Here is a 48,083-nt window from a genome sequence, read left to right on the forward strand (position 1 = left end):
CTGAAAACGAACAACATCGGCTTCTAGTACTTGAGGTCTTTTTGTAGGAAAAGCTGTTAACAATTCTTGAGCCTCTTCTTCGGTTTTCTCTTCGTTTGAAATTAATACACCAGAACGAGATCCGTCTCTATAAACAGTTACTCCTTTACAGCCAGCTTCCCAAGCTTCCAAATACAATTGTCCAACCAATTCCTCTGTAGCATCGTTTGGTAAATTAATGGTCACGCTAATAGAATGATCTACCCATTTTTGGACAGCTCCTTGCATGCTAACTTTACTCATCCAATCAACGTCGTTAGAAGTTGCTTTATAATAAGGCGATTTTTTAATTAATACATCCAATTCTTTTTGGGTAAAGTTCTTATTGGAATCTATATTATTAACTTCCATCCATTGTTTAAATCTATGATGAAAAACCACATATTCTTCCCAGGAATCCCCAACCTCATCTACAAAATCTACACGAACATTTTTATCGTTTGGATTTACTTTTCTTCTTCGTTTATAAACTGGCATAAATACAGGTTCTATTCCAGAGGATGTTTGAGTCATTAAACTGGTTGTTCCAGTTGGAGCAATAGTTAACAAAGCAATATTTCTTCTTCCGTGTTCCAGCATCTCGTAATAAAGCTTTTCGTCTGCTTCTTTTAAACGTAAAATAAACGGATTATTTTTTTCTCTTTCTGCATCAAAAATAGCAAACGGACCTCTGTCTTTTGCCATATAAACCGAAGCTCTATAAGCTTCTATTCCTAAGGTTTTATGTACTTCTACAGAAAACTCATTACCTTCTTTACTTCCGTATTGAATTCCTAAGGCAGCTAACATATCACCTTCAGCAGTAATACCAATTCCAGTTCTACGTCCTTCGTTTGCTTTAGTTTTAATATTTACCCAAAGGTTTCTTTCGGTTGCTTTCACCTCATCTAATTCTGGATCTGCATCAATTTTTGCAATAATAGCATCGATCTTTTCAAGTTCTAAATCGATAATATCGTCCATAATACGTTGAGCCACATGTACGTGTTTTTTAAATAACTCGAAATTAAATTCAGCTTTATCTGTAAACGGATTTTCCACATAAGAAAATAAGTTGATAGCCAACAATCTACAAGAATCGTAAGGACAAAGAGGAATTTCTCCACATGGATTTGTAGAAACAGTTTTATAACCTAAATCGGCATAACAGTCTGGAACAGATTCGTTGATAATTGTGTCCCAAAACAAAATTCCAGGTTCGGCAGATTTCCATGCATTATGAACAATTTTCTTCCAAACTTTATTCGCTTCTATAGTTTTGGAAAACTTTGGGTTTTCACTAAATATCGGATATTTCTGAGTGTAAGTTCCATTGGCTTTAACAGCTTCCATAAACTCGTCGTCTATTCTAACAGATACATTTGCACCTGTTACCTTACCTTGTTCTAATTTAGCATCGATAAATTCTTCTGAATCTGGATGATTAATAGATACTGACAACATTAATGCTCCACGGCGTCCATCTTGTGCCACTTCTCGAGTAGAATTAGAGTAACGTTCCATAAAAGGAACTATTCCAGTAGAAGTTAAAGCCGAGTTTTTTACCGGAGAACCTTTAGGACGAATATGAGATAAATCGTGACCAACACCTCCACGACGTTTCATAAGCTGCACCTGTTCTTGGTCGATTTTCATGATTCCTCCATAGGAATCAGAATCTCCATCGTTTCCAATAACAAAGCAGTTTGAAAGTGATGCAATTTGGTACGGATTACCAATTCCTGCCATGGGACTACCTTGCGGGACAATATATTTAAAATCCTTTATTAGATCGAAAATTTCTTTTTCGGAAAGCGGATTAGGATACCTCACTTCTACTCTTGCTATTTCTTTGGCAATACGCTTATGCATATCGTTTGGAGTTAACTCGTATAAATTGCCTTCAGAATCTTTTAAGGCATACTTATTAATCCATACGCGAGCAGCCAAATCATCTCCTTTAAAGTACTTTAAAGAGGCTTCAAAAGCGTCATCTTGTGAATACGTTGCAGGTAGAACTTCTTGTTGGGTTTGAACACTCATTTTTTGATTATGTTTTAAAATATTTTGATTAATTTACTATGGTGTAAAGTAAGCAAAAATTTCTCACTAAAAAAATAAGATAATCTGAAAAGTTTACAGAAAAATGGTTTAATTAATTGATTTACAATGTTTTAACTATTTATCAATAACAAAAAGTTAACAAATATATTATTTTGTATTAAAAATCAACAACCACTCCAACCCCTAGCAATTGCTTCCATTGCATCTTGGCTCCTTGGGTAAAATACTCCCCTTCTACATCAGATTCAATTTGGGTTTTTATATCATTATCGTACTTAAGATGGGATCCAAAATTGGCCTTTATAAAATTATTCACTCTAAAGTCGAAGTTAATCTGCCAATCGACGTCAATATTTCCAAAATCGTTTAAATAATCCGTATAGAAACTCACATAGTTTCCTATAAAAACATTTTCAAATAATTGGGTTTCGTATGCACTAGTAAGCAAGATTCCTACTTCGTTTCGTATGCGCTCTCCAGCGAGAACCATATTCCCATCGTCGTCATAAACCGCGCCTACAACTCCAAACGCTCCGGCATTTGCCAATTTTTCATCTAGAACAAAGGTCGTTTTCATTGTTAGTGGCGAAAAATACAGGGAAAACTCATCAATATTTCTTCCATATTCAATACCTCCTCCAATAAACAGATAACCTGGAGCCATAAATTTAGACAACACATTGGTCTCATCGGGGTAATTATAACCTTCCGAAAATTGCGATTTAAAATTAAATTTGGCCGAATAAAACCAATTAGTATATTCGTCCCGTTTAAAGCCTAAGGTGGAGCTAATATCAATAATATCGTCAGTTTTTCTTAAACCTTGATCCTCTTGTTTATTAACACCATATCGAGTTATTAATAAACTATTCCATATCAAGTGTTTGTAACGGTATTTTAAGGAACTCTCAAAATTGATTAAAACTGAGATAGAGTTACTTCCTCCTGAATTCCAATTTACAAAAGCCACTTCACTCATAAGCATGCTGGCTTTGTTTTTAAGTGTCCATTTTGGAACATTGATGTTTTCTATTTTAAAAAACAACGAGTCCGGTTGCGCAAATGCAAATTGAAAACTAATTAGAAATAAAACAAAAACAAACTTCTTCACTAACTCGAAATTTTAAACTTAATAAACAAATTCACCAAATTCGCTAGAAATGCTAAGTTGTTTTTTTTCTGAAGCTTCTACGCGTCCAATAATTTTAGCATCCACATTAAAGGATTTTGAAATAGCTATAATATCTTCTGCAACCTCTGGAGACACATACAGTTCCATGCGATGTCCGCAATTAAACACTTGATACATTTCTTTCCAATCTGTTTTAGATTGTTCTTGGATAAGCTTAAACAACGGAGGAACAGAAAACATATTATCTTTTATAATATGAAGTCGATCTACAAAGTGAAGTATTTTAGTTTGAGCGCCTCCACTACAATGAATCATTCCATGAATAGTGTCGCTCTTATATTGAGATAATATTTTTTTAATAATTGGCGCATAGGTTCTGGTTGGCGACAAAACTAACTTTCCAGCATCTATAGGTGAATCTGCTACAGAATCTGTTAGTTTTACTTTTCCAGAATAAACTAATTCCTTTGGAACCGAAGGATCAAAACTCTCCGGATATTTTTCTGCCAAATATTTATGAAAAACATCGTGTCTAGCCGAAGTTAGACCATTACTTCCCATGCCACCATTATATTCTTTTTCATAAGTGGCTTGCCCAAAAGATTCCATGCCAACAATTACATCTCCTGCTTTAATATTTGCATTATCAATAACATCGCTGCGCTTTAATCTTGCGGTAACCGTGGAGTCGACAATTATAGTACGAACCAAATCTCCAACATCGGCAGTTTCTCCTCCCGTTGAATGGATTGTTACTCCAAACGATTTTAATTCTTCAATTAGCTCTTCGGTACCATTTATAATAGCCGAAAGAACTTCGCCTGGAATTAGGTTTTTATTTCTTCCAATAGTAGAAGATAACATAATATTATCTGTAGCTCCCACACAAAGAAGATCGTCCACATTCATAATTAATGCATCCTGAGCAATTCCTTTCCAAACAGAAAGATCGCCAGTTTCCTTCCAATACATATAAGCTAAAGAACTTTTGGTTCCTGCTCCGTCTGCATGCATAACAAGACAATGCTCTTCGCTATTGGTAAGATAATCAGGTACAATTTTACAAAAGGCTTTAGGAAAAAGACCTTTATCGATCTTTTTGATAGCATTATGCACATCTTCCTTTGAGGCCGAAACACCCCTTTGCGAATATCTTTTGCTTACTTCTCCACTCATAAAATTGATTTTAAAATGCAAAAATAGCAATTGTTATCTACTTATTTGGTAATAAACTGAATGGAATTAACAATAACGAACTCATTAATCTTAGATTTAACTTTTCTTTTAGAACCTCAAAAATAAAAATCAAAAGCTAGAAATAAATAACAGAAAATGTCATCTAAATTTATACACATATTTATATAAGGTTTAGAGCAAAACTGGCAACAATAAAAAGACTATTTTTCCACACAAAAAAAACACTAATTACGCTTGAAAATTTCTTTTCATGCATAACTAGTGTTTTCAAAATCTTAACTAAAAGATTCTATTAAAATAGACTAACGTCTACTAAATTTTTTGAAACAATTTAATAATTTAAAATTTCGCTGCTTGTTGGTGAACAACTAAGTCTTTCTGCGTTTCTTTTTTATTATCGCTGTTTCTTTGCGAGAATATAAAGGTCGCAGCCATAAGCATAAGAACACTTATAATGAGCCTTTTCATGTTAATTTGAATAATTGATTAATAGCTCTGCTAAGATACTAATTAACAGGCTAACAAAGGACTCATACACTACTTTTTCGTTGACCTACGAATTATTTCAGACAAACTACACGATATATTGCACACAACAAATAAAACCTGACAGTTAATGGCTATTTTACAAGGTTTTGAGCTTAGTTATAACTTACCTAGTAAACAATAATTCTCTGTATTTTGTTAACGGCCAAAGCTCGTCGTCTACCAATAATTCTAATTTATCGCAGTGGTATCTAATCTCATCGAAAAGAGGTTTTACCTGAAAGCAATAGGCTTCTGCTTTTTCTTCTAAATTATCAATATGATTAGCTACTTTTCTAGCATTAATCATTTTAGTAACATTAGAGTTGATAAATTCTATATGTTCAGAGATTTCTTCGATCAAAGTCATTTGCTCTCCAGCAAATTTCTTAAACTCGACGCCATATATTTCTTTTAAACCTCTTACATTTTCAATTAAAACATTTTGGTATTTAACTGCAATTGGAACCACGTGATTTCTAGCTATATCTCCCAGAACACGACCTTCAATTTGAATATGCATTACGTAGTCTTCAAGTTCAACTTCATAACGAGAAATACTCTCTACACGATTTAAGACATTTAATCCTTCAAACATCTTAATAGTCTTTTCAGAAATTTTAGCCTTTAAAGCTTCAGGTGTGGTTTTATAATTGCTTAAACCTCTGCGTTTAGCTTCTATTTCCCATTCTTCGCCATATCCATTTCCTTCAAATAAGATATTTTTGGACTTTTTAATATATTCTCTTAATACATTAAAGATAGCTTCGTCCTTCTTTAATCCTTTTCCTTTTTTATCAATTAAAGCATCGACCTCCGCTTTAAATTCAATTAACTGGTTAGCAACAATTGTACTTAAAACCGTCATAGGCTTCCCACAGTTAGCTGTTGAACCTACCGCTCTAAATTCGAATTTATTCCCAGTAAACGCAAAAGAGGATGTTCTATTTCTATCTGTATTGTCTAATAATATTTCAGGGATTTTACCAACTACATTCAACTTTAAGTCTGTTTTCTCTTCAGGCGAAAGCTTGCCGTTAGTTACATTTTCCAATTCATCCAACACATTAGTAAGTTGTTCTCCAATAAACACGGATATAATGGCAGGAGGTGCTTCGTTGGCTCCTAAACGATGATCGTTACTAGCTGAGGCAATAGAAGCTCTTACCAGCTCTTCGTTATCGTTAACAGCTTTAATAGTGTTTATAAAGAAAGTAAGAAACTGTAAATTGCTCATTGGCGTCTTTCCAGGCCCCAGTAAATTGACCCCTGTATTGGTACTTAAGCTCCAGTTGTTATGTTTTCCCGAACCATTAACTCCTTTAAAAGGTTTTTCATGGAACAACACCTTAAAATCATGGCGTTCTGCCACTCTATCCATAAGGTCCATAAGCAAAGAGTTATGATCTACTGCTAAATTTGCTTCGTCGAACACTGGCGCAAGCTCAAATTGATTTGGAGCCACTTCGTTGTGTCTTGTCTTAACGGGAATACCCAATAACATGCATTCGGTTTCTAAATCGCGCATAAACTGCATAGCTCGCTTAGGAATAGTTCCAAAATAATGATCGTCTAACTGTTGTCCTTTTGCAGAAGAATGCCCAAGAAGGGTTCTACCTGTTAATAGAATATCGGGTCTCGAAGCAGCCAAGCCACGGTCTATTAAAAAGTATTCTTGTTCCCACCCCAAAGAGGTATTGACTTTTTTTACATTTTTATCGAAGTATTTACATACGTCCACAGCAGCAGCATCAATAGCTTGCAGTGAGCGTAGTAACGGAGTTTTATAATCTAAAGCTTCTCCGGTATACGAAACAAATACTGTTGGAATACATAAAGTAGTTCCATATATAAAAGCAGGAGAAGTTGGATCCCAAGCTGTATAACCACGAGCTTCAAAGGTGTTTCTAATACCGCCATTTGGAAAACTAGAGGCATCTGGTTCTTGTTGTACCAATTGTCCACCACCAAACTTTTCTATAGCTCGACCATTGCCAACAGGCTCGAAAAAAGCATCGTGTTTTTCTGCTGTTGCGCCTGTTAAAGGTTGGAACCAGTGGGTATAATGAGTAACCCCTTTAGAAATTGCCCATTCTTTCATTCCCGTAGAAATATGATCTGCGACCACCCGTTCTATTTTTGAACCATTTAAAACAGCATCCATTACACTTACAAAAGCCTCTTTAGTAAGATATTGCCGCATTTTATCTTCGTTAAATACGTTTCTACCAAAAAGAGCAGATCTACGTTCGTTCTCGTCTATTTTAATGGGTTTTTTATTAAGCGCTTGCTTAATGGCGTAAAATCTTAATGTGGACATAATGTATTTGTTAGTTGTGAAATTTTATAAGGCAAATTTATAAAAAAAATCTTTTTCAACAACACTCACCCCCTAAAAATATAGGGTGTAACCCTAAAAAAACTACAAATAACGCAAACCACCCCTATCTAATCTGCAGAAAACGCTGAATAAACAAAGAAAATATAAGCACCCAGAATAATGAATCCTTTTAATCTTCCTATTTCAAACTTTTTAGGTAAAAGCATAAAAGGAATTAAGATAGCAGAGAAACCAATCATCCAAAAAATGTCATTTGTAAGCAGCTTCGGATTGACTAAGTTTATAGGCTGTATCATGGCTGTTAGACCAAGAACAGAAGAAATATTAAAAATATTAGAGCCAATTAAATTTCCAAGAGAAATAGCTTTTTCTTGCTTGACAGCTGCAATAACTGAGGCTGCAAGTTCTGGAACACTAGTTCCAATGGCAACCATTGTAACAGAAATAACTCGTTCGCTTACCCCATAAGATTGAGCCATTTCTTTAGCTCCAAAAACCAACCAAGAACTACCAAAGTAGAGTGCAGAACCTCCGATTAACAACCATACTATAATTTTAAAGTTTGAAGTTTTCTGTAAAGTATCGTCAACTTCCTCAATAGCATCAGAATTTGTACCTCTTGATTTTTTTATTAATACAATTAAGAAGATAATTAGGGAAACAAAAAGAATTAAACCTTCTATAAAACTCAAAACTTCTCCACTTTTCAAAAAGAAGTACAAAAGAATGGACAAAAACATCATCATTGGCCAATTGAGCTTATAAAAATCGCTACTAATAGTCAACGGGGCAATGATAGCGGTAATACCCAATACCAAACCAATATTAGCTATATTAGAACCAATAACATTTCCTAAGGCTATATCTGGCGAACCATCTAAAGCTGCTTGCAAACTAACTAAAAGCTCTGGAGCTGAGGTTGCAAAAGAAACAACCGTCATACCAATTACTAGTTTAGATATATTGAATTTAAAGGATAGAGCAACTGAAGACCTTACTAAAAACTCTCCTCCTACAACCAATAAAATAAGACCTAGAACAATCCAAAGTACACTCATAAACTATTTTTTTTTGCGAAGATAACATTTCCCTTGAAAAATTAATTAGAACAAAAGTATTCGTTATACATCAAACTCAATACTTTTTTATTTAAAAAAAAAGCTACTTCCAAGAGTAGCTTATTTTCTATGAAGTCTTAAATAATTATTTCACAATTAGTTTTGTAACCTTGATTTTATTCTCCGATTTAAAACTCAGTAAATACATACCACTTGCTAGGTTTATATCTAAATATCCACTTTTATGAACAACATTAGATTGCAAATGTCTTCCATCTACAGAAAATACATCGACCGTTGTTTTAGATACAATACCGTTAACAAACACCCGTCCATTTGTAGGATTAGGATATAAAGACACTTTAAGTTCTTGATTTTCATCAATACCTAAGTTTTGCTCCCATATCTCTCCCACCATATCTCCCCAGATATATTCTATTAAATCTGGTTGATCGATAAAGGGATTTCTATTAATCTGCCACTCGTAAATAATATTGTTTCTATTCATTTCAAAATCGTCTGGCGGGTCATTCCTATGCCATTCCAACAAAGTTTGTAAATCTCCAAACTGGCCAGTTAAGCCATCGGGATAACCATTTACTATTTCTAAGCCATTATAACGAATGGCCAAATAAAACACACCACGAGCTACATCTCCTTTAAATCCTCCTAAGGTTCCTGCGGGCCCATTATACTGCCCATAAAACTGATTTCCACGACTACTATTTTCTGGACCATCGGCTGCTCTTAACGCATGTGCATCTGAGTTTCCATGACGTAAGGAATCGGCTGTTGTATCCCAAAAAACATCTTTCCCATCAGCAACCTCGTCTTCCTCAATACTATAATATCCTGCGCGAGACCTAGGAAAGGTATGCTCTCTATTCCATTTACCTGTACTTACAGAAGTTGTTTGATAATCCAACTTTGGTCTTCCTTGCTCTAAATACACCAACCACACTTCATTACTGTTTTCCGGATTTTGATCTGCTTCTTTTAAAATATCAATAACATCTGCATAAGTTTGAGCTCTTACTACATTTGGATCTGCTATAATATCTTGTAATGCCTGACGCAAACCTTCGTCTGCTAAACCATCTAAGCTATTGTAATAATTATTTGGCTGTGCACTTAAAACATTGCCATAAGTAGAGTTTATTGGCGTTCCGAAAGGAGCTACGGTAAAATCGTTGTCCACAACACGGACTAATAAAAAGTTATTATAAGGAATATATGGCCATTGTAAATCTGAGAATTTAATAATAAGTTCTTCGTCTCCTTCATCAAAATCATCATCTACTAATGTTATTGTAGTTGTTACAATGTTTTGACCAGTTGGAATTGTAAGGGTTGTGTTTCCAGTAAAATCATCCTCATCAAATCCATAGTTATTTAAAGAAATAGTAAAGGTAACATCCTCGGTTACATTTTCCTGTGAAGTAAACACAATATCAAAAACATCTCCTTCATTATATTGTGTATACTCAGTTGATATTGAAAGAGCATTAAAAACCTCTCCACCACCATTGTTTAATAGTCTTGGTGTTGGCACACCTACACTATAGGTCCCATCATCATTTCTTTGTATGGAGTTCGTATTATTTCCTGGTCCTTCGTTTATTTGTTCTGTCAGCCCTAAAAGTTGTAATAAGCCAGTAGCCTCAGAGTCGTTAGTTCCATAAACCAACGCATCAATTAAATTAGTTTGGGTGGCAAGCGTACCTTCAGGAAAATCTTCTTCATTGCCTAAATAAATCCCCACGGCATCTGCCCCATTCTGAATAACATTTGGTGAAATTAACAACTGAGGAAAAGGAGTTACAAAACTACTCCCTATTAATAGTAAGCCATTGATGTCTGTAGTATATCCATTTAGATCAATAGTCATATAGCTAGAGTTTCCTCCAGAGATCGAACCATTAAAAAACACGAGAACATAGCCATCTAAAGAAGCGTAAGGTGTATCTGATTTGAGTTCAACAAACTCCTTATCGTCAATTCCAGGAGTATCACAATCCAGTTCGTTTATTACTAACTGCGAATAAGATAATTGTCCAATAAATAAGAAGCTAAGAAAAGTAATTAATTGTTTCATATAGTAAGTTTATAACAAATGTAAGCTACACTTTAGCTTATAAATTGCTGTCAATATTATTAAAAAGCTAAATTTAACAACTTTTAGAGAATAAAACACAATTGAAATGAATGTATTACTTTTGTGTTGAAAAACAGAAATAGAAAAATTATCTATCGTCAAATTAAAATATTTCTATAACTAGTAAGACACCTTTTCCTCGAAAACATGAAAAAAAAATTCTTTAAATTTTTAGCCAAAGTAAATAAAGCCTTACTTCCTAGTTACACGAAACAAGGTTTGGACTTAAGTAAAGCCAGCAAATTCCAGATGGCTATTTTTGGATGGAGATTGTACGTTACAAAAAATGCTTTAGATTAATTAGATTTCTTTTTGAGGTTTCAATAATTAAGAATATATTTGCACCTCCAAAAAGGCCTCGTGGCGCAACTGAATAGCGCACTTGATTACGGCTCAAGAGGTTACAGGTTTGAATCCTGTCGAGGTCACAACAAACAATAAACCACATTCTTTTAAGATTGTGGTTTTTTTTATAAACATGCTGAAGTTAATTTATTTAACTTTCCATAATTAATTATTTGCCTAATTAACTATACCTATGTTTATAATTATCTATAATGAATTCTCAATTTCATAAACAACCTACCAGCAACCACCTCCTCTCCAGTAAATTAAATACTACATTTTTGAACTTTAACAATACTTTACATATTCTCAGTTCGGTTCGCACCGAACTAATCGTATATTTGTAAGTGGAACGTTAAATTATAAAAATGAAAATTAAATTAGCAACTGTATTCTTATTGGCAATTACAATAATTGGATGTAAATCGACTGAAAAATCAAATACAGAAATGACAGCAGACCAAGCTTCAGAAAGCATTTTTGATGTGGTATGGAACATGACCGTCTTAGAAGGTAATGAATTAGAGACCTCCTTGTATAATGACAAAACTATTCATTTTGTATTGCATTCAGAAGGTAATCGTGTTAGTGGATTCTCAGGATGTAACTCATTTATGGGAACTTACACCATTTTAAAAGGTAATCAAATATCTTTTTCTCAAATAGCGAGCACAAGAATGGCCTGTCCTGATTCAAAAATCAACGAGCAAGATGTTTTAAATGTCTTCAATTTAGCAGATAATTTCAGTATTTCTGGGAATACCTTAACTTTAAATAAGGCAAAAAGAGCCCCTTTAGCTATTTTTCAAAAATCGGAAATAGAAAAGCCAACTATCACAGAAAAATATTGGAAACTTAAAACACTAGAAGGTCAAGAAGTTAAAATGGCAGAAAATCAGGAACGTGAAATTTATTTTATTTTAAAAACAGATGAAAACCGTCTTACCGGATTTTCAGGATGCAATACTTTTTCTGGTACTTATACTTTGGAGGAAGGACAAAGAATACATTTTACACAAATAGCGTCAACCATGAAAGCCTGTCCTGATGTAGATGTCAATGAAAGCGCATTCCTAAAAGTTTTTGAATTGACAGACAACTATACTATTAAAGATGATGTTTTATCTCTTAACATAGGTAGACGTGCACCTTTAGCTGTTTTTGAAGCTGTATATTTTCAATAACATGTAATTGTTGTTTCGCTTTTATATAGAAGAGTAAACATAAAACATCATGAAGAAACAAAAGACTATATGGACTATTGGACACTCTACCCGAACAGAAGAAGAGTTTCTAAATCTTCTTGAGTCTTTTGAGATTAAGCAACTATTAGATGTTAGAAGGTTTCCAGGTTCAAGAAAATTCCCCCAATTTAATAAGGAGAATTTAGAAGTTGTAGTGCCTAAAAAAGGAATGGCTTATATCCATCTAGAAAATTTAGGTGGACGAAGAAAAGCAAGTCCAGAGTCGAAAAATACGATTTGGAATCATCCCTCATTTAGAGGTTATGCCGATTATATGGAAACAGACAGTTTTGAAAGGGCTTTCAGCAACCTGCAAAATTTAGCGCTTAAAAAACCTTCGGCTATTATGTGTTCTGAAGCTGTTTGGTGGCGTTGTCACCGTTCCATGATAGCAGACAAATTAAAAGCAGCTCAATGGGACGTATTGCATATTTTAGGCGAACACAAATTACAAAAACACCCGTATACCAAACCCGCCAAAGTAATAGACGGACATTTAAGTTATCAATAAAAATTATTAATCGAAATCAATAAAGTCTCTTTTATGAAAAAAACACATATTTTACTTACGGGAGCTTCAGGAACTGTTGGTTTTGAAGTTTTAAAGCAGCTAATTAAAAAAGGAGATTATAACATAAGCGTTTTCGACAAAGAATCTAAATTGTCTAGAAAAAAACTATCGCCTTATAATGATCAAATAAACCTTATTTATGGTGACATCTCTAATCCTTCAGATTTAGAAGAAATCATCAATATAGATGTCGTAATCCATTTAGCTGCGATTATACCTCCATTGGCAGATGAGGTACCCGAATTGGCAAAAAAAGTAAACATCCAAGGTACCCAAAACTTAATTAAGCAATTAGAGACTCACTCTCCGGAGGCTTTCTTTTTATATAGTTCGAGTATTTCAGTTTATGGAGACCGGATTGAAAACCCTTATATACAAATTAACGATCCGCTTATTCCTAGCGAAGGCGATGCTTATGCAGAAACAAAAATTGAGGCAGAAAAACACCTTCAGAATAGTAAATTAGATTGGACCATTTTTAGGTTAGCAGCTATAATGGGAGGACATAAAATGTCTAAATTAATGTTTCATCAACCGTTGAATACAGCTTTAGAAATTGCAACGCCAAGAGATACAGCTCGCGCCTTTGTTAATGCTATTGAAAAACAAGAAGAGCTATCTAAACAGATTTTTAATTTAGGTGGTGGTGAAAATTGCCGAATTAGTTACGAGCATTTTTTAGAACGCTCATTCGCTATTTTCGGTTTGGGAAAACTCGATTTCCCCGAACATGCCTTTGCAGATAAAAATTTTCACTGTGGTTATTATGCCGATGGTGATAAACTTGAAAAAATTGTCAACTTTAGAAAAGATTCTCTTGAAGACTATTTTAAAATGGAAACAAGTAAAATATCAACCGTAAAAAAAACAGCTGCTTCCATATTTAGGAAACCTATAAAATGGTATCTACTTAAACAATCTGAGCCCTTAGAAGCCTGGCAAAATAATGATAAAAAACTAAAAGAACATTTTTTTAACAAGTAGTAATAACAGTATTATATGACAAAGTTTATACCCTTATTCCTCATAACTCTCATCCACTTTCATGCACATGCTCAAGATTGGAAAACACCAATAATTGATGGCTATGGCAGAATTGTCGATTATGAAAAAGCAGTTATTAAACCCAATCCAGCAAATGAATACAAGTTACTTTTTCATATTACAACAAACAAAGAACGAGAAGGTGTTAACGTAGCCTTATGGAAAATTGCGCGTACTATTAACTTATTAGAAAACGGAGGGGTGCCAAAAAAAAACATCCATGTTGCAGCCGTAGTTAGCGGTCCAGCAACCCCTCTAGTACTCAATAAAGAAGTGCATTTAAGTAGAATGAAGAAACCAAATCCAAATTTAGACTTAATAGACAAATTAGTAGAATACGGAGTTGCACTTCATTTATGTGGGCAAGCAGCTGCCGAAAGAGATGTAGATCCTACGACAGATTTAAACCCTAAAATAGAACTAACATTATCGGCATTAATAGACATTCCCACCTATCAAATGCAAGGTTATAGTATTATTTTTTAATTTCTTTAAAAAACAATGTCTAGAGACTATTACAGATGTTTCTTAACATAAAGATTCATTATAAAAATTAATAAAACATTTCATTTTAATAAAATCAATCCTTTATGAACACTCTTTTTATCTATTTTTTATTAGCACTTAATTTAGTTAATAGCACCCCTCCACAATTAACCATTAATATAGAAAACATTGAATCTGTTAAAGGAGAAATAGTTATAGGTATTTATAATTCAGAAATAGGTTTTTTAGGAGAAGAGACTGTATTGAAAGAGTATAAGATAACTGTAGACAATACAACAGAGCGTTTTATAATAACCGATTTACCTATTGGTAATTACGCTGTTTCTCTTTTTCATGACGAAAATTCTGATGGCATCTGTAATCTCAATTTTATAGGTATCCCCAAAGAACCTTATGGTTTTTCTAACAATTTTAAACCTAAATTTTCAGCACCAAAATTTAAGGATTGCAAGTTCTCACTAAATAAAGATCTTGTTTTAAACATAAAACTAATCAACTAGCTATTAATCAATATAGACCGTAGAAAGAGTCTATAGATAAATTTATAGTAATTGTAAGTTTCAAACAAAAACAATAAATAATCAACTAAAACTATCATTATGGAAACACCATTCTTAAAGTCAATCAAAGAAGCTATTAAACATTGGTATATCCCCTTACTCGTAGGACTATTCTTTGTTATAGTAAGTATTGTGGCTTTTGCCTCGCCAAAAGGCTCTTTATTGACCTTATCTTTTCTTTTTGCATTTTCTTTTTTATTTGGAGGATTAGCAGAAACTGTATTTTCGATTATAAATAGACATCAGTTAGAAAATTGGGGCTGGTCTTTAACTTTCGGAATTATCACTTTTATTGTAGGAACCTCTCTATTAATCCATCCAGGGTTATCTTTAACAGTACTAGCATTTTATGTTGGGTTTATTATTCTTTTTCGTTCAGTATCTTCCATCAGCTTTGCTTTAGATTTAAAAAGATATGGTAGTAAAAACTGGGGCGTTCTATTAGTGCTCGGAATATTAGGCACCATTTTTTCTTTTGTTTTAATTTGGAATCCAGTTTTTGCTGGAGCATATATTGTTATTCTAGTAGCTTTAAGCTTTTTATTTGCTGGTCTTTTTAGTATCTATTTATCCTTACAATTACGGAAACTACATAAATCTTCTAAATCTATTTCTGCTGAATTACAAGAACGCTACGATGATTTAATGGAAGACATCCGAGATGAGTGGGAAGATTAATTTTTTTAAAATCAATTGAACACGGATATACCTAAATCTTTGAACACTTTTTTACACAATAATATACAAAACAAATATTATGGATACATCAAAATTTTTCGATTTAAAAAATAAAACAGCTATCATTACAGGTGGTGCAGCTGGAATAGGTAAAGCAAGTTGCGAAATTTTAGCAGCTTATGGAGCAAACGTCGTTGTTTCGGATTACAATTTAGAAGCTGCCGAAAAAACAGCCAAAGAAATTAATGCTAATGGTGGAAAAGCCAAAGCAATAGATTGTAACGTACTGGATGACGATGCTCTGGTAAATCTAGTGGATAAAACGGTTAAAGAGTTTGGAAGCATAGAAATCTTGGTTAATAATGTTGGTGGCGGTGGAGCTGGCAAAGAAAGTCCTTACGATATTAGCGTAGAGCAGTTTAAAAAAGTGTACGATATGAACGTGTTTAGTATGTGGAGATTGTGCCAATTGGTAGCACCACATATGAAAAAAGCAGGATATGGAAGTATTATTAACATGTCGTCTATGGCATCTATAAACAAAAGTCCTGCTATTAGCGCTTATGCGTCTTCTAAAGCTGCCATAAACCACATGACACGTAATTTAGCATTCGATTATGGTCCTGATAATATTAGATTAAACGCCATTGGACCAGGAGCAACCAGAACACATGCTTTAAGTACCGTTTTAACTCCGGAAATAGAAAAAGCCATGTTAAAACATACGCCAATTAACAGATTAGGTGAAGCAGAAGATATTGCCGGAGCAGTACTTTATTTTGCAGCTCCAATTTCTAGCTGGACTAGCGGACAAGTAATCTTTATTAATGGTGGTGGAGAACAAACTTTAGATATGTAAGAACATTTAAAGTCACTATTATACATTTTATTTAAAAAAGACTAATAGCATCTTATATATGATAAAATAATAGAATGAAAAGCGATTATTCATCAAAATTGATGGATAATTGCTTTTTTTATTCAAAAGACAAGCAAAACAGATATTCAGTATAAAAGCAAGTTATTTAATGCTTTTTCACTGTTCATTATTAGGTTACCTTTAGTAAAAGTCGTACCTTATCGGCTTCGGTATAAGAAATTCAACTAGCCTAAAGATATTTATAAAATACTATATTTTCTTTTAGCCACTTTTAATGTTGAGAACTTCCTAACTGCCACACGCAGTCATTTACCTAAAATTATTATTAACAATAGTCTGTATGGATATTTCATGCGGACTTATAAATTTATATGTATATATGAAAAAAACACGTATTGGAATTATTGGTGCTGGACCCAGTGGTTTAGCTCAACTTAGAGCATTTGAAGCTGCAAAAAAAGAAGGGCATGATGTGCCTGAGATTGTCTGTTTCGAAAAACAAAGTAATTGGGGTGGTATGTGGAATTACTCATGGAGAACTGGAGTAGGTAAATATGGAGAACCAATTCACGGAAGTATGTATAAATACCTTTGGTCGAATGGTCCTAAAGAGTGTTTAGAGTTTTCTGATTACTCTTTTGATGAGCACTTTAAAAAACCTATCTCCTCCTATCCTCCAAGACCTGTTTTATTCGATTATATTCAAGGTAGAATTAAAAAAAATAAAGTTCGCGATTATATCCGTTTTGACACCACAGCACGCTGGGTTAGTTTTGATGAAGAATCGAAGAAATTTACAGTTATTTTAGACGATTTAAAAATAGATAAAACCTATTCAGAAGAATTTGATTATCTAATTGTTGCTTCTGGTCATTTTTCTACGCCAAATATGCCGTATTTTAAAGGAATAGAAAACTTTCCTGGGCAGGTAATGCATGCACACGACTTCCGTGGTGCTGACCCTTTTAAAGATCAAAACCTATTAATTATAGGAAGCAGCTATTCTGCCGAAGACATTGGTGTTCAATGTCATAAACACGGTGCTAAATCTGTAACATTAAGTTATAGAAGTAATCCTATTGGGGTTAATTGGCCAGAAGGCATTAAAGAGGTTCCGTTATTAACCCATTTTGAAAATGATATAGCCCATTTTAAAGATGGAACATCAGAAAAATATGATGCGGTTATAATGTGTACAGGATATCAGCATAAGTTCCCATTTCTTCCAGATGAAATGCGTCTAAAAACTAAAAACAACTTATATCCAGATAATCTGTATAAAGGTGTCTTTTTTAATCCTTTACCACAATTAATCTATTTAGGCATGCAAGATCAATATTACACCTTTAATATGTTCGATACTCAAGCTTGGGTTGCCAGAGATTATATGATGGGAAAATTCAAACTACCTTCTAAAGCTGAACGAAGATTGGATATTGACAAATGGTTAAAAGATAATGATGCCTTAGAAACGAGTTTTGATCATGTCGATTTCCAAACAGCTTATATAAAAGACTTACTGGCCTTATCTAACTATCCAGATTTTAATGTGGATAAAGTTGGTGTCATGTTTAAAGAATGGCTAAAAGATAAAGATGAAAATATTTTAACATACAGAGATAAAACCTATCGAAGTGTGGTAACAGGAACCATGGCAGAAACACACCATACAGAATGGATGGACGAGCTAGACGATAGTAAAGAGCGCTATTTATACCTAAATGAAAGTGAAGAGGAACTATCAGAAAAACTAGAAACAAGTTCCATTTAAAATTGTAAAAACAACACTCTAATCAAGATTGTTGTTAGTTCTATTTTATATAATATCCATTAAAAAGCAATTGTATTCAGCAATTGCTTTTTAACTTTGCACCCATGGGAAAACTATTTGAAAATCGTTGGTTTTTATTAATTATCATTGCACTTACCTGGGGAAGCTCTTTTATCTTAATAAAAAAATCCTTAGTTGCATTTACACCTTATGAAATTGGTGCCTTTCGAGTTGGAATTTCTGGGCTACTATTAGCATATATAGGCTTCCCAGCCTTATTAAAAATGTCGAAAACTAATTTGTTTTGGGTTATCATTGCAGGTTTTTTTGGAAATTTCTTTCCTATGTTTCTCTTTCCTATAGCACAAACTCAAGTTAGTAGTTCTATGGCGGGAATTTTAGATTCTCTTGTTCCTGTTTTTGTATTAGTTTTAGGATTTACTCTCTTCGGAATAAAAAGTAAAACCACACAAGTTATTGGTGCTCTAATTGGGTTTCTAGGCGCCGCAATCTTAATGTTCTTTTCAAAAAGTAATGGGGAAGAGTCCAATTTAGGATATGCTTTGCTGATTGTTCTTGCTACTGCTTGCTATGCCTTAGCTGCCTTAATTATTAAAGTAAAATTAAATCATGTGCCCTCTAAACAACTTTCTGGAAGTGTTTTTACTGTTTGGATGATTCCGTCGTTTTTTATTTTATTTAATTCGGAATTTTTCAATACTTTTAATTCAAATCCTAAAACTTGGGAAGCTTTGGGATATTTGGGAATTCTTACTATTTTAGGAACAGCAATTGCCATAATTTTATATTATAAACTAATTCAAAATACATCGCCTGTATTTGCTAGTAGCGTTACCTATTTATTACCTGTAATTGCAGTGATTTGGGGACTATTGGATGGCGAAGAGTTTTCAATATGGTATCTTTTAGGTGGCATTTTAATATTTATTGGTATTTACTTAATTAGAGAAAAGAAAAAGAAACCTCAATTGGTTCCTAGATAAAACATTTACTAACATGACAGATTTTTTTGAAGCCTATAAATCGCAATTAACAAATTCCACACTAGTTGTTCTAGCTGTTATAGTTCTTTATTTCTTAACTAACATTTTACATAAATGGTTGTTAAACAAAGAAAAAAAACTATTTCCAACTGCCCCTTTGAGACCTATTAATATGATTAAGCAAATCTTAAATTCCCTATGGTTAGTTTTAGGGATTATTGCCATCATATTTATTTTTGTAGATAGTACAAAAAGTGAAACACTTATTTCTACTTTTAAACTAGTCGCTTATCTAGGTGTGGTAGCTGTTGTAACCATTAGCACTGCTTCCATTGTCAATATGTGGTTTAATTACAAAATTCAAGAAAAAATAGATCATAATTACGATCCTACAAGTTTTAAATTCTTTCGCTATGTAGCTGTATTTATAATTTGTTTTGTTGGATTTTTATTTGGTTTACTGGCCTTTCCTTCTCTAAAAGGTGTAGCGCAAACAGCTCTAAGCGGAGCTGGAATACTAGCATTAATAGCTGGTGTTTCTGCGCAAGAAGCCTTATCTAATTTAGTTGGAGGGCTGTTTATTATTTCGTTTAAACCTTTTAAACTTGGAGATACAGTTAAGATTACAGACTCTATGGTAGGTACTGTTACAGACATAACCTTACGACATACTGTTATTCGTAATTACGAAAATAAAATGATTGTAATTCCTAATGCTGTAATGAATAAAGAAAAACTAATAAATTACGATTTAGGAGAAGCTAAAAGTTGTGAACGTATAGAAATTGGAATTTCTTATGATAGCGATATTGACTTGGCAAAAAAAATCATGCAAGAAGAATGTGAAAAGCATCCACTCCTTATAGATAACAGGTCTTTTATGGATAAAAAACAAAATAAACCTATTGTGAAAACTGCTTTAATACAATTTAATGATTCTTCAATGACCATAAGAGCTTGGACTTGGGCAAGAAATTATTCTGAAGGTTTTAGTTTAAAATGTGATGTTCTTGAAAGTATAAAAAAACGTTTTGACAAAGAAGGTATTGAAATCCCTTTTCCTTATAGAACCATTATTATTAAGGACTTTAAAGACAAAACGAAGAACAATACAACTTTTGAAGAATAAACAGTGTTTTTTTTAAGATTGCCAATAATCGTGTTTAGGAAATCTCTTAGTTAAAATTTAAAATTTTACACTATATAATTTCTGCACTCAGCCCAGCTTCTAATAACATAGAACACCTTGGCTCCAACTCCTTATAAACTCCTGTTTTTACGGTACATTTTCCTTTGTAATGAACAATTATAGAGCATTGTTCAGCTTGTTCTGGAGTGTGATCGCAAACATAAACAAGTGTATTTATAACATGGTCAAAGGTATTTACTTCGTCGTTATACAAAACAATCTCATTGTTCATTTGCTCTAAAGTGTCAACACTTCCTTGTTCTTGTATTTTTTCTTTAGTACTCATTTTTAAAAGATTTATTCTACTAATTTAAGAATTTTAATGCAACCCATTGGTTTTTCTCAAGAGTTTCAACGTGTTTTAACTGGTATTTATTGCACTCCTCTTCAATAGCTGGAATATCTTCTTTATAGAATCCACTTAATAAAACCATGCCATTTGGATTTAGACACTTAATATAAGCTTCCATATCATTGAGTAAAATATTCCTGTTAATATTAGCTATAATCACATCGTAATTTCTCTCTCCTAAAACACTAGCATCGCCTTCTAAAACTGTAATATGTTTACAGTTATTACGCTCAACATTTTCAAGGCTATTTACAAAGCACCAATTATCATAATCGATGGCATCAATTGGTTGTGCGCCCTTCATTTCTGTAAGAATTGCCAAAACTCCCGTTCCACATCCCATATCTAAAACAGACTTTCCTTCAAAATCATTCTTTAGAATATGCTGAATCATCATATGGGTAGTTTCATGATGTCCTGTTCCAAAACTCATTTTTGGCTCTATAATAATATCGTATGTTGTATCTGGTTTTTCATGAAAAGGTGCTCTAACCGTTACGCAATTATCTACAACAATGGGATTAAAGTTCTTTTCCCATTCTTGGTTCCAATTGACTTGTTCAATTTCATTAAAGGAATAATTAATTTGAAACTCTTTAGAATTTAAAATCTGAATATCCTCTAAAATAGTATCATGCCATTCATTTTTTTGAATATAAGCTGTAACCCCTTCTTCTGTCTCTACAAAACTTTCAAAACCTGCATAACCTAGTTCTGCAATTAAAATTTCTACTGCCGGTTGCAATGGCGATACCTTAAAATCGTATCCTATATATATTGTGTTTGACATATTTAAATCTATTATTAAGAACTAATAATTTTACTTGTATTAAAAAGCGTTTACTATGGCATAAAAGTCTTCAGCCTTAAGCGCTGCTCCTCCAATTAAGCCTCCGTCTACATCTGGTTTAGAAAAAATTTCTTTTGCATTACCCGGCTTTACGCTACCTCCATACAAAATAGACACAGAGTTTGCGGTTTCCTGTCCATACTTTTTAGCCAAGGTTTCTCTAATAAACGCATGCATATCTTGAGCTTGTTCTGGACTAGCTGTTTCACCAGTTCCTATAGCCCAAACAGGCTCATAAGCCAGTACAATTTGTTCAAAAGCACTTGCTTTTAAATGAAATAAAGCTTTTTTAATTTGATTCTCGACAATTGATTCATGCTTGTCTGACTTTCTATCGGCTAATTCCTCACCGAAACAAAAAATAACACGCATCTTATTTGCTAATGCAGCATCTACTTTTTTTGCTAACAATTCATCGGTTTCATTAAAATAAGCACGACGTTCGCTATGACCCAAAATAACCGTTTGCACTCCAACACTTTTAAGCATTTCTGCACTAACTTCTCCCGTATAAGCTCCAGATTCAGCAAAGTGCATATTTTGAGCAATAACTTCAATCTCCAAACCTTTTAACGCTTCAAAAGCAGCTGAAAGATTAGTAAAAGTTGGGGCAATCATTACCTCAGCATCCGAAGTTTGAGATTGCTTTTTTAATTCGGTTATTAATGATTGTGTTTGTACCAAATCATTATTCATTTTCCAGTTTCCTGCAACGATATGTTTTCTCATCTCTAAGCCTGCGAAAGCAGGTGTCATTTAATTAATAATAATTTTTAAAGCGCTATAAATACTATTTAAGAGTCTTTATTTTTTTAGCCTATTACTCTAACTTTACCTTAGGATCTAGCCAAGCATAAATTATATCTACAAAAATATTAATTATTATAAAGAGTAGGGCAATAATTAACACAGAACCCATAATTACAGGTAAATCTAATGTGTTTAAAGCATTTACAATTTCTTTACCTAATCCATTCCACCCGAAGATATATTCTACAAAAACAGCTCCAGCTAACATAGAGGCAAACCAACCTGAAATAGCTGTAACCACGGGATTTAAAGAGTTTTTTATAGCGTGTTTTCTAATAATTTGAAACTCGCTTAACCCTTTTGCTCTAGCTGTTCTAATATAATCCTGATTAAAAACTTCCAATAAAGAGTTTCGCATGAGCTGAATAACAACTGCCAAAGGTCTTATTCCTAAAACAATTGCTGGAAGAATTAAATTTTTCCATTGAATATGCATGGCTTCTCCATAATCGTCTAATTCGTATAGGCTTCCTGTCATTTCTAAATTGGTGTACTCATGAAGCACAAAACCAAACAGCCAAGCAAATAAAATAGCACTAAAAAAAGATGGCACACTCATGCCAACCGTACTCACTATTTGAATTAACTTATCCAACCAAGTATCTTTATATAAAGCTGAAATTACACCAAAAATCAAGCCTATAAAAAGTGCAATGCAAATAGCACTTACTGCTAAAACAAAAGTATTTGGAAGGGTTTCTGCTAAAACCTGACTTACTTTCTTTCCTTGTTTGGTGAACGACTCTCTCAGGTATGGAAATTTTAAAACTGTGGTCGAATTTCCTATAGAGAACAAAGAAGTAGCCGTATATTTTCCATCTTTTAAATAGGTGTAATCTGTCTCCAATTTTGAATGGAACGAAATGGGTGACAAATCGTTTAGATAATAAAAATACTGTGTACTTATTGGTTTATCAAAACCGTATTTATGTTTAACAAGTGCTAATTGCGTGCTATCTTCATTTTGACCAAGCATCATTTGAGCTGGATCTCCAGGTAGAACATTAAATAAAAAGAATATCACAGTTACCACTCCAAATAAAGTGAGTAAAGCATAAAAGATTTTATTTAAAAGATAGCTGAACAGATTATTCTTTCTTTAAAGTAACTTCAATGATGGCATCAAAATCCATAACACCTCTTTCTCTAATAACAGTTGTGTCTTTTACGATATTAACCGACTCAATTAGTTCTGGAGCAATTTGATCTACATAAGACTTTTCGTGTGTTTCGCCATCGACAAGATAGAGTATATTTTCTTCAACAACTTTTTCTTTTAACGGTTCAGCTTCGCGTTCTACTTCAGGTAGATCCATAGACTCCAAGTCGTTCCAATGTACTTTTTGAACAACAGTACCCTTTTCTATTTTCAAAATTCCAGGACTAGAACGTACAATGGTTTTTATAGCTTTCTCATCACAAAGGAAAAAGTCGAAATTAAGATTGTACTGTTCTTTGATATATTGTTTAGCCTCATCGCCAGAAGCTGTTAATCCAATAACTGTATATCCATTTTTCAATGCTTTATCTGAAAAAGCTGTCAGTTTTGCAACCCCTTCTTTTTCAGCTGTATCTAAATTGTACATAGCTATTAAAATCAGATGCTTTTTGTTTAAATAATATTCTGTTAGATCTTCATCGTCTGTTTCAATAGAAAAATCTTTTACAGGAGGATCATATCCTTCATCAATAATTTTAGTTTCAACACCAACATATTCGCCATCAACCTCTGGATAACTACCGTCTGTAACAAATTCTTTGTCTTTTCCATCTACATTTAATGTCCAGGTAAATTGCTGTACAGGTTTTGGTGCATCTTCCGGGATAGTCATCCCTTCCATGATATTTTTACCAACGGCATAAGCTCTAAAATCTATAGACGGTAAATGCATTAAAACATGATAACCAAACCATAAACAAGCAATAAAACTAAGTAAAGCTACTACTGTCAATCCTAATCTACTAAAGATAGGTTTTATGTGTTTAACACCTATAAATAAAATTAAAATAAGAACAAGTAAAATAACATCTTTTGTAAAACTTTCCCATGGAGTTAGTGGAATAGCATCTCCAAAACAGCCACAGTCTTTCACTTTTTCAAAGTAAGCCGAATAGAATGTTAGGAAGGTAAAAAAGACAATCATTCCTAATAAACTCCAAACTGTAAATTTTGGTTTGTACCCTATTAATAAGAAGATCCCTAAGATTACTTCAAAAATTACCACAATAACTGAAATAGCTAAAGAATAAGGTTCTAAAAATGTAATATTGAGTACATCTGCACTAAAATACTCTTGTAGTTTGTACGAAAACCCTAAAGGGTCATTAAGTTTTACAAATCCAGAGATGATAAATAAAACGCCTACTAAAACTCTACTAATGTTTACTATGTATTTCATGGTATTAATTTACATTCCTTAAATAACAGGAATCTTTTTATTTATTTTTTTATTTCATTTAAATGAATTAAAGCAAAAACTGCATAATTTACCATATCTTGATAATTAGCATCAATCCCTTCGCTAACCAAGGTTTTTCCCTGGTTGTCTTCAATTTGCTTGACACGCAATAACTTTTGCAAGATTAAATCGGTTAGACTACTTACTCGCATATCTCGCCAGGCTTCGCCATAATCATGGTTCTTATCCATCATAAGTTGCTTTGTAATGGCTACTTTTTCATCGTACAATTTAGTCGCTTCATCAACCGATAAATCTGGTTGTTCTACAACACCTTTATCTAATTGAATTAGAGCCATGACGCTATAGTTTATAATCCCTACAAACTCGCTTTCCTGACCTTCATTTACTCTTTGAATTTCATTTTGCTGCAAACCACGAATACGTTGTGCTTTTATAAAAATTTGATCGGTAAGCGACGGCAAACGTAAAATGCGCCAAGCACTTCCGTAGTCTTTCATTTTTTTAGTAAATAAATCCCTACATGTTTTAATAACTGCGTCGTATTGTTTTGAGGTGTCTTGCATGAATTAAAATGAATTTTGCGTAAATTTCGCATAAATAGTTAAGAGTTCAAAGTTCTATAATCAAAGTTTCGTTTCTTTGTTGAACTTTAAAACAATGAATCTTAAATTTTAACTCTTTTTATGACCATAAACTGCAAAGGTGAGCTCATTGACCTATCGACTCCAAAAGTTATGGGTATCTTAAATCTGACTCCAGATTCATTTTATGATGGCGGGAAATACAAAAACGAAAGCGAAATCCTGTCTCAGGTTTACACCATGTTAAAACACGGAGCCACTTTTATAGATATTGGAGCATACAGTTCTAGACCAGACGCCAATCATATTAGCGAGTTGGAAGAATTAAACCGCTTATTACCTATGGTTTCTATAATTCTAAAAGAATTTCCTGATACCATAATTTCTATCGACACTTTTAGAAGTCAAGTTGCAAAACAAGCTATTGAGTCTGGAGCAGCTATAGTTAATGATATTTCTGCTGGAAAATTAGATCAAAATATGTTGAATACGGTTGCAAAACTTCAAGTGCCTTTTATAATGATGCATATGAAAGGCACGCCACAAAACATGAAACAACAGACTTCTTACAAAAATTTGATAAAAGAGGTTTTATTTTATTTTTCTGAAAGAATAGATCAGGCAAGAGCTCTTGGAATAGTAGATATAATTGTAGATCCAGGATTTGGGTTTGCAAAAACCAAAGAGCAAAGCTTCGAAATTTTAAAGCATTTAGAACTTTTTAAAATGCTTGACAAACCTATTCTATCTGGGGTTTCTAGAAAATCTATGATTTATAAAACTTTAGAAAACTCCCCTAAAGAAGCATTAAATGGCACCACAGTTTTAAATACAATTGCTTTACAGAAAGGAACTTCAATTTTACGGGTTCACGATGTTAAAGAAGCTGTAGAATGCATTAAACTTTTACAACAATTAAAATCTTAACAATGAAATATCTTCAAATCTTAATCTTATTTTTATTCGTTTCTTGTAATAATGAAAAAGTGGTACAACTTCCAGAAATAGATCATTCTGAAATTTCAGAAATTTTAGATGTTTCTCCAGCCTATCTTTTTTACGATGAAACCCAAGAAGACCATATAGAGCTCAACAGAAAATCTTTAATAATTACAACTAACTGGCTTGTTAATGTAGATAAGCGCTTAAGTTTAAAACAAGCTATTCCAAAAATAGTTTATTTACAAGAGAAAAAGCGCAATTCCGAATTACATAAAAATGAGGATGCTAAAAACTATTATACCTGTCATAATACAAGTATTAATAACTTGGGGTTTATTGAGTTTACAAACGTTTTTTATGTCGAAAAACCAGCAGAAAATTTTGGTCTAGAATCCTACCAGTTTGCTATTGTTTTCCATGACCCTTCGAGAATTGAGGTGAAATCCTCTGAAACGGAAAATAATTTTGAAACTTCCATAGAGTCATTCATACAGGACCTTAAAAATCTTGTTTCGCAAAGTGATAGTGGTAGCATGTTTCATTTATATTTTAGCAAAGACCTCAGTTTTCAGGACTATATTAGTTTTAAATCAGCTTTAGATAAACTAAAAGACCAAAAGGTTATTATTATCAATGAAGAGTTCATTTTTTAATTAAGACATATTCTAAGGATATTTTTTTAAATTTACAAAAACCTCATTCCCTTGAAAATTTTTGATGACCTATTAAAATTTACAGTTATAGATATAGTAGATGTGTTATTGGTAGCACTCCTACTCTACTATATTTACAAACTTGTTAAAGGTACTGTTGCTATCAACATCTTTATAGGAATTGTAATAATTTACTTCATCTACCTCTTAACAGAAGCCTTAGAGATGAAAATGCTGAGTAAAATTCTAGGAGGTTTTATGAGTGTTGGTTTAATAGCCTTAATTGTAGTTTTTCAACAGGAAATTAGGAAATTCTTATTGATGGTTGGTTCTACAAATTTCAGCAAACGTCGTAAATTTTTAGGTAGATTTAATTTTCTAAAAACGGAAAGCAATACAGAAACAGATGTTGAAGCTATTATGGCTGCTTGTAACAAAATGTCAACCACTAAAACAGGAGCTTTAATTGTTTTTGAATGTAATAACAATTTAGACTTTTTGGTAAATACGGGAGACGAAATGAGTATTAAAGTCACCAAACCAATTATAGAAAGTATCTTTTTTAAAAATAGTCCCTTGCATGATGGCGCAATTATTGTTGCTGAAAATATTGTAAAAGCTACTCGAGTAATTCTTCCTGTTAGTAACGAAAAGAACTTGCCGCAACGCTTTGGTTTAAGACATAGAGCAGCCGTTGGAATTACTGAAAAAACAGATGCTTTAGCACTAGTTGTGAGCGAAGAAACTGGACAAGTATCTTATTTTAAAGATGGCGAATTTATTATGTTTAAAGACACGCAAGAACTTATTGAGATTATTAAAAAAGATTTAGTTTAATGGTTTTATCTTCACGTTTTAGACCTAAAAACATCCCGCTATTAAACAACCTCTTCTTTTAAAAACTGAACTTCGTATAGGTTTCTATAATAGCCATTTTCCTTTTTAAGCAATTCTTTATGGGTGCCTATTTCCACAATTTCTCCTGCATCCATAACCATAATCTTATCCGCTTTTTTAATGGTTGCTAATCTATGGGCAATTACAATAGAAGTTCTTCCTTTAGTAATTTTATAAGTAGCGTTTTGAATTAACTGTTCCGAATAAGAATCTACAGAGGAGGTTGCTTCATCTAAAACCAAAATACTTGGATTTGTTACGTAAGCTCTTAAAAATGATAATAATTGTCGTTGGCCGGAAGACAACATAGAACCACGTTCTTTTACATTATAATCATAGCCGTTTGGTAAACTCATTATAAAATCGTGAATACCAATATCTTTTGCAGCCTGTTCCACATCTTCTCTGTTTATAGCTGGATTATTTAAGGTTATATTATTTAGAATAGTATCTGCAAACATAAATACATCTTGTAAAACAACTGCAATTTGTGTTCTTAAAGAAGCCAACTTGATATCCTTTATATTGATGTTATCTATAAAAATTTCGCCTTTATTGATGTCGTAAAATCTATTTAACAAATTAATAATAGTGGATTTTCCAGCGCCAGTAGCACCAACAATAGCAACAGTTTCTCCGGCCTGTACTTCAAAAGAAATACCTTTTAAAACTTCTTCTTCCTCGATATAACTGAAGTGCACATTTTTAAAAGAAATATCTCCTTTAAACGATGATACATCCAAAGTTCCAAAATCGTCTATCTGAGAAGTAGTTTCAAGCACTCTAAAAACTCTTTTAGCAGCAACCATTCCCATTTGAAGCGTGTTAAATTTATCGGCTATTTGACGAAGCGGTCTAAATAGCATAGGAATCATCATAATAAATGCGGTCAAATCTCCCAGCGAAGCTGTCTGATCTACAACAACATTTAAACCTCCATACCAAGCAATAAGCCCAATGGTTATAGAAGACGACAGTTCGGCTATTGGAAAGAAAATAGAGTTGTACCAAACTGTTTTCAACCAGGCTTTTTTATGGCGTTCGTTTATTTTCTTAAACTTTTTGTACTCGGTATCTTCTCTGGTAAATAGCTGAAGGATTTTCATTCCAGTAATACGCTCTTGCACAAAGGAATTTAAGTTAGATACTTCGGTTCTAACTTCTTCGAAAGCACGTTTCATATATTTCTGAAAAACACGGGTGGCGTACAATACTAAAGGCAACATTAAGAACACAATGAGGCTTAACTCCCAATTCATATAAAGCATCACTATAGAAACGACTAACATGGTAAGTAAATCTCTAAAAATCATGAAGAAACCTGCACCAAATACATCGGCAATTCGCTCCATATCTGTAACTGCTCTTGTAATTAAAACACCAACTGAGGAGTTATCGAAGTATTTCATTCTAAACCTAATCATATGATCAAAAAGCTTAACCCGAATGTCTTTTACTACACTTTGCCCTAAAAATCCAGAATAATATATAAAGAGCAATTGACATAGAACTTCTGCTATTAAAAGTCCAGCCATAATAAGTATGTAAGGCAGAAAACCATCTAAGGTTTTTGTTACAATATTATTATCTATAGCTTGTTGTAAAACATAAGGTCTTACCGCTCCAAATATGGCTAGTAATACCACGGCAAAAAGCACACCAATAAACACAGCTCTATAAGGTTTTACAAACTTAAAAAGTTTTTTAAATAAGGTGATTTCTAGTATGGACTCTATTTTACTCATGTCTATTTATCAAAGAGGTGGGCACCACTTTTATATTCTTATAATTTAATAGTTTCTGGATAGACCACTTCTGTTAGGTATAATCCATGTGCTGGAACAGAAAAACCTGCTTTGCTCCTACTTTTGGAAGTTATGATAGTATGTAAATCTTCTACTTCAAGTTTTCCTAAGCCAATACTTATTAAAGTTCCAACAATAGCTCGAACCATATTTCTTAAAAATCTATCTGCTTTAATATAAAACTGTAGTTCATTTTCTGTTAAGTGCCATTTGGCTTCCATAATATCACAATTATACGTATTTACATCGGTTTTCGTTTTAGAAAAGCATTGAAAATCCTTATACTCAAATAGTATTTTGGTAGCTTCTTTCATTTTAATTAAATTTAAATCCTGTTTTAAATAATAAGATTCATCATAATTAAAAACGTCCTTTTTTAAAGAAATCCTATACAAATAAGCACGACTAATAGCATGAAATCTGGCATGAGCATCTGGCTTTACCTTAAATATATCTTGAACCGAAATATCTTTTGGCAAAAAAGAATTTAGCTTATAGAGTAAATCATTTATTTGAAATAATATTTCCGTATCAAAATGAGCAAACATTTTTTTGGCATGCACTCCTGCATCTGTTCTCCCCGCTCCAACTATAGCCGTTCTACTATTTAAAAGCGTTGACAAAGATTTCTCCACAACTTCCTGTACAGAAATTGCATTGGGCTGATTTTGCCAACCATGATAATCTTTTCCATTGTATGAAAGCTCTATAAAATATCTCAAGGGATAACACTATTTTTGTAAAAAACAAAGATAGAATTTTAATCTTTCTTGAAGTTTCAAAATAAAGTTAAATAAAAAATGGAACTCAAGTTCTGGAGCCATATATATAAGTAATTAACATGAAAAAAATACTTCTACTTTCCGACACACATAGTTATATAGACGATGCCATTTTAAATCATGTAAAACAAGCTGATGAAGTTTGGCATGCCGGAGATATTGGCGATTTAAATGTAACTAACCAAATAAAAAAATTAAAACCCCTGAAAGCTGTTTTTGGCAATATTGATGGTCATGAAGCTAGAGCTGAATTCCCAGAAAATAATAGGTTTATTTGCGAAAATGTGGATGTTTGGATTACGCATATTGGGGGTTATCCTAATAGATATGATTTAAGAATTAGGGAAGACTTAAAAAAGAACCCTCCAGATTTGTTTATTTGTGGCCATTCGCATATTCTAAAAGTTATGCCAGACAAGAAACTAAACTTATTACATATGAATCCTGGAGCAGTTGGAAAATATGGTTTTCATAAAGTAAGAACCATGTTAAGGTTTATAATTGACGGTAGTAATATTAGAGATTTAGAGGTTATTGAATTTGAATCTAGATAATTAATCTAAAAACTATATAAACATGTTGTGCAAAAATAAACATAAAAAAACCCAAGGTCTTCACCTTGGGTTCACGCACTAATACTACTAAGATGTTAGGTTTATCTCAATCGATCTACAGATTTTACAAGATCTTCATCCTTTTTAATGGCCTTATTGGCTAGTGCCAACAACACGATAGAAATAATAGGAAGGAAAATCCCAATACCTTTCTCTGAAACTTCCGTTTCTCCAGATACATTTAGAGAGCGATACAAAAACAACCCTAGTAAAAAAAAGTTTAATATTATATTTAATCGTCCCAACATAAATTGAGACTTTCTATGTTTATATCTTAAAATAGCTGAAATTGACAAAATTGCAGACACCAAAAACATAGCGAAAATATAATTTATATCATTTGCATAAATTTTTACATCTTCTGGATTTGTCCACAATTCAAACACATATATAAGTCCTCCAGAAACTCCTGCAGCAAGTAAAAGATATATAGTTTGGATTCTTTGTAACATTATTTGTCATTATTTACAGCGGCAAAAATATGCTTTCTTTTTAATAATTTAACTAAAATAAATAAAATAAAGTTGTATAATTGCAGTAACAAATCACAACTACCACAGTTGTAGGCTGTTATTCTTCAGAATAAAATCTATTTTTTTCAGAAAAATTCAATTTTAATATTTAATACAAATATTCAATTCAACATAAATGTTTGAAATCTCACAGTTAAAAGAAATGAAGCTTCCTGAGTTGCAGGAAATAGCTAAAAAACTGAACGTGGCTAAATATCGTTCATTAAAAAAATTAGATTTAGTATATCAAATACTAGATCACCAAGCAACTAATCCAAAAGCAGTAAAAGAAGTTGTTAAAGAGGAAACTCAAAAAGATGTTTCACCAAAAAAGCAGCCAAGAGAACGCATAAAGCGTCCTGTAAAATCAGCTAAAAAATCTGATAATACACCAGCTACTGATAAAAAAGAAACAGTAAAGGCCAAAACTGAAGATTCTAAGAAAGAAGCTCCAACCAAAGATGCTTCTATAAGAGAAACTCCAAAAGCTGATACAAAAAGACCTCCACAGCAAAAATCTTCTAAACCAGTACATAATAAGGATAGCAAAACAAAGGAGAGTCATTCTAAAGACAAAGAAGAAAAAAAGAACAATCCTAAAAGCGATAATCAAAATCGTTCAAAAAGAGATAACAAACACCAGAACAAGAATCAAAACTCTGGGAGCAACGGAAATAAGGACACTAGAAACAGATATAGAGAACCAGATTTTGAATTTGATGCTATTATAGAAAGTGAAGGTGTTTTAGATGTCATGCAAGATGGGTATGGATTTTTACGTTCTTCGGATTATAACTACTTATCTTCTCCAGATGATATTTATGTCTCTCAATCTCAAATCCGTTTATTCGGTTTAAAGAAAGGTGACACCGTTTTAGGAAATGTAAGACCTCCAAAAGAAGGTGAAAAGTATTTTCCTCTAATAAAGGTTATAAAGATTAATGGTCTTAATCCAGAAGTTGTTAGAGACAGAGTGTCTTTCGAACATTTAACGCCACTTTTTCCTCAAGAAAAATTTAATTTGGCAGATAAGCAAAGTACTATTTCTACTAGAATTATGGATTTGTTTTCACCTATTGGAAAAGGGCAACGTGGAATGATTGTTTCTCAACCAAAAACGGGAAAAACCATGTTACTTAAAGATGTGGCAAATGCTATTGCTGCCAATCATCCAGAAGTATATCAAATGATCTTGTTAATAGATGAACGTCCAGAAGAAGTAACAGACATGCAACGTAATGTTCGTGGCGAAGTTATTGCTTCCACTTTCGATAAAGAAGCACACGAGCATGTTAAAATTGCAGATATTGTTTTAGAAAAAGCAAAAAGACTTGTAGAATGTGGACACGATGTAGTAATTCTTTTAGATTCTATTACTCGTTTAGCTAGAGCATACAATACGGTACAACCGCCTTCAGGAAAAATATTAAGTGGTGGTGTTGATGCGAATGCACTTCATAAACCAAAACGTTTCTTTGGTGCTGCTAGAAATATTGAAAATGGAGGATCTTTAACAATTATTGCTACCGCTTTAACCGAAACAGGTTCTAAGATGGATGAAGTAATTTTTGAAGAGTTTAAAGGAACAGGTAATATGGAATTACAATTAGACAGAAAAATTTCTAATCGTAGAATTTTCCCTGCTATCGACTTAACTTCTTCTAGTACGCGTAGAGATGATATTTTACTAGAAAGCAGTACCATTCAAAGAATGTGGGTAATGAGAAAGTATCTAGCAGATATGAATCCTGTAGAAGCTATGGAATTTATTAATGAACGATTTAAACAGACTAGAAACAACGAAGAGTTTCTAATTTCCATGAATGGATAAAACTCTCTAGAGTAATTATAATAAAAAGATAAAGCCTCGATTACATCGAGGCTTTTCTTTTATATACTATATGATAGAATTTAAAAACAGAGCATAAAAAAAACCTTCCAACATACATTGAAAGGTTTGTTATAGAATTCCTTCTATTTATTATCTTATAAAGAAGCTATATGCTTAGTTAAGTTAGATTTTAAATTCGCTGCTTTATTAGCATGAATAATATTCTTCTTTGCTAACTTATCAATCATAGACATGATATCTGGAAAAGCTGCTTGAGCTTCTTCCTTAGATTCCATCTCGCGGAACTTTTTAATAGCACTACGAGTTGTTCTATGCTTATATCTATTAGTTAAACGTTTTGTTTCGTTACTTCTAATTCTCTTTAATGCTGACTTATGATTTGCCATTATATTCTTCTTTCTTTAATAAAAATTGTAGCCCGTAGGGGAATCGAACCCCTCTTACCAGGATGAAAACCTGGCGTCCTAGCCGATAGACGAACGGGCCATTATCTTTTGAGTGTGCAAATATATATTATTATATTTTAATTTGCAATACATCATTTCAAAATAACTTACAATGTTTCCATTGTTAACTTTCAAGAGACAACTTTTGTTGCTTTATGTCTTTCAAGCGGCTGCAAAAATACAACTATTTTTAAATGTTGCAACACCAAATCGATATTTTTTTAAAAATTTTTCAATTAATACGCTTTTGCAAATAAAACTCTCGTTTTTGAAGGCTTCCCGGAGTACACACAAGTACCGTTTTCAGGAACCTCATCCGTAGGAATACATCTAATAGTTGCCTTAGTTAGTTCTTTAATTTTAGTTTCCGTTTCTTCAGTTCCATCCCAGTGAGCTGAAATAAATCCGCCTTTGTCTTCTAAAACCTTTTTAAAGTCTTCAAATGTATCCACTAAAGTAATATGCGAGTCTCTAAAATCTAATGCTTTCTTATATAGGGTATTCTGAATTTCTGTCATTAAACTTTCAACTCTAGCTGTTAAATTATCTAAAGCAATAACCTCTTTAGTCAAAGTATCTCTTCTAGCCAATTCTACAGTTCCGTTTTCCAGATCCTTAGGTCCAATAGCAATTCGTAAAGGTACACCTTGCAATTCGTGCTGAGCAAACTTAGCTCCTGGTCTAAGCGTGGTTCTATCGTCGTATTTTACGGATATATGTTTAGCTCTTAAATCGCTAATCATTAAATTTGCTAGTTTCGAGATTTCCTCAAACTGTTCATCAGTTTTATAGATAGGCACAATTACCACCTGATTAGGAGCTAGATTTGGAGGAAGAACTAGACCTTTATCATCACTGTGAGTCATAATTAAAGCTCCCATCAACCTTGTTGAAACCCCCCAAGAAGTTGCCCAAACATAATCTTGTTTACCTTCTTTGTTTGTAAACTTTACATCGAATGCTTTGGCGAAGTTTTGTCCTAAAAAATGAGATGTTCCTGCTTGCAAAGCTTTTCCATCTTGCATTAAAGCTTCAATACAATAAGTGTCTACTGCTCCTGCAAAACGCTCGCTTTCTGTTTTAACACCTTTTACCACTGGAATAGCCATAAAGTTTTCAGCAAAATTTGCATACACATTATTCATTAATTCAGCTTCTTTTATAGCCTCCTCTCTAGTTTCGTGGGCTGTATGTCCTTCTTGCCATAAAAACTCGGCTGTACGTAAAAATAAACGAGTTCTCATTTCCCAACGCACCACATTAGCCCATTGATTAATTAATAAAGGCAAATCTCTATAAGATTGAATCCATCCTTTATAGGTATTCCAAATAATAGCCTCGCTCGTTGGTCTAACAATAAGCTCTTCTTCTAACTTAGCTTCAGGATCCACACGTAATTTTCCTGGACTATCCGGATCGTTTTGTAATCTATAATGTGTAACAATTGCACATTCTTTAGCAAAACCTTCAGCATTTTTTTCTTCGGCTTCAAACAAGCTTTTAGGCACAAATAGTGGAAAATATGCATTTTGATGTCCTGTCTCTTTAAACATTCTATCTAGTTCAGCTTGCATCTTTTCCCAGATAGCGTAGCCATAAGGTTTAATAACCATACAGCCTCTAACAGCAGAGTTTTCTGCAAGATCTGCCTTGACAACAAGTTCGTTATACCATTTGGAATAATCTTCGGCTCTACTTGTAAGATTTTTACTCATATTCAGGGTTTTGGCACAAAAATTGTGATTATGTTAAATATATATAATAGTTGCGCAAAACTAACTATTTTTGTTATGTTCAACAATAAAATTCAATAGATATGCAAATTAATAACTCCTTTTTAACCAAAGTACCAATAACAGCCGTTTTTGGCTTGTTTTTTGTCTTGGCTTCTTGTGGATCGTCACAGTATGCTGTACAGGACAACGATGGTATTTATGGTTCAGATCCACAAGTTGAATATCAAGAAGAGGCTGTTGCAACCGCAGGTACAGAAACAAACAGCAATAATTACTATAAAAATTATTTCAAAGAGAAATCCTTAGAATATCAATTGCCAGAAGAAAACGAAGATGATGTTTTTACAGATGTTGATTCTTATGAAGGTGATTATGCCGAAACTCAAGACTCCGTAGACGTAGAATACAACAATTATGCTGGATGGGGAGAAGAAAGCAACAGCAATGTTTCCATTAGTATAGGTATGGGCGTTGGTTTTGGTTATGGATACGGTTGGGGTTACAACCCTTGGTACTCTCCATATTACTACGGAGGTTTTTACCCATATTATGGCTATGGTTGGGGCTACCCATATTACCCGTATTACCCATATTATTATGGCGGAGGTTATTACGGTGGTCGAGGTGTAGCTTATAACTATGGTAGACGTGGATCTAGATACTACGGAAACAATTATTATAACAATAGAAACTCTCATTATTACAATTCTAGAACGAGAAGTAATGCTGCTTCTTTAGGTTATTCTACACCAAGAACAAGATCTAATAATGTAATAGGACGTGCAAACACCACAAGATCGAACTCTACTGTTAGACCAAGAACTAGAGGTAATTCTACTGTGAGTCCTAACACAACAGTTAGACCAAGAACAAGAGGTAACTCTAATCCGTCAAGCCCTAAACCAAGAACAACCACTAGACCTAAAACAAAGTCAAGTCCTAAATCTAACAATACGGTAAAACCTAGAACTAGAACAAATTCTACACCGCGTTCCACTAGTCCGTCTAGATCTTATACACCCAACAGATCTTTTGGTAACTCGCCATCCCGTTCGTTTGGTGGTGGAGGAAGAAGTTTTGGTGGAGGTCGAGGCAGAAGGTAGAATTCTATAGAGTGAAAAAGAAAAAAGAAAAATTATGAAAAAGTTACTTTTAATGTTCGCTGGGGTGTTTGCTATCACTTACACGAACGCTCAAGACGTTACGGACGCCTTACGATATTCTAGTGATGAAATTCAGGGAACCGCAAGATACAGAGGTCTAAGTGGTGCTTTTGGAGCTCTAGGTGGAGACATGAGTGCCGTAAGTATCAATCCTGCTGGCTCGGCTGTATTTAACGACAGTCATATATCTTTATCCTTGTCAAATAATAACTTTAAAAATGACGTTCGGTATTTTAATGGTTTTAACACCTCAAAAGAATCGAGTATCGACTTAAATCAAGCTGGAGCTTCCTTTGTTTTTAACAATAGGAACAGCGATTCTAAGTGGTCTAAGTTTGTTTTTAGTGCAGCTTATGATAAGGTTCAAAACTACAACAACGATTGGTTGGCTACTGGAGTCAATTCAACTTCTATAGATAGATATTTTTTAGATATTACAGAAAATCAATCTATTCCCTTTGGAGTTCTAAAACTTCAACCTGGAGAATATTTAGAAGAAGCTTATGCAGATATTGGATCGAACCCAAATTACGGCTACTCGTTTCAACAAGTGTTTCTAGGATATTGGGCAGGAATTATTGACCCTGTAAATATGGACAATAGTACCAATGATGACGAAACAAACTATATGTCTAATACTGCTCCTGCAACTTCATTCTACCAAGAGTATTATTACGCTGCTAAAGGTTATAATGGAAAATTTACATTAAACTTTGCGACCTCTTATGATGATAAATTATACTTAGGAGTTAATCTAAACTCGCATTTTATTAATTACGATAAGTTTACTAGTTTTTACGAGAATAATGCAAATCCTAACTCTTTTGCTAAGGACATTCTTTTTGAAAATTGGCTATCTACAATAGGTTCAGGGTTTTCTTTTCAACTAGGAGCCATTGCAAAAATTACAGATGGTCTTAGATTAGGTTTGTCTTACAACTCCCCTACCTGGTTCCGAATTGAGGAAGAACTAATTCAAGGAATAGACTCTAATATAGCCGATCAGGATATAGGCTACATTTCAAACATTATAAATATATATCCAGTCTATAAACTACAAAGTCCTGGAAAATATACCGGTAGTTTGGCTTATATTTTTGGATCATATGGTTTAATCAGTTTCGATTATTCTTTAAAAGATTATGGAAACACTAAATTTAAACCGACTTCCGATCCTTATTTTACTAGTCAGAACAGAGCTATGAGCAATCAATTAACAACGGCCTCCACCATTAAGGTTGGTGGTGAACTTAGATTAAACCAAGTTAGCTTAAGAGCTGGTTACAGATTTGAAGAAAGTCCGTATAAAAACAAAAACACTCTTAGCGATTTAAACGGTTATTCTTTAGGTTTGGGTTATAATTTTGGTGGTTTTAGAATGGATGTGGCTTTCGATCAGGCTAAGCAATCTTCGGAATATAGATTATACAACAACTCTGGGTTTCCTAGCAGTGCAAGCATAGACTCTAGACTTAGTAACGTTACTTTGTCTGTTGCCTTTAATTTGTAAGCAAAATCATATTATAGAAAACTAAAACTCGAACAGATTTATTTTTGTTTGAGTTTTTTTTTATGCTTAATCTTAAGATTCTAGACAACTTATTACGCTACTCTTAAATTACAAGGGCTCAAACTTCATGCTGAATGGTCTTTTATAAATTCTAATAGACTTCAAAAGAAATTACAATAATAAGGGTTGTAAATTTAGTCTTCTATACTCTTCTATTTTTAAAAGTTAAAATGAATGAATTCTAGGAAGCTATAACAACAAATGTTACGCAAAATATACGCCGTAAGAGTTTTATTCTACATCGTTTAATAACGATATATTAATTTAGAATACAATATAATTCTCTACATATAAATGGTATTTAAACGCCTCTTAATAATAAGAATTACGTCATCTAAAAGAAAAAACTCAGACATGTTAGACACGTCTGAGTTTTTTTTATTAATTATATTTAATGTAAATGTATTTATCTCTTTAAACTAAAGTGAGCTTTAAACTCTTTTTGAGGACCTTGACTTTCGCCTAATTCTCTATACTTTATAGTAAACCAGTAATCACTAGACGGCAATAACTCGCCATTATAAGTTCCATCCCATCCTGGACCTCCCGGATTAAGTTGCTTCAATAATTTTCCATAACGGTCGTAAATAAAGATTTGAGCATCGTATTGGTTTTGAATCCCAAAAATCTGCCATGTATCGTTATACCCATCGTTATTTGGAGTAAAGAACAACGGATAATCCATAACTAGAACCGTATCCACTGCTAATCCACAACCATTAATATCTCTGGCCTGAATAGTGTGCTCTCCAAATGGCACATTATTAAAAGTATAAGTATTACCATTTGGCTCGTTGCTTAACCACGGCCCATTATCTAAACTAAATTCGAATAAAGCAGCTCCGTCCCCCGTAGCTGTTACTTCTATAACATTGCTATTAGCAAAAGCCTGAGTTACAAGTGTAGCCGTTAAATTTGGTGGAGAACTCAACTGGACAACAGCTGTATCTGAACTTACACAAAGGTTATTATTATCTGTAACAATAACTGTATATGTTCCTTCTACCGTTGGCATATAAGACGAATCTGTGCTTAATACAACTGTTGGCGCTCCATCTTCAATCCATTCAAAAGTATAAGAAGTAGAACTTAATCCTGTATCCATTAATGGTGCTCCAATAACTTCGGTTCCATTAAGATTAACACAAATAGTATATACATCTTTTAAATCGAAAGCTGGAATAGGATCTACCTGTAATGTTAAGGGTTTAACATCATAACAAATTGAATTTGCGTTTGTATTATTATCTATTCGCACCCAAATAATTTGCGGGTTTGAAGTGTTAACATAAGGAGAAGATGTATCAATAGCTTCATTCATATTCTCGGCATCATCTTCAGATTCGTAATAAGTAATAATAAAGTTAGCTGGATCTTGTCCGTTTAATAATATGGTGTTTTGCGATAATAAATCAAATGCTACTGTATCGTTTGAAGGGTTCCCGTCAAACTCCATATTATCATCACATAAAGCATAAGTGTCATAATTCGGATTCACCTCAGCTGCTTCCTGAACTTCTATTAAGAAGCTCACTGTTGCAACATCACAAGTTGTAAGTGTGTTTGTAATATTCACAAAAATCTCTTGCGGATTAACAGCTTGTCCTGGGTTAGCAGGGTCCATCATATTGGTATAAGCTGAAGGGTTTGCAATAGCTCCAGTTCCCGCTTGAGCATCAGCTAAAGTGGTATAATAATTTACTTCAAAGTCTGGTTCTGGTTGTCCGTTTAAAATAGCATCATTTTGAACGGTTAAATCGAAAGTATAAAAACCATCTGTATTCAATTCACATGCTAAAATATCATCAACAGGAGTTGTAACTGGTAATGGATTTACAACAATCTCGAACGACACAATTGTATAACATCCCGTGCCATTATCTGCTGGAATATTTGGATCTCCCGTATTGGTGACACGAACATAAATGGTGCGTGTCTGACTTACATAAGCTGTAGGGTCTGGAATAGCATTAGCTCCAGATTCTGCATCTGCCATGGTTGTATGGTAGGTAGGTGTTTCATTATAAGCAATCATCATGGCTCCTTCATTTAGAGTAAGATCGAATGCTTCTTCTAAATCTCCAGAGTTAGTATCGTCACACAAATTCAAATCTGGTAATACTGGATTTGGCGTTGGTACTGGATTAACTATTAAAGTTAAAGTTGATAAGGCAAAACAATCTACACCGTTTTCTGTAGAAGACACTGTTACAAAAATAGTTTGTGGGTTATGTGGAAAACCATCAATAGCCGTATTAGCATAAGCTGTATAATCTGGAATTGGATTATTGGCTGTTACATCTGCCATGGTTTCAAAATAATTTACCGTCCAAGTAGAGTTCCCTCCTGTAATAACATTGTCTTGAACTGTTAAATCGAAAATAGCATAGCCATCATTATCTATCGTATCATCACAAATTTCATAAGATAAAGCTTCAGTTGTTGTTACTGGAACAGGCAATGGATTCACTATTAAATCTAAGGATGTTACCGTAAAACAGGTTGTTGTATTATTTTCAACTCGTACCCAAACGGTTTGGTTTGGTGCATTCGAATTGGTAAAGGCTCCAGGTGTTGTAATATAACTTGGAGAAGTTGTTCCCACTTCGGCTCCTGCCTGATCTGTATAATAAGTAACCGTATAATCTAACGGACTTAAACCATTTAAAATTTCTGTATTACTTGATGTTAAATTGAAGGTAGTCATCCCGTCTGCTGTACCATCATCGTCACAAAGTACAATTGGATCTGGATGTAATTCAATTTCTGGAGTTTTATCTACATAAATAAAGAAACTAATAATTGTCGGACAATCCGTTGTGGCTCCAACATAATCTACACGCACATAAATTTCTTGTTGATCAAGGTAAACGTTATTGTATGGACTACTAAGTGGTTCCACATTGTCAGATGCGTTTTGATATGTTTGGTGAAAGCTTACTTCCAAAGCTGGATCTGTTGTAATGAATGGAATGTTGCTATCTAAATCGAAAACACCATAGCCATCATTATTTGGATCGCAATAATGTAAATCAGGTGGAATATTTGCGGCTGGAGCTTCTACTACATTTAAGGTTAATGATGTGGTATCAAAACATCCTGTTGTTGCATCTTCTACTCTTACCCAAACCACTTCGCCATTGTTTCCAATATAGTTTGTTGCCGAAGGAGTTACTTGAGGCGATCCAAAATCTGCTGCTGCTTGAGTATTATAATAAGTAACTATATAATTAGTATTCCCACCCGAAATCTCATCATTCTTAACTGTTAAGTCCATTTCGGTCTCGCCATCAGGAATGTTATCATCGCATACAAATAATGGTGTTGGCACTACTACAACTGGTAAAGAATGGGTTGTAACAGTTTCAATACTACTAGCAATACAAGTTCCTGCTGTAGTATATTCAATGGAATATGTAGTTCCTGGAGTCCCTCCCGTTATTGTTCCTGTAGCTGGATCTATAGTTGCTCCATCTGTTGGGGCTGGGTTAAAAGCAAAAGTTCCTCCTGTATCTCCTGTAATGGTTGCTGTTGCACCATAACAATCTGGAGTTGTTGTAAAAGATGGGTCATCAACAAGAATAACTGTAACAGTTTCAGTACTGTTTGCTGGACAAGCCCCTGCCGTTGTGTACTCAACCGTATAAGTAGTTCCTGAAGTTCCACCAGTCACAGTTCCAGTATTAGGATCTATAGTAGCTCCATCACTCGGAACAGGATTAAAGGTAAATGTTCCACCTATTTCTCCTGTTATGGTTGCTGTTCCTCCATCGCAAGTTGCTGTGGTTGTAAAACTAGGATCTTCTGCTGGCAAAATTGTTATATTTTCTAAGCTTACAGCTGGACAAGGTCCAGCCGTGGTGTATTCTATAGTATATGTTGCTCCAGGAGTTGCATTAGTAATAACACCTGTTGCTGCATCTATAGTTGCACTATCTGTAGGTACTGGATTAAAGGCAAAAACTCCTCCGGCATCTCCGGTAATAGTCATGGTTCCTCCTGTACAATCTGGAGTAGTTGTAAAACTTGCATCTTCAGCAGGTAAAACAGTTACGGTTTCCATACTACTTGCTCCACAGGTTCCTCCAATAGTATATTCTATGGTATAGGTAGCCAATGGTGTTCCACCAGTAATAGTTCCTGTTCCTGGATCGATAGTTGCTCCATCGGTAGGCATCGGATTTAACGTAAAAGTTCCTCCTGTATCTCCTAATATATTAACTGTTCCTCCATCGCAAGTAGCTGTAGTTTCAAAACTAGGGTCTGCAACCGTTAAAACGGTTACATCTTCGGTAGAAGAATCCGGACAAGTTCCAGCAGTTGTATACTCTATGGTATAAGTAGCTCCCGGAGTTCCTCCTGTTACAGTTCCTGTTACAGGGTCTATTACAGCACCATCTGTGGGAGCCGGATTAAATGCGAAAGCACCCCCAGGAAGCCCTGTAACAGTAGCTACTCCTCCATCACAGGTTGGTGCCATTGTGAAAGACGGGTCATCTATTGGTGTTACTACAATTGTTTCGGTATCTGTTAGAGCACCATTACAACCTGTTGAAGGGTTTTCTATAGTTTCTAAAGTGATTGTTTGATCGACAGTTGCGCCTATTATAGTTACTTCTGCTTCTCCAAATGTGTCTAGCGTCACACTCTCTGTGGTATTTCCATCGGTGTTGTACTCCACAATATCTCCTGGGGTTCCTGTTAAGGTAAAAACAGCATCCTCCCCAGAACATATGGGCGAATTAGTCGTTATAGTTACAACAGGTATTGGTACAACATCTACTGTTTCTGAAACAGACATAGGTCCACCACAAACAGAATTTAAATTGTTGGCAGATAATAAATTAATTGTTTGAGAAGTTGTAATTCCTGTAAGTGTTATCTCGTAGGTTCCACTAGCATCTATAATAATTGTTTGTGTTGGCCCGCCATTAATATTATACTCTACTTCATCGTTTTCACCTCCTGTAATGGTAAAAACAGCATCGCCACCAGTACATGTATCTGGACTAGCAGTTACAGATACTACCGGGCTTGGAGGTACTACTACAGTTATTGGCTTATAAGCAACTGTAGAGTCTCCTGTATCGGGATCTGTATAGGTTACCTGCGCTATATATGTTGTGGTTACAGTTGGCGTAACAACTAAAGCATTTGGATCTGTACCTATTATATTATTAGCTTCATCTAACCATTGAAACGTGGTAACAACTGCTCCATTTGGAATAAATTGATAGGCTTCTGGAGTCATAAAATTAATATCCCAAACCCCAGTATTTCTCCCAGGTGCAGCAATACCTTGAGTGCCTCCTGGATTCTGAATCCCAATAGCAGCAAATCCGCCATTCCATGAACAAACAGGTTTTTGAAAAATATACGTTTCAACAATATTAGTCGTTTCATAAAACAGCATCATCTGAGAGGTATGCATGTCATTACAGTTATATTGTGCAGGATTATCAAAAGCAAACATAAAAACTCTAAAAGGCGCTTCTCCTTTAACACCATAAGAAATACTGTATGGCTGTGAATTAACAGAAGGTCTAGGGTCTATATCATGCATAGCTCCAAAAATATTAGCACCTTGAAACGCGGGACTATTATTTGGAATCTGATTAGTTCCATTAAAACTCCAAGCATGGTAATCGTTAGCTTTTCCCAGATTAAAACTTATAGCTCCATTGGCAGAAACCACACAATTAGTGTATGTTTGACCATAAAACTTAAATGGAAATAGAAAATTTATAACAGAACTCCAAACGTCATCATTGATTATTTCAGTATTGCCAGTTGTATCACCAAAAGTAAATGGTGGATTAAAAGAAATGGCATTCGCACTATAAGCATCAGTTGCTCCTATTTCTGTATAATCTGCACTTAGAGTTATGGGAGGTATGGTTCCTGTATTTAAATCTACACAGGGCCCTGTGGTAATATAACCATTTGTTCCTCCAGCGTACCCATTGGGAGAATCTGAGCTAAGTTCAATTACCGAGGCTCCGTTATTAAAAGTTGCGGGAAAAACACGTATTTCAATTTCGGCGGTATCACGATTGCTTGGATTGGCATTCTCATAAACTTCATAAGTAATATAATAAATACCCTGAGGTGTATTTGGAGGAATTTGAAGAAACCCTCCTGCCACAGGGTTTAGTACAATGTTCCCAACTCCATCGGGCACTACAGTTGTAATTGTATAGTTTGCATAGGTTGCAGGAACGATAGGCGTACCATTTAAATAATCGTTTTGCAGCACACGGTCTCCATAAGCGGAAGAAAGACCGGGATTATCAGATCTACCCACAACCACATCGTCTATGGCTAACATTTGAGCGTAACTAGTGCTAATTATAAATAAGCAAAATAGGGTAATTAACTTTTTCATAAGGAGAATCATCATAAAGTATATTTAATTAACAACCTACTGCTAATTAAACATCATTATATTGTTAAAATTGAGCTGAAAAATAAGAAAATTTTATTAAAATTTAGTTAAATTCTAATACTAATTAAATCTCTGTTAAGAGAAGGCCTTTAAATATGGAATTTCTTATCTTTGCAAATTAAATCACATATTTAAATTTTCGGATGAAATTTGATAAAAAAATAGAAGAATTAGAGTCGTTAGGAGAAAACCATATTGGAACATCCTCAGACACTCCTATGCGTGAAGATGCTTTTAAACTTACAAACGAAGAGAAGATTGACATTATTAAAGATGATGTGCAACATATTATGGAAACTTTAGGGCTAGACTTAACCGACGATAGCTTAAAAGGAACACCCAATCGAGTTGCTAAAATGTTTGTAAATGAAATTTTTGGAGGATTAAATCCAAAAATAAAACCAAACGCATCTACTTTTGATAATAAATATCAATATGGCGAAATGCTAGTAGAAAAAAATATTACCGTTTATTCTACTTGCGAGCACCATTTATTACCAATAGTTGGAAAAGCACATGTGGCTTATATTTCTAACGGAACTGTGGTTGGTTTATCTAAAATGAACAGAATTGTAGATTATTATGCCAAACGCCCTCAAGTACAGGAGCGTTTAACCATTCAAATTGTAAAAGAATTACAACAGGTTTTAAATACAGACGATGTAGCTTGTGTTATAGATGCCAAACACTTATGTGTAAATTCCAGAGGAATTAGAGATACGGAGAGCAGCACAATTACATCGGAGTTTGGTGGAAAGTTTAAAGACAAAGAAACCAAAAGAGAGTTTTTGGATTATATTAAATTAGACACTTCGTTCTAAATATTATTCGTATTAGGTTAGTTGCTTAGTCAATATTTGTTAATTTACTTTAGTAACAAGTCACTTAACAACAAGCAGCTAACGAATTTAGAATTAATGATTGTTGATTTAAAATTCTCAGCTAACCATTCAAGAATTTAACAATCTAGAATTTAGTTTCTTTGTATCCCTTAGAATGATAAATAAACAACTAACAACTCAACAAGAAACAGCAATGCCACTTTACAAAAACCAAGAGATAAAAATATATAATTCCCTTTCGGGCGAAAAAGATACTTTTAAACCTATCCACGAAGGTTATGTTGGGATGTATGTTTGTGGCCCAACGGTTTATAGCAATGTGCATTTAGGAAACCTAAGAACCTTTATGTCTTTCGATATGATTTTTCGCTACCTATTACATGTAGGCTATAAAGTTCGTTATGTAAGAAATATTACAGATGCTGGGCACTTAGAAAACGATGCAGATGTTGGGGAGGATAAAATCACAAAAAAAGCAAGATTAGAAGCTATTGAACCTATGGAAATTGTACAGAGATATACTGTAGATTTTCATAATATTTTAAACAAGTTTAATTTTCTTCCGCCAAGTATCGAGCCTACTGCAACAGGTCATATTATTGAGCAAATTGAACTTATAGAAACCATTATAGAGAACGGTTTTGCATATGAAGTTAATGGCTCCGTTTATTTTGATGTTCATAAATACAACCAAACAAACGATTATGGTGTTTTAAGCAAAAGAAAGCTTGAGGATTTAATCCATAATACACGTGAATTGGATGGGCAGAGCGACAAGAAAAATCCACAAGATTTTGCACTATGGAAAAAAGCTGAACCAAATCACATTATGCGCTGGCCTTCTCCCTGGAGCGATGGGTTCCCGGGATGGCATTTAGAATGTACTGCCATGAGCACGAAATATCTTGGCGATTATTTTGACATTCACGGGGGCGGAATGGATTTAAAATTTCCACATCACGAATGTGAAATTGCACAGAATAAAGCAGCAAAAGGGAAAGACCCAGTAAAATACTGGATGCACGCCAATATGCTTGAACTTAATGGTGCACGTATGAGTAAATCTACAGGAAATTATATAAATCCTGCCGAATTACTTTCAGGTGAAAATGATATTATGTCTAAATCTTACAGCCCTAGTGTTGTTAGATTCTTTATGATGCAAGCTTCTTATAGAAGTGTTTTAGATTTAACAGATGATGGTTTATTAGCAAGCGAAAAAGGTTTTAATCGCTTAATGGAAGCTATTAATTCTTTAAAGACTTTAACAACTTCAAATGAGTCATCAAAAAACGTAAAAGACAGTTTAGATATTCTAAGAACGAAGTTTTACGAAGCTATGAACGACGACTTCAATACGCCCATATTAATATCTTGGTTGTTTGAAGGAGTTTCTATTATTAACAAAATAAAGTCTGCTAAAGAAGCTATTTCAAAAGAAGATTTGAATCAACTTTCTATGCTTATGCATACCTTTGTTTTTGATGTTTTAGGTTTAGAACAAATTACAGAAACAGGTTCTGGAACAGAAAAACTATCAGGTACGGTTGAGCTTTTAATCAAATTACGTCAGGAAGCTAGAGCTAATAAAGATTTTGCTTTATCCGATCAAATTAGAGATGAACTTGATGCCCTTGGAATTCAATTAAAAGATGGAAAGGACGGGACGAGTTTCAGTCTGTAACATTTTCTAGTTTGTTGAAAAGTTGTTTCGTTGTACCCTCGATGACTCAATTTTTCGGATAAATATGTATTGTTAGAACCTTAGTTGTTCAGTTCTTTTATTTTAGTTCGTTATATTAATATTCTGAAATTTAAAATTATGCATGTTTACTCACTTGAAAAGCTAGAGGCTTGGAAAGAAAACATCCAGCTGTTAAAATTTATTTTTCTAAGATTATCTTTTGGATGTATGTTTAACCGGGAATGAAATCGAATAATTGAAGTCCCATTAGGGACAAAATATTGGTAAATAAAATAATTATTTTAGACCTCGTGCCTTTAGGTACGATATACAAATTGAAACATCCTGTACCTAACGGCACAGAAAACATATCAAAAACTAATGTCTTACCAATATGTAGTTCGGAACTTAAACAAAATTGTTATTCTTAAGAACTAACTGATAAACATTTATCCGCCCGAAGCTAATGCCAAGGAGGAAGTTAACGCCTTTACTTAAAAATTTTGAAGAAAATATTAACATACCCCTTTTTATTACTTATAAAAATATATCAGACGTTTATTTCTCCCTTAACGCCTGCTTCTTGTAGATTTCAACCTACCTGTTCGCATTATGCCAAAGAAGCTTTAGAAAAACACGGTTTTTTTAAGGGCGGAAAATTGGCGATTATTAGGATTTTTAGTTGTCATCCTTGGGGACGTTCTGGCTACGATCCAGTTCCCGAGACGGATGACAACTAAAAATTAGCCTGCTCGCATGTTCACTAAAAATGTACACAGTACATTTTCTTCTGCGTTCCATCGCCTTGGGGACGTTCTGGCTACGATCCAGTTCCCGAGAC

At 33.7% G+C, this 48,083-nt stretch carries 39 protein-coding genes and 2 tRNA genes (1 of these 41 cut by a window edge); 22 read left to right on the plus strand and 19 right to left on the minus strand.

Annotation, left to right across the window (positions count from 1 at the left end; genetic code table 11):
- The 6 genes from OS188_RS09845 to OS188_RS09870 all read right to left on the minus strand — a co-directional run.
- On the minus strand, window positions 1-2,061 hold the 5' portion of the coding sequence (locus tag OS188_RS09845; RefSeq protein ID WP_267148669.1) for an adenosylcobalamin-dependent ribonucleoside-diphosphate reductase. 498 nt of this gene lie to the left of the window's left edge; the window shows 2,061 of its 2,559 coding nt (coding positions 1-2,061); its start codon is at window positions 2,059-2,061; the stop codon falls past the left edge of the window.
- Between the two features lie 178 nt (window positions 2,062-2,239).
- On the minus strand, window positions 2,240-3,193 hold the full coding sequence (locus OS188_RS09850; protein WP_267148670.1) for a DUF3078 domain-containing protein: 954 nt from the start codon (window positions 3,191-3,193) through the stop codon (window positions 2,240-2,242).
- An 18-nt stretch (window positions 3,194-3,211) separates the two neighbouring features.
- Complete coding sequence (locus OS188_RS09855; RefSeq protein ID WP_267148671.1) at window positions 3,212-4,390, minus strand: AIR synthase related protein; 1,179 nt, start codon at window positions 4,388-4,390, stop codon at window positions 3,212-3,214.
- A gap of 673 nt (window positions 4,391-5,063) precedes the next feature.
- A complete protein-coding gene (locus OS188_RS09860; RefSeq protein WP_267148672.1) occupies window positions 5,064-7,256 on the minus strand; it encodes a glutamine synthetase III family protein in 2,193 nt (730 codons plus the stop codon).
- A 128-nt stretch (window positions 7,257-7,384) separates the two neighbouring features.
- A complete protein-coding gene (locus OS188_RS09865) occupies window positions 7,385-8,335 on the minus strand; it encodes a calcium/sodium antiporter (RefSeq protein WP_267148673.1) in 951 nt (316 codons plus the stop codon).
- A gap of 145 nt (window positions 8,336-8,480) precedes the next feature.
- Window positions 8,481-10,430 carry an endonuclease gene (locus OS188_RS09870; RefSeq protein WP_267148674.1) on the minus strand — a complete coding sequence of 650 codons (1,950 nt, stop codon included), beginning with the start codon at window positions 10,428-10,430 and terminating at the stop codon, window positions 8,481-8,483.
- Between the two features lie 207 nt (window positions 10,431-10,637).
- On the opposite strand from OS188_RS09870, the gene OS188_RS09875 reads away from it, so the two are divergent.
- The 12 genes from OS188_RS09875 (at window position 10,638) to OS188_RS09930 (ending at window position 20,223) form a co-directional block, all read left to right on the plus strand.
- Window positions 10,638-10,790 (plus strand): SsrA-binding protein, encoded by a 153-nt coding sequence (locus OS188_RS09875; protein ID WP_267148675.1) that lies wholly within the window; start codon window positions 10,638-10,640, stop codon window positions 10,788-10,790.
- 54 nt (window positions 10,791-10,844) lie between these two features.
- A tRNA-Arg gene (locus OS188_RS09880) sits at window positions 10,845-10,918 on the plus strand.
- Window positions 10,919-11,203: 285 nt separating this feature from the next.
- Window positions 11,204-12,019: an META domain-containing protein gene (locus tag OS188_RS09885; RefSeq protein ID WP_267148676.1), complete on the plus strand. Its 816-nt coding sequence runs from the start codon at window positions 11,204-11,206 to the stop codon at window positions 12,017-12,019.
- Window positions 12,020-12,068: 49 nt separating this feature from the next.
- Entirely contained in the window at window positions 12,069-12,590 is a 522-nt protein-coding gene (locus OS188_RS09890; protein ID WP_267148677.1) for a DUF488 domain-containing protein, read from the plus strand.
- 33 nt (window positions 12,591-12,623) lie between these two features.
- Window positions 12,624-13,634, plus strand: a complete 1,011-nt coding sequence (locus OS188_RS09895; protein ID WP_267148678.1) for an NAD-dependent epimerase/dehydratase family protein — start codon at window positions 12,624-12,626, stop codon at window positions 13,632-13,634.
- A 15-nt stretch (window positions 13,635-13,649) separates the two neighbouring features.
- Window positions 13,650-14,180: a DsrE family protein gene (locus OS188_RS09900; RefSeq protein WP_267148679.1), complete on the plus strand. Its 531-nt coding sequence runs from the start codon at window positions 13,650-13,652 to the stop codon at window positions 14,178-14,180.
- Window positions 14,181-14,284: 104 nt separating this feature from the next.
- A complete protein-coding gene (locus OS188_RS09905) occupies window positions 14,285-14,701 on the plus strand; it encodes a DUF2141 domain-containing protein (protein ID WP_267148680.1) in 417 nt (138 codons plus the stop codon).
- A gap of 99 nt (window positions 14,702-14,800) precedes the next feature.
- Window positions 14,801-15,439 carry an HdeD family acid-resistance protein gene (locus OS188_RS09910; RefSeq protein WP_267148681.1) on the plus strand — a complete coding sequence of 213 codons (639 nt, stop codon included), beginning with the start codon at window positions 14,801-14,803 and terminating at the stop codon, window positions 15,437-15,439.
- A 79-nt stretch (window positions 15,440-15,518) separates the two neighbouring features.
- Window positions 15,519-16,298, plus strand: coding sequence for a glucose 1-dehydrogenase (locus OS188_RS09915; RefSeq protein WP_267148682.1), 780 nt, complete (start codon window positions 15,519-15,521; stop codon window positions 16,296-16,298).
- 400 nt (window positions 16,299-16,698) lie between these two features.
- Entirely contained in the window at window positions 16,699-18,090 is a 1,392-nt protein-coding gene (locus OS188_RS09920; RefSeq protein ID WP_267148683.1) for a trimethylamine monooxygenase, read from the plus strand.
- 104 nt (window positions 18,091-18,194) lie between these two features.
- Window positions 18,195-19,094, plus strand: a complete 900-nt coding sequence (locus tag OS188_RS09925) for a DMT family transporter (protein ID WP_267148684.1) — start codon at window positions 18,195-18,197, stop codon at window positions 19,092-19,094.
- 13 nt (window positions 19,095-19,107) lie between these two features.
- Window positions 19,108-20,223 (plus strand): mechanosensitive ion channel family protein, encoded by a 1,116-nt coding sequence (locus OS188_RS09930; RefSeq protein ID WP_267148685.1) that lies wholly within the window; start codon window positions 19,108-19,110, stop codon window positions 20,221-20,223.
- Window positions 20,224-20,293: 70 nt separating this feature from the next.
- On the opposite strand, the gene OS188_RS09935 is transcribed toward OS188_RS09930, so the two are convergent.
- From OS188_RS09935 to OS188_RS09960, 6 genes are all read right to left on the minus strand, one after another.
- Window positions 20,294-20,569, minus strand: a complete 276-nt coding sequence (locus tag OS188_RS09935) for an ATP-dependent Clp protease adaptor ClpS (protein WP_267148686.1) — start codon at window positions 20,567-20,569, stop codon at window positions 20,294-20,296.
- Between the two features lie 19 nt (window positions 20,570-20,588).
- A complete protein-coding gene (gene prmA, locus OS188_RS09940) occupies window positions 20,589-21,425 on the minus strand; it encodes a 50S ribosomal protein L11 methyltransferase (RefSeq protein WP_267148687.1) in 837 nt (278 codons plus the stop codon).
- Window positions 21,426-21,464: 39 nt separating this feature from the next.
- Window positions 21,465-22,214: a triose-phosphate isomerase gene (gene tpiA / locus OS188_RS09945; RefSeq protein ID WP_267148706.1), complete on the minus strand. Its 750-nt coding sequence runs from the start codon at window positions 22,212-22,214 to the stop codon at window positions 21,465-21,467.
- 91 nt (window positions 22,215-22,305) lie between these two features.
- Complete coding sequence (locus OS188_RS09950) at window positions 22,306-23,382, minus strand: ABC transporter permease (RefSeq protein ID WP_267148707.1); 1,077 nt, start codon at window positions 23,380-23,382, stop codon at window positions 22,306-22,308.
- Window position 23,383: 1 nt separating this feature from the next.
- Window positions 23,384-24,694 carry a BT_3928 family protein gene (locus tag OS188_RS09955; RefSeq protein ID WP_267148688.1) on the minus strand — a complete coding sequence of 437 codons (1,311 nt, stop codon included), beginning with the start codon at window positions 24,692-24,694 and terminating at the stop codon, window positions 23,384-23,386.
- Between the two features lie 41 nt (window positions 24,695-24,735).
- Window positions 24,736-25,281, minus strand: coding sequence for a DUF1599 domain-containing protein (locus OS188_RS09960; RefSeq protein WP_267148689.1), 546 nt, complete (start codon window positions 25,279-25,281; stop codon window positions 24,736-24,738).
- 120 nt (window positions 25,282-25,401) lie between these two features.
- Here OS188_RS09960 and folP point away from each other — a divergent pair, with 120 nt between their 5' ends.
- From folP to cdaA, 3 genes are read left to right on the plus strand one after another with little or no spacing between them, the layout of a single operon-like run.
- Complete coding sequence (gene folP, locus OS188_RS09965; RefSeq protein ID WP_267148690.1) at window positions 25,402-26,226, plus strand: dihydropteroate synthase; 825 nt, start codon at window positions 25,402-25,404, stop codon at window positions 26,224-26,226.
- A 2-nt stretch (window positions 26,227-26,228) separates the two neighbouring features.
- Window positions 26,229-26,894, plus strand: a complete 666-nt coding sequence (locus tag OS188_RS09970; RefSeq protein ID WP_267148691.1) for a hypothetical protein — start codon at window positions 26,229-26,231, stop codon at window positions 26,892-26,894.
- 51 nt (window positions 26,895-26,945) lie between these two features.
- Window positions 26,946-27,731, plus strand: coding sequence for a diadenylate cyclase CdaA (gene cdaA, locus OS188_RS09975; protein WP_267148692.1), 786 nt, complete (start codon window positions 26,946-26,948; stop codon window positions 27,729-27,731).
- Between the two features lie 41 nt (window positions 27,732-27,772).
- On the opposite strand, the gene OS188_RS09980 is transcribed toward cdaA, so the two are convergent.
- A complete protein-coding gene (locus tag OS188_RS09980) occupies window positions 27,773-29,536 on the minus strand; it encodes an ABC transporter ATP-binding protein (RefSeq protein ID WP_267148693.1) in 1,764 nt (587 codons plus the stop codon).
- A 38-nt stretch (window positions 29,537-29,574) separates the two neighbouring features.
- On the minus strand, window positions 29,575-30,318 hold the full coding sequence (gene truA, locus OS188_RS09985) for a tRNA pseudouridine(38-40) synthase TruA (RefSeq protein WP_267148694.1): 744 nt from the start codon (window positions 30,316-30,318) through the stop codon (window positions 29,575-29,577).
- Between the two features lie 119 nt (window positions 30,319-30,437).
- Between truA and OS188_RS09990 the strand changes: the two genes are divergently transcribed.
- Window positions 30,438-30,932, plus strand: a complete 495-nt coding sequence (locus tag OS188_RS09990; RefSeq protein ID WP_267148695.1) for a metallophosphoesterase family protein — start codon at window positions 30,438-30,440, stop codon at window positions 30,930-30,932.
- Between the two features lie 101 nt (window positions 30,933-31,033).
- Here the strand turns inward: OS188_RS09990 and OS188_RS09995 are convergent, their stop codons facing one another.
- Complete coding sequence (locus OS188_RS09995) at window positions 31,034-31,444, minus strand: DUF4293 domain-containing protein (RefSeq protein WP_267148696.1); 411 nt, start codon at window positions 31,442-31,444, stop codon at window positions 31,034-31,036.
- A 196-nt stretch (window positions 31,445-31,640) separates the two neighbouring features.
- Here OS188_RS09995 and rho point away from each other — a divergent pair, with 196 nt between their 5' ends.
- On the plus strand, window positions 31,641-33,335 hold the full coding sequence (gene rho / locus OS188_RS10000; protein ID WP_267148697.1) for a transcription termination factor Rho: 1,695 nt from the start codon (window positions 31,641-31,643) through the stop codon (window positions 33,333-33,335).
- Window positions 33,336-33,490: 155 nt separating this feature from the next.
- Here rho and rpsT read toward each other — a convergent pair whose 3' ends face one another.
- From rpsT to proS, 3 genes are all read right to left on the minus strand, one after another.
- On the minus strand, window positions 33,491-33,742 hold the full coding sequence (rpsT, locus tag OS188_RS10005; protein ID WP_267148698.1) for a 30S ribosomal protein S20: 252 nt from the start codon (window positions 33,740-33,742) through the stop codon (window positions 33,491-33,493).
- Between the two features lie 28 nt (window positions 33,743-33,770).
- A tRNA-Glu gene (locus OS188_RS10010) sits at window positions 33,771-33,842 on the minus strand.
- 196 nt (window positions 33,843-34,038) lie between these two features.
- Window positions 34,039-35,517: a proline--tRNA ligase gene (gene proS / locus OS188_RS10015; protein WP_267148699.1), complete on the minus strand. Its 1,479-nt coding sequence runs from the start codon at window positions 35,515-35,517 to the stop codon at window positions 34,039-34,041.
- A 101-nt stretch (window positions 35,518-35,618) separates the two neighbouring features.
- Here proS and OS188_RS10020 point away from each other — a divergent pair, with 101 nt between their 5' ends.
- Together OS188_RS10020 and OS188_RS10025 are read left to right on the plus strand one after the other, a co-directional pair.
- The gene (locus OS188_RS10020) at window positions 35,619-36,641 is read left to right on the plus strand and encodes a hypothetical protein (protein WP_267148700.1); all 1,023 of its coding nucleotides are present in this window, start codon (window positions 35,619-35,621) and stop codon (window positions 36,639-36,641) included.
- A 34-nt stretch (window positions 36,642-36,675) separates the two neighbouring features.
- A complete protein-coding gene (locus OS188_RS10025) occupies window positions 36,676-38,211 on the plus strand; it encodes an OmpP1/FadL family transporter (protein WP_267148701.1) in 1,536 nt (511 codons plus the stop codon).
- A 466-nt stretch (window positions 38,212-38,677) separates the two neighbouring features.
- Here OS188_RS10025 and OS188_RS10030 read toward each other — a convergent pair whose 3' ends face one another.
- Window positions 38,678-44,656: a T9SS type B sorting domain-containing protein gene (locus OS188_RS10030; protein WP_267148702.1), complete on the minus strand. Its 5,979-nt coding sequence runs from the start codon at window positions 44,654-44,656 to the stop codon at window positions 38,678-38,680.
- Window positions 44,657-44,859: 203 nt separating this feature from the next.
- On the opposite strand from OS188_RS10030, the gene folE reads away from it, so the two are divergent.
- The 3 genes from folE (at window position 44,860) to yidD (ending at window position 47,982) form a co-directional block, all read left to right on the plus strand.
- Entirely contained in the window at window positions 44,860-45,537 is a 678-nt protein-coding gene (folE, locus tag OS188_RS10035; RefSeq protein WP_267148703.1) for a GTP cyclohydrolase I FolE, read from the plus strand.
- Between the two features lie 214 nt (window positions 45,538-45,751).
- Window positions 45,752-47,242, plus strand: a complete 1,491-nt coding sequence (gene cysS / locus OS188_RS10040; protein WP_267148708.1) for a cysteine--tRNA ligase — start codon at window positions 45,752-45,754, stop codon at window positions 47,240-47,242.
- 503 nt (window positions 47,243-47,745) lie between these two features.
- Window positions 47,746-47,982, plus strand: a complete 237-nt coding sequence (yidD, locus tag OS188_RS10045; RefSeq protein ID WP_267148704.1) for a membrane protein insertion efficiency factor YidD — start codon at window positions 47,746-47,748, stop codon at window positions 47,980-47,982.
- The last annotated feature ends 101 nt before the right edge of the window (window positions 47,983-48,083 follow it).

The sequence above is a fragment of the Xanthomarina sp. F1114 genome (genome assembly GCF_026410255.1).
In the GTDB taxonomy this organism is placed as follows: Bacteria; Bacteroidota; Bacteroidia; order Flavobacteriales; family Flavobacteriaceae; genus Xanthomarina.

Excerpts from the sequence above, each read along its gene's own strand:
- OS188_RS09925 (WP_267148684.1), top strand. The coding sequence starts at position 18,195 with ATGGGAAAACTATTTGAAAATCGTTGGTTTTTATTAATTATCATTGCA.
- cysS (WP_267148708.1), top strand. The coding sequence starts at position 45,752 with ATGCCACTTTACAAAAACCAAGAGATAAAAATATATAATTCCCTTTCG.
- OS188_RS09995 (WP_267148696.1), bottom strand. The coding sequence starts at position 31,444 with ATGTTACAAAGAATCCAAACTATATATCTTTTACTTGCTGCAGGAGTT.
- prmA (WP_267148687.1), bottom strand. The coding sequence starts at position 21,425 with ATGTCAAACACAATATATATAGGATACGATTTTAAGGTATCGCCATTG.
- OS188_RS09900 (WP_267148679.1), top strand. The coding sequence starts at position 13,650 with ATGACAAAGTTTATACCCTTATTCCTCATAACTCTCATCCACTTTCAT.
- proS (WP_267148699.1), bottom strand. The coding sequence starts at position 35,517 with ATGAGTAAAAATCTTACAAGTAGAGCCGAAGATTATTCCAAATGGTAT.
- rho (WP_267148697.1), top strand. The coding sequence starts at position 31,641 with ATGTTTGAAATCTCACAGTTAAAAGAAATGAAGCTTCCTGAGTTGCAG.
- OS188_RS09980 (WP_267148693.1), bottom strand. The coding sequence starts at position 29,536 with ATGAGTAAAATAGAGTCCATACTAGAAATCACCTTATTTAAAAAACTT.
- OS188_RS09895 (WP_267148678.1), top strand. The coding sequence starts at position 12,624 with ATGAAAAAAACACATATTTTACTTACGGGAGCTTCAGGAACTGTTGGT.
- folE (WP_267148703.1), top strand. The coding sequence starts at position 44,860 with ATGAAATTTGATAAAAAAATAGAAGAATTAGAGTCGTTAGGAGAAAAC.
- OS188_RS09960 (WP_267148689.1), bottom strand. The coding sequence starts at position 25,281 with ATGCAAGACACCTCAAAACAATACGACGCAGTTATTAAAACATGTAGG.
- OS188_RS10025 (WP_267148701.1), top strand. The coding sequence starts at position 36,676 with ATGAAAAAGTTACTTTTAATGTTCGCTGGGGTGTTTGCTATCACTTAC.
- OS188_RS09930 (WP_267148685.1), top strand. The coding sequence starts at position 19,108 with ATGACAGATTTTTTTGAAGCCTATAAATCGCAATTAACAAATTCCACA.
- OS188_RS09875 (WP_267148675.1), top strand. The coding sequence starts at position 10,638 with ATGAAAAAAAAATTCTTTAAATTTTTAGCCAAAGTAAATAAAGCCTTA.
- OS188_RS09885 (WP_267148676.1), top strand. The coding sequence starts at position 11,204 with ATGAAAATTAAATTAGCAACTGTATTCTTATTGGCAATTACAATAATT.
- folP (WP_267148690.1), top strand. The coding sequence starts at position 25,402 with ATGACCATAAACTGCAAAGGTGAGCTCATTGACCTATCGACTCCAAAA.
- OS188_RS10030 (WP_267148702.1), bottom strand. The coding sequence starts at position 44,656 with ATGAAAAAGTTAATTACCCTATTTTGCTTATTTATAATTAGCACTAGT.
- OS188_RS09920 (WP_267148683.1), top strand. The coding sequence starts at position 16,699 with ATGAAAAAAACACGTATTGGAATTATTGGTGCTGGACCCAGTGGTTTA.
- OS188_RS09855 (WP_267148671.1), bottom strand. The coding sequence starts at position 4,390 with ATGAGTGGAGAAGTAAGCAAAAGATATTCGCAAAGGGGTGTTTCGGCC.
- tpiA (WP_267148706.1), bottom strand. The coding sequence starts at position 22,214 with ATGAGAAAACATATCGTTGCAGGAAACTGGAAAATGAATAATGATTTG.
- OS188_RS09905 (WP_267148680.1), top strand. The coding sequence starts at position 14,285 with ATGAACACTCTTTTTATCTATTTTTTATTAGCACTTAATTTAGTTAAT.
- OS188_RS09955 (WP_267148688.1), bottom strand. The coding sequence starts at position 24,694 with ATGAAATACATAGTAAACATTAGTAGAGTTTTAGTAGGCGTTTTATTT.
- OS188_RS09865 (WP_267148673.1), bottom strand. The coding sequence starts at position 8,335 with ATGAGTGTACTTTGGATTGTTCTAGGTCTTATTTTATTGGTTGTAGGA.
- OS188_RS10020 (WP_267148700.1), top strand. The coding sequence starts at position 35,619 with ATGCAAATTAATAACTCCTTTTTAACCAAAGTACCAATAACAGCCGTT.
- OS188_RS09915 (WP_267148682.1), top strand. The coding sequence starts at position 15,519 with ATGGATACATCAAAATTTTTCGATTTAAAAAATAAAACAGCTATCATT.
- rpsT (WP_267148698.1), bottom strand. The coding sequence starts at position 33,742 with ATGGCAAATCATAAGTCAGCATTAAAGAGAATTAGAAGTAACGAAACA.
- OS188_RS09935 (WP_267148686.1), bottom strand. The coding sequence starts at position 20,569 with ATGAGTACTAAAGAAAAAATACAAGAACAAGGAAGTGTTGACACTTTA.
- OS188_RS09910 (WP_267148681.1), top strand. The coding sequence starts at position 14,801 with ATGGAAACACCATTCTTAAAGTCAATCAAAGAAGCTATTAAACATTGG.
- OS188_RS09860 (WP_267148672.1), bottom strand. The coding sequence starts at position 7,256 with ATGTCCACATTAAGATTTTACGCCATTAAGCAAGCGCTTAATAAAAAA.
- OS188_RS09870 (WP_267148674.1), bottom strand. The coding sequence starts at position 10,430 with ATGAAACAATTAATTACTTTTCTTAGCTTCTTATTTATTGGACAATTA.
- OS188_RS09890 (WP_267148677.1), top strand. The coding sequence starts at position 12,069 with ATGAAGAAACAAAAGACTATATGGACTATTGGACACTCTACCCGAACA.
- OS188_RS09970 (WP_267148691.1), top strand. The coding sequence starts at position 26,229 with ATGAAATATCTTCAAATCTTAATCTTATTTTTATTCGTTTCTTGTAAT.
- OS188_RS09990 (WP_267148695.1), top strand. The coding sequence starts at position 30,438 with ATGAAAAAAATACTTCTACTTTCCGACACACATAGTTATATAGACGAT.